The sequence below is a fragment of the Mesorhizobium sp. M1322 genome, assembly GCF_040318085.1.
Taxonomy (GTDB): domain Bacteria; phylum Pseudomonadota; class Alphaproteobacteria; order Rhizobiales; family Rhizobiaceae; genus Mesorhizobium.
In genome coordinates this window covers 1-56864 of the sequence record NZ_JAMYLP010000015.1, presented here as the reverse complement: position 1 = coordinate 56864, position 56864 = coordinate 1, and the positions used below count along the sequence as shown (strand labels likewise).

Sequence of the window (56864 nt, the reverse complement as noted above, 5' to 3'; positions counted from 1 at the left end):
GGCGCTGGCCCCGGCGAAATCGACATAAGCGTCGCCGACCGGATCGATCTCGATCTCAGACTGTCGGCAGCGCAGGCCACCGCAGGCGCCATCCAGCTTGCCGACGTCGCCGCCGCCGCCCAGGTCAAGAACGGTCTTGCCGTCTTTGATATTTCCGATGCATCGGCCTTTGGCGGCAACATCCAGAGCAGTCTTCGTTTCGACCGCAAGCCGGGAGGCACGCAGGTCGAGATCAGGCTGCTCGCCTCCGACATCGATGGCGGGGCTTTTGGCACCGCAGCCGGAATGACGCGACTGGTGCCGATCGGCACGGGAACCGTTTCGGTCATCCTCAAGGGGCCGGGCAGCACCTGGGATTCCATTTTCGAAAACGCCGACGGCTCGGTTTCGGCGAAATTCGGCCAGGGCGCGTTGAGCCGGTTCAACCTGGAGGCGTTTCTCAAACACAACGAACAGGGCGGGTTCTTCGCGCTCGACGATGTCTCCGACGGAACGCTGCCGATCGACGGGGCCGAACTCAAGGCGAGCATTTCGAACGGTGTGGCGAAGATCGACAAGGCCGAAGCGAATTCAGCGAAGTACAAGATCTGGCTTTCCGGCATCGCCTCCTATGCCGGGCGCGGGCTGGCGCTGTCCGGCGGCATCATTCAGGCGGACCAGCCAGCCACGCAGACAAATAACCAGGGTCCCAACCAGTCTTCGTTCTTCGTCGGCGGAACGTGGAGCACGCCGTTCATTTCGCCGATAAGCCGCGGGGTTTCCGGCGAGTAGGCAACGAGGCTGCTACGGTCGTCGTCAGAAGTGCTTCCTGCCGGCTTTTGCTGCTGCCGCCCCTTTTCGTCACCCGCGCTGCGCGGCCTGCTCGTCGCGCTGGCGCTGCACCTCGCGACGCTTGTTGGCGAGCGACGCGATGATGACCCCGACCGCCACGACCGCGATCAGGATGGTGCAGGCGGCGTTGATCTCCGGCGTCACACCGAGACGAACCTGGCTGTAGATCTTCATCGGCAGCGTGGTGGCGCCGGGCCCTGAGGTGAAGCTGGCGATGACCAGATCGTCGAGCGACAATGTGAACGCCAGCATCCAGCCAGACACAATCGCCGGCATGATGACCGGCAGCGTGATCTGGAAGAAGGTCTTCACCGGCGGCGCGCCAAGATCCATCGCCGCCTCTTCCAGCGAGCGGTCGAACGTGATCAGGCGCGACTGCACGACGACGGCGACGAAGCACATGGTCAGGGTGATGTGGGCAAGCGTGACGGTGAGGAAGCCGCGGTCGAGCCCGACGGCGACGAAGAGCAGCAGCAGCGACAGGCCGGTGATGACTTCCGGCATGACTAGCGGCGCAAAGACCATGCCGGAAAACAGCATCCGGCCCTTGAAGCGCGTGTAGCGCGTCAAGGTGAGAGCCGCCAGCGTGCCGAGCACGGTCGCCACGGTGGCCGAGATGACGGCGACGCGGGCCGTTACCCAGGTGGCGTCCATGAGGCCCTGGTTGTGGAACAGCGAGACGTACCATTTGGTCGAGAAGCCGCCCCAGACGGTGACCAATTTCGACTCGTTGAAGGAAAAGACGACGAGCAGGACGATCGGCAGGTAAAGAAACGCAAAGCCCAGCACGATCGAAGTGATGTTGAAGCGGCTCCAGGTGGCGTTCATGGGCTACCGATCCTGTTCCTGGGCGCGGGCTTGGGCCCGCTGGAAGAGCATGATCGGCACGATCAGCAGCAACAGCAGGATGACGGCGACGGCCGACGACACCGGCCAGTCGCGATTGGCGAAGAACTCGTTCCACAGCGTCTTACCGATCATCAGGGTCTGCGATCCGCCGAGCAGGTCGGGAATGACGAACTCGCCGACGGCGGGAATAAACACCAGAAGGCAGCCGGCGATGACGCCGGGCAGCGACAGCGGAAAGGTAATCTTCCAGAAGGCGCTGGTCGGCGGGCAGCCGAGGTCCTTGGCCGCCTCGATCAGCGAATAATCCATTTTCTCGAGGGCGGAATAAAGCGGCAGCACCATGAACGGCAGATAGGAATAGACGATGCCGATGAAGATCGCGGTGTAGGTGTTGAGGATGATCAGCGGCTGGCTGATGACGCCGGTGGCGAGCAGCAGCTGGTTGAGCAGCCCCTCGGGCTTGAGGATGCCGATCCAGGCGTAGACGCGGATCAGGAACGAGGTCCAGAACGGCAGGATAACCAGCATCAGCAAGGTCGGGCGCAGCGTCGCCGGCGCGCGGGCCATGCCATAGGCGATCGGGTAGCCGACAAGCAATGTCAGCACCGTCGAAATGGCGGCGACGATGACGCTCGTCACATAGGCGTTGACGTAGAGCGCGTCCTGCGTCAGCCACACGTAATTATCGATGCTGAGCTGTTTCAGCTGAGCGAAAAAACCGGAAAGCCCATCGCCGAAGCCAAGTACCGGCGTGTAGGGCGGTATAGCGATCGCCGTCTGCGACAGCGAAATCTTGAAGACGATGACGAACGGAATGAGGAAGAAGAAGACCAGCCAGAGATACGGAATGATGATGACAAGACGGCCAACGAAGGCCTCTCCCAGTCTGGCCAGGGCGGATTTGCCCGCAGCGGCGGCCCGAGAGCTTGTTGCAGCGGTGACAGCGGCATTCGACATGACCGCCCCTATCGCGTCAGCACGACGCCGGCGTCCGGCCTGAACGATACCCAGGCACGGTCGTTCCAGCTCAGCGGATCCTCGGTGATGCGGGCCGCGTTCATCGTGCTGGCGCGCACCACGTGGCCGTCGTCCAGCCTGACGTGATAGACGGTCATGTCGCCGAGATAGGCGATATCGTAGACCTCGCCCTCGATGGCGTTGACGGCACCGGCCGGTCTCGTCGAGGATATCTTGATCTTCTCCGGCCTGATGGCGAAGGCGACGGGCGCGCCGGTGGCGGCATCGCCGGCATTCTCCGTCCGGATGGTGATGCCGTTGCCCGCGTCGATGCTTGCCGCGCCGGCCTCGCCATGCGCAATCTTGCCTTCGAACATGTTGACGTTGCCAACAAAGCCGGCGACGAAACGGGAGCCCGGCGCCTCGTAGACTTCCGCCGGCGTCGCCACCTGCATCACCTCGCCCTTGTCGATGATGGCGATACGGTCGGCCATGGTCATCGCCTCTTCCTGGTCGTGGGTGACGACGACGAAGGTAAGGCCGAGTGACTGCTGCAGATCCATCAGCTCGAATTGCGTTTCCTCGCGCAGCTTCTTGTCCAGCGCGCCCAACGGCTCGTCGAGCAGCAGGACCTTCGGCCGCTTGGCGACCGAGCGGGCAAGCGCCACGCGCTGGCGTTGGCCACCGGACAATTGGTGCGGCTTGCGCTTGGCGAACTGCTCGAGCTTGACCAGCTTCAGCATCTCTCCAACGCGCGCCGCGATCTCGGGCTTCGGCATGCCGTCCTGCTTGAGGCCGAAGGCGATGTTGTTCTCGACCGTCATATGCGGGAACAGCGCATAGGACTGGAACATCATGTTGACCGGCCGCCGGTATGGCGGGATGCCGCGCAGATCCTGGCCATCGAGCAGGATGCGGCCGGCGGTCGGCTCCTCGAAGCCGGCGAGCATCCGCAGAAGCGTCGATTTTCCACAGCCCGACGCCCCGAGCAGGGCAAAAAACTCGCGCTCGAATATGGTCAGCGACAAATTGTTGACGGCGGTGAAGTCACCGAACTTCTTGGTGACTTTGTCGAACTGGATGTATGGCTTGGCGTTCGGATCGTTCCACGGTGCGAAATCCCTGCGGATGCTGCCAAGCGATTTCATATCCCCACTCCGTCCTGCGTTCTATCCCCAGAAGACTTGACCCCGGCAGCACCTGCCGGGGTCTTGATTGTCGCTTACTGCCCGGTAACGATCTTGGTCCAGGTGCGGGTGACGACACGCTGGATCTTGGAATCGTAGGGGGCGATGGTGAACAGCTTCGCCAGCGTCGCCTCGTCCGGGTAGATCGCCGGATCCTCGAGTATCTCCTTGTCGATGAACTGCTGCGACGCCTTGTTGCCGTTGGCGTAAAAGACGTAGTTGCTCGACTTGGCGATCACTTCCGGCTTCATCATGTAGTTCAGGAATTCATGCGCCTCGGCGACATGCGGCGCGTCGGCCGGGATCGCCATCTGGTCGAACCACATTTCGGCACCTTCCTTAGGCACGGAATAGCTGATCTCGACGCCACGGTTGGCCTCCGTCGCACGGTCGCGCGCCTGGAACACGTCGCCCGACCAGCCGACGGCCAGGCAGATGTCGCCATTGGCCAGGGCGTTGATATATTCCGACGAGTGGAACTTGCGGATGTAAGGCCTGATCTTCAGCATCAGTTCTTCCGCCTTGGCGAAATCGTCCGGCGACGTGGTCTCGGGATCGATGCCCAGATATTTGAACGCGTTCGGGAGGATGTCGCTCGGAGAATCGAGGACATAGACGCCGCAGTCCTTCAGCTTGGCGAGCTTTTCCGGGTTGAAGAACACGACCCAGCTATCGATCTTGTCGGTGCCGAGCGCTTCCTGCACTTTCTTGACGTTATAGCCGAGGCCGACCGTGCCCCACATGTAGTTGATCGAATATTCGTTGCCGGGATCGTACTTGGCTGTGCGCTCCGAAACGATGTCCCACATGTTGGAAATGTTGGGCAGCTTCGACTTGTCGAGCTTCTGGAACACACCTGCCTGGATCTGGCGTGCGAGGAAATTGGCGGTCGGCACGACGACGTCGTAGCCGCTGCCGCCGGCAAGCAGTTTCGTCTCCAGGAGTTCGTTGGAATCGAAGGTATCATAGGTGACCTTGATGCCCGTTTCCTTGGTGAAATCCTCGATGATCGAGCTGTCGATGTAATCCGACCAGTTATAGACGTTGACGACGCGATCCTGGGCATGAGCGCCGAGGGTGAAAAGCGTCAGAAATGCCGAGGTCGCCGAAAGCCAGAACGCTTTGCGGGTCATGCGTGTCTCCTTTGATGAGTGTTCCATCGCCAGCTCGTCGCGGGGCTGCGCGGCTGGGCGTTTGCTTCAGATTATTGGGCTTTCCGACAAGCGACAAGCGCGAACCGCCGACACCTTGGTGGTTCGATGTGCAGTGGCCGAGCTCCCCATTCCTATGTCGTGATCCAGCTGGCATTCCGGCGCCGTCAAAGGCTCTCGCCACGGCGCGGGCAGGGATACGACGATGTTGTCCGGTCTCGGTCGGGCCGGAGGGGAGACTTGGCAAGATGAGCCTGTCTTGTTGTTGCCGTATTGGCAGCCTGCCCGCGCGGCTGCGCCATTGTCAATGGCTCATCTCGCTTTGGCGCGTGCGCTGAATCAATTAGGCGACGGCATGCCGGTGACACCCGGCCGCACGGGCCGCGCCTGACGCTTGAATTCGAGCCCGATATGGACGAGCAGCGCCGTGACCACGACCGTGCCGCCAATGATGGTGCGAACCGACGGCACCTCGGAATGGATGAGCCAGACCCAGATCGGGCCGAGGATCGGCTCGAAAGTGCCGAGCAGTGCTGCGACCGCCGCCGGAACAAGTCGGGCGCCGGTGGCGAAGAAGGCAAGGCCGAGACCCAGATTGACCACGCCGAATGCAAACAGGAAGCCCATGTCGCTGCTGGAAACGTCGAATTGCGATGCCTGGGACGCCGCGAATGCGGCGGCAAGCATCGTGCCGAGGCAGGTCGCCGGCGTCATGCGCACATGGGCAAAGCGTCGCGTGATGACGGTGGCGATCGAAAACATCACGGCGATGAGCAGCGCCAAGCCGTCGCCGATGGGCGAAACGGCGCCATCGAGCGATTCCGATACCATGATGGCAACGCCGGCAATGACGGCCGCAATCGCCACCCAGGTCGCCACGGCCACCCGTTCGCGAAACAGCGCCCAGGCAAACAGCGCCGCCAGGAGCGGCACGCCGGCCTGCATCAAAAGGATATTGGCGACCGTGGTGTAGGCAAGCGCCACGACGAATGAGGTCGATGCGGTGGCGAAGCAGAACGCCACGGCAAGGCCGGGCAGGCCCATGCCGCGGAACAACCTCACCGTGCCATGCCAGCCGTCGCGCCAGACCATGAAGCAGATCAGGAAGGCGGCGGCCCAGACCGAGCGCCAAAACACCACCGTCCAGCTGTCGGCGGCGTCGATGAAGCGGGCGATGGCGCCGCCGAAACTCCACATCAGCGCCGACAGGAATATCAACAGGAAGCCGACACGCTCCTCACGCGGCGAGACGGCAGGCGAAACGGCTGTCGGTGATGATGTATCGATCATGACTGCAACTGTCGGCGATTTCGGGGCAGCACGATGCATAGCGGACGACAGAAACGTGCGTTAATCGCGTAACGCAAAGACGAAGGTCGGGCGTGGTCCAGCGGACGGCGACGGTTGTGGCAAAGATGGCAGGTCGCCTGCCGGGGCGTCACTGAAAATCGAAGGCGCTCAGTCCGGTCACCATCTCGTCGAGGCCGAGCGGACGCGTCACCGGCGGCTCGGCGCGGGCCAGGCAGCCGATGCGTTCGCACAGCCGGCAGGCGGGGCCTATCGGCGTGGCCGGATTGGTGCCCTGTCCGGCTTTTCCGCTCGCTGCGGCAGCCGGTCCCGGCAGTGCCGCGCCATAGACGATCTCGTCACGAAAGCCGATGTCGCAGCCGAGCAGAAGTGCTGTGCGGCGTGGGCGTTCCGCAAACGCGCCCTGCGGCCCTTCGAGCGTGCGGGCGACGCACAGGAACTCGGCGCCATCAGGCATTTCCACCGCCTCGACGAAGATCTGACCGGGCTGGGCAAAGGCGGCATGGACAGGCAGCTTTGGACAGCCGCCGCCGAAGCGGCTCTGCGGAAAGCCCTGGCTGCCCGCCTTGCGGAAGCGGTTGCCGGCATTGTCGACCTCGAGCATGAAGAACGGCACGCCCGGCGTGCCCGGCCGCTGCAGCATGGTCAGGCGGTTCGCCGCCTGCTCGAAGGAGACGCCGAAACGCGAGCGCAGCACGTCGATGTCGTAACGGGCGCGTACCGCGGCTGCGTGAAAGGACTGATAGGGCATCATCAGCGCGTGGGCGGCGTAGCGGCCAAGCTCGAAGCGGGCGAGCCGGCGGGCCTCATCCGTGCTCAGCTTCAGCGCCTCGATCTCGCTTGCCACCGCGACCGTCATGCGGATCAGGCAGGCCTCCATCGCCACCTCGCGCAACTGGTCGAACGGCGACAGGCGCTCGGACAGAAACAGGCGTTGCGAGTGGCGGTCGTAGCGGCGGCGCCAGTTCGGCATGGTGGCGACCGGCAGCACCTTGACGACCATGCCGTATTCGCGCTTCAGCCAGGCCTTCAGCGCATTGAGCAGATCGTCGCCGGGATCGAGCACCGACGTGAACGCCTCGGCTTCCGCTTCGAGCGCGGCAAAATGGTTCGGCCGGCGCTCGAAAATCTCGTGCACCTCGTCGATTGGCAAGCGGGCGCTGGACAGTGCTGTCGCTTTGCCCTCACGCGCCAGAAGCTCGTTGAGGTCGGAAAGGCGCTCGGCCTGCTCGCGATAGGCGCGAAACAGTTTTATCACCGCGGCGGAAGCGTTGGGCGCCGCCTCGGCAAGCTCGATCAGCTCTTGGTCACCAGGCAATTCGCCGACCAGCAGCGGATCTGAAAACACTTCCTTCAAGGCGCCGACCGACCCCCTCGCCTCGCCCTGCAATTCATGCGGGTCGACCTTGTAGACGGATGCCAGCTTGAGGATCAGCTGGACCGTCAGCGGCCGCTGGTTGCGCTCGATGAGATTGAGGTAGGACGGCGAGATGCCGAGCCCTTCGGCCATCGCCGTCTGGGTCAGGCCCTTGGCGCTGCGGATGCGGCGGATACGCGGCCCGGCGAAGATCTTCTGATCGGCCACTCGACTGTCCTTGACAGAAATTTACATGACTTCTGCACGGCGATGACCATGCCGGCGTTTTACAATCACGACAAATTTACAGCGCCTAGCTGTCAAACACAACACAGGTTTTCTCTTATTTTCCTGCCAATCTTCTGGTTTTCCTCGCCTGTTTCGCGCTGAAATGTAAATGCTGTCACACCAAAACGGCGCCTAACTCTCCATGAGGCGGCGTTTCCATCCAGCAGCGATTTACCCGGAGTGACCAAATGACCGATTTTTACAACCTCGTCCCCTCGGCGCCGGAAGGCCGCTTCGACGGCATCGAGCGGCCCTATTCTCCGGACGACGTGAAGCGGCTGCGCGGTTCGGTCCAGATCCGGCAGAGCCTCGCCGAAATGGGCGCCAACCGGCTCTGGAAGCTCATCCATGAAGAGGACTTCGTCAACGCGCTTGGCGCCATGTCGGGCAATCAGGCGATGCAGCAGGTCCGGGCCGGGCTGAAGGCGATCTACCTGTCTGGATGGCAGGTCGCCGCCGATGCCAACACCGCATCCGCCATGTATCCGGACCAGTCGCTTTATCCTGCCAATGCGGCGCCCGAACTGGTCAAGCGCATCAACCGCACCCTGCAGCGCGCCGACCAGATCGAGACTTCCGAAGGCAAGGGGCTTTCCGTCGACACCTGGTTCGCGCCTGTTGTCGCCGATGCGGAAGCCGGCTTCGGCGGACCGCTCAATGCCTTCGAGATCATGAAGGCCTTCATCGAGGCGGGTGCCGCCGGCGTCCACTACGAGGACCAGCTGGCGTCGGAGAAGAAATGCGGCCATCTCGGCGGCAAGGTGCTGATCCCGACCGCCGCACACATCCGCAACCTCAACGCCGCGCGACTTGCCGCCGACGTCATGGGCACGCCGACGCTGGTCGTCGCGCGCACCGACGCGGAAGCGGCAAAGCTGCTCACCTCCGACATCGACGAGCGCGACCAGCCCTTCGTCGACTATGGCGCCGGCCGTACCGTGGAGGGCTTCTATCACGTCAGGAACGGCATCGAGCCTTGCATCGCGCGGGCCGTCGCCTACGCGCCCTACGCCGACCTGATCTGGTGCGAAACCTCCAAGCCCGATCTGGCGCAGGCCAAGAAGTTCGCCGAGGGCGTGCACAGGCACCATCCCGGCAAGCTTCTCGCCTATAATTGCTCCCCGTCTTTCAACTGGAAGAAGAACCTCGACGACGCCACGATCGCCAGGTTCCAGAAGGAACTCGGCGCCATGGGCTACAAGTTCCAGTTCATCACGCTGGCCGGTTTCCACCAGCTCAATTTCGGCATGTTCGAACTCGCCCGCGGCTACAAGGCGCGGCAGATGGCGGCTTATTCCGAGCTGCAGGAGGCTGAATTCGCGGCGGAAGCCCACGGCTACACCGCGACCAAGCACCAGCGCGAAGTCGGCACCGGCTATTTCGACGCCGTGTCGATGGCGATCACCGGTGGCCGGTCTTCGACCACGGCCATGCATGAATCGACCGAGCACGCCCAGTTCAAACCGGCGGCGGAATAGCCGCAACGCAGCAAAATAGAGGAACGCCCCAAAAGGGGTATAAAGGAGAAGACCAATGGCATCGATAAGCCGCGTCAAGGAACGGGCCGAAGAACAGGCCACCACCATGACCGTCGACCAGCAAGCGACTATCCGCATGCTGGCGAACGACCTGCACAGGCTCAACCAGTCGGTGATGAAGGCGGTCGAGGCCGGTGTGTCGGTGGAGCTCGTGCGCTCGGCACGGCACCATGGCGGCGACGGCAACTGGGGCGACCTGCTGATCCCGGTGATCGTCACCCAGCGGAGCCTCGGCTGACTGAAATCCGGCCAAAGCCTGTCGGTGGATCCGGCATCACCTGCGCAGTCCCTGCGCAGGTGATTTGCGTTTGCACGATCAGTTCCCATATGAGCAAGAACAGAACTTGCTTTAAATTTTAACGTTTCTTGCGATATTCTGGCTATCCGCCATTTCAGCCTGACACAGGCAGGGACCTCACCGCAATTGTTTCTAAAGTTTCAACCCTGCATTGAAACCAGACGAGTGCCCCCACGCTCATGCGCCCCATGAACCGCGATCCCAGGACCGTAAGCCACCTGACTTTGGGGAGCCGGAATGTGGACCCCGAGATGCTCACGGAGTTCATCCGCGTGCTCGTCGTCGGGAGGTCGCCGGTCAACAGGGTGGTGGTTTCGAAAATCGTCGAACGATCCGGGCTCAAACCGATTTCGGAATCGCCCGAGACGGCAGCAACGACGTTGCGATCGCTCATTCCCGGAGCTGTCGTCCTCGATGGCGGAGCGGACAACAAGGACTGCGACGCGCTGATGTCCGGTATCGACGCGCTGCGACGCACCTCGGGCAGGTCGCTTCCCTCCGTGATCCTGCTTTCGACCAAGAACGGCACACCGGAGAGCCTCGGCCTGTCGAGCGTTGTCGATGCGGTTGTCGTCAAACCGATCACGACCGAACGGCTGCAGCCAGTGATCGACCATTTGATCGGGCTCGCACGCAGCTAGCCGGCGTCCGATCCGGCTTACACGCCTTTCCTCGCTTCTTGCGATCGAATCTGAATATTTATGTCAGTACGCGACCGCTCGGTGCCGCCTGACAATGAGCCCCGCTACGTCTCCTTTTGCAATTGCGACGCATCTGGGATAGCACCTTCGAACAAATCCGCAGGCATGTTCCGACTTCGCGACATGGCTGTCGATATCGGCGGATCATGACATGTCCTCAGAACAGACCATCGCCGCGCTTTGCAGGAAACTCGGACTGCGCATCACCGGTCCGCGCCGCGTCATCATGCGCGTTCTATCCGAATCCAGCGACCATCCGGATGTGGTGGAACTCCATCGCCGTGTTGTCGCCATCGAGCCGACGATCGCGCTCGCCACTGTCTATCGCACCGTCAGCCTTCTGCGCGAAAAGGGCATTCTGGAGCGGCACACCTTTGGCGATCGGCGCGCCAGATACGAAACCGTCCCCCGTGAGCATCACGATCATCTCATCAATATCGAGACGGGAGACGTCGTCGAATTCCAGTCGTCGGAGATCGAGCGGCTCCAAGAGGAAATCGCTCGACAGCACGGATTCACGATCATCAGCCACAGACTGGAGATCTACGTGAAGCCGATCCAGAAAACGCGACGCTCTCGTCAATCCGGAGAATGACCGCCCATTTCTAGCGTTCCTCGCCAATCTCCATTCGGCTCGCTTTGAGTGTGGTAACGGCGAAGGCCATGATGAAGGCGGCGGACAGCATGAGAACGATGGTCGGCGCCGGTGCGCTGTCGATGAAGAAGGACAGATAGACGCCGAGAAACGACGCGGCGACCGCGATCGCCACCGACAGGATCACCATGGCGCTGAACCTCCTCGTCAGCAGGAAGGCGATGGCGCCAGGCGCGATCAGCATGGCGATGGCCATGATGATGCCGACCGCCTTCAGCGCGCCGACGATGGTGAGCGAGATCAGGCAAAGCAGACCGTAGTGGAGCACGTTGACCCGAAGACCAACCGCGCGAGCCTGAGCCGGGTCGAAGGCGTGCAGCAGGAAGTCGCGCCATTTGATCCCGATGATGCCGGCCGTGATCGCAGCAATGAGCCCCGTTTCGACGATGTCGCGCAAGCCGATGCCCAGCACGTCGCCGAACAATATGTGGTCGAGATGCACGTCGGACTGGATCTTTACATAGAGCACTAGGCCGAGACCGAACATGCCGGAGAAGACGATGCCCATTATCGTGTCCTGCATAATGCGGCTGTTATCCTTGAGGAAGCCGGTGGCGAGAGCGCAGACCATCCCGGCGGCGAAGGCACCGACCGAATAAGGAAATCCAACGATGTAGGCAATGACCACCCCGGGAAAGACGGCGTGGCTGATGGCGTCGCCCATCAGCGACCAGCCCTTGAGAACGAGGAAGCAGGAGAGCAGCGCCGTCGGCACAGCGACCAGAACCGAAACAATCAGGGCATTGACCATGAAGCCGAACTGGAAGGGGGCAAGCAGCGTATCGAGGACGCTCATGGGCTGGCCTCCAAGACCCGCGCCGCGCGGCGGCGGGCTGCCAGCATTCCATGCTTGGGAGCGAAGAAGAAGGCGGCGAGAAAGATCAGCGTCTGCAGGACGACGATGATGCCGCCGGTGGCGCCGTCGAGGAAATAGCTGGCATAGGCGCCGCTGAAACTCGTGGTCGCGCCGATGACAACCGCGATGACGAGCAGGCGCGGAAAGCGGTCCGTCAGAAGATAGGCGGTCGCGCCGGGAGTCACCACCATGCAGATGACGAGGAAGGCGCCGACGGTCTGAAGCGCGGCGACCGTGGAGGCCGATAGCAGCATGAAGAACATGATCTTGAGCGCGGTCGGGTTGAGGCCGATCGAGCGGGCATGGCTCTCGTCGAAGAAAACCACCATCAGATCCTTCCATTTCACCAGCAGGATGGCGAGCGAGACAAAGCCTATGATGGCGAGCTGAAGCGTATCTTCCGGGGTGATCGCCAAGATGTTGCCGAGCACGATCGTTTGAATATTCACGGAGGTCGGCGACAGCGACACCATGAACAAGCCGAGGCCGAAGAATGAGGAGAAGATCAGGCCGATGATGGCGTCTTCCTTCAGCTTGGTGCGCTGGTTGAGGAAGAGCATCGCCGCAGCGGCTAGCCCGCCGGAGAAGAAGGCCCCGATCGAGAAGGGAAGGCCCAGCATATAGGCGCCGGCGACGCCCGGCACGATCGAATGCGAGAGCGCGTCACCGATCAGCGACCAGCCTTTCAGCATCAGATAGCAGGACAGGAAGGCGCAGACACCGCCGACCAAGGCGGACACCCACATGGCATTGAGCATATATTCGTAGCCGAACGGCTCGAGCAGGACACTCATTCGTCCGGTTCCCGCATCTTCTGCTGCATGGCTCCGTTCTCTCCGTAGAAGACCAGTGGCCGTTCGTCGTCGGTAATGACGGCAAGGCGGCGCTTGTCGTCGTCCTCGTGCAGACCGGCGCCGCCCAGCACGAAATGACGCAAGACGCCGCCGAAAGCCTTTTCCAGGTTCGCCTGCGTGAAGGTCTGGCGTGTCGGCCCGTAGGCAAGGACCGTGTTCCGGAGCAGCACGGCACGGTCGCAGAACTCCGGCACGCTACCCAGATTATGCGTCGAGACCAGCATCACCCGGCCTTCGCGCCGGAGCGCGCGCAGCAGTTCGACGATGGCGTCCTCGGTCCTGACGTCGACGCCGGTGAAGGGCTCGTCGAGCAGGATGACGCGCCCGTCCTGCGCCAGCGCCCGCGCGAGAAAGACGCGCTTCTTCTGCCCGCCCGAAAGCTCGCCGATCTGGCGCTTGCGGAAATCGCCCATGCCGACACGCGCAAGCGCTGATGTAACCGCCTCGCGATCAGCCGCCTTCGGAAGGCGCATCATACCCATATGGCCGTAGCGACCCATCATGACGACGTCCTCGACCAGTACTGGAAAGTTCCAGTCGACCTCCTCGGCCTGCGGCACATAGGCGATGACGTTCTTCCTCAGCGCGGCCGCGGCCGGCTGTCCGAGAACAAAAATCTCTCCCTTTGCCAGCCGCACGAAGCCCATGATGGCTTTGAACAGCGTCGACTTGCCCGAGCCGTTGACACCGACAAGTGCCGTGATCGTGCCTATCGGAATTTCAAAACTCGCATCCCGCAGCGCCGTGTGGCCGTTGCGGTAGGTGACGGTAGCGCCGCGGACGGCGAGACCGCCTCCCGCATCCTCGGACGCTAGGGCAAGAGGCGGAACGGCTTCGTTCATTGCGACAGCCCTGCGGCGAGGCCTTTTTGAACCGTATCCGATGTCACCCGCAGCAGGTCGATATAGGTCGGCACCGGGCCGTCCGCCTCGCTAAGAGAATCGACGTAGAGCACGCCGCCGTAATGCACCCCTGTCTCGCGCGCGACCTGCCGGGCCGGCTTGTCCGACACGGTGCTTTCGCTGAAGACGGCGACGATCTTGTTTTCCCTGACGGCGTCGATCACCTTGCGAACCTGCTGCGGGGTGCCCTGCTGGTCAGCGTTGATCGGCCACAAATAAAGCTCCTTCAGCTCGAAATCGCGTGCGAGGTAGGAGAAAGCGCCTTCGCTCGACACCAGCCAACGCCTGTCCTGAGGGATCGAGGCGAGCTTATCGCGGATCGGCGCGACGGCCGCCTCTATCTTTGCCTTGTAGGCTTCTGCATTGGCCTTGTAGGTCTCGGCATGTGCCGGATCGTGCTCGACGAAGGCGTCGCGGATGTTGTCGACGTAGATCAGCGCGTTGGTCGGGGACATCCAGGCATGCGGGTTCGGTTTGCCCGTATAGGGTCCCTCGGCGATGCTCATCGGCTGGACGCCCTCGGAGACGATAGCGCCGGGCACGTCGCTAAGGTTCTGGAAGAATTTTTCGAACCAGAGCTCGAGGTTGAGCCCGTTCCACAGAATGAGCTTTGCGCCCTGCGCCCGCTGAATGTCGCCCGGCGTCGGCGCGTAATTGTGGATCTCCGCTCCCGGCTTGGTGATCGATTCCACGATTGCTGCGTCGCCCGCCACGTTCTTCGCCATGTCGGCGATGACGGTGAAGGTCGTCACGGCCTTGAATTTTTCCTGCGCTTTCGCTGGGCTTGAAGCCACTGCCGCAGCGAAAACCGCAGCCATCAACCCGACGACAACCCGTCGTCCGTATCTCTCGATCATCAATTTCTCCTGTCGCGATTCTTATGTCTCGCCGATGGCCGCCATTGTGCGACAGCGACGCGCGCTTTTCGCATATTCTGCAATTGCGACTGATTTGCAAGTAGAAAACGGTTTTGCATCGTGGATTGTATACGGCCGCGCGATGGAGGTCAGCGAGAGCGCGGCTCTGGCGAAGCGGACAGAAAGGATTGCGATGCGCAATGTCCGGCATCGATGCGCTGCGGCGTACGTCCGGTTCGACGCCGAGACCCGCGATCAGCCGGCTTTCCCGATGCTTTCGACCAGCCGGGGCAGTCCCGAGAGATCGGCTATCTGGCGGAAGCGAGGCGCGGTGACCGGCGGCTCGACATGTTCCAGCACCCAGGTCAGCTCATGCGGCACGTGGATACCCCAACTGCCGGCCTCGATGGCCGGCACCACGTCCGACTTGAGCGAATTGCCGACCATCATGCTTTTTTCGGCGCCATCACCGTGGCGGCTGAAGACCCTGACATAAGTGGCGGGGCTCTTGTCGCTGACGATCTCGACCGCATCGAACAGGTCGCCGAGGCCCGATTGCGCCAGCTTGCGTTCCTGATCGAAGAGGTCGCCCTTGGTGATCAGCACCAGGCGATACGCATCCGCCAGCTTTTCAACGGTTTCGCGCGCATGGGGCAGCGCCTCGATCGGATGGCTAAGCATCTCGCGGCCCGCGGCAAGAATTTCGGCGATGACCGAGGCGGGTGCGCGGCCCTCGGTAATCTCAATCGCCGTTTCGATCATCGATAGGGTAAATCCCTTGATGCCGAAGCCGTAGACGGCGAGGTTGCGCTTTTCCGCCTCCAGCAATCTTGCCGAGATGTGCTCCTCCTCCGCATGATCGGCGAGCAGCGCGGCAAAGCGCTTTTCGGTAATGCGGAAGAACTGCTCGTTCTGCCAGAGCGTGTCGTCGGCATCGAAGCCGATCGTGGTCAATTCATGATTGTGCTGCATTCGAGCTCTTCAACCGCGGTTTGAACTTGGTCGAACCTAAGCTGCTTGGGGCGGTTTTCAACTGGGTAGGCGAACGCAGGGCCGCCTCCCCTTCCCTTCCATCGCCGGCCCCGGCTATACTCCCAAATCCGCAACCCAATCTGGTGAATGATGCCGCCTGCAAAAAAGGAAGTCCGTCCGTCGACCCGCGGAGGACGTATCCGCACGCCTGCCTTCGTCAAAAATCAACGTGGTGTGAAAAACTGGAAGGAAGTCGGCGCATGGCTGGCGTGGCGCGGCATCGAGGATATCGAATGCATCACGCCCGACCAGGCGGGTGTTGCGCGTGGCAAAATGATGCCGTCGAAGAAATTCACCTCCAACACCTCGCTGGCGCTGCCTTCGGCGGTGTTCATGACGACGATCTCCGGCGGCTATCCGGAGGACGGCAACGGCTTCCACTATCCGGAGGACGACGGCGACCTCAAGCTGATGCCGGACCTGTCGACACTGACCGTCGTGCCGTGGGAAGAGGACCCGACGGCGGCGGTCATCTGCGATCTCGTCCACCAGGACGGCCGCTCGGTCGAGTTCACGCCGCGCAACGTGCTGAAGCGTGTGCTTGCCGCTTACGACAAGCGCGGATTGAAACCGGTGGTAGCACCCGAGATCGAGTTCTACCTCGTGCGCAAGAATCCCGATCCGGACTACCCGCTGACGCCGCCGGTCGGGCGTTCGGGAAGGGCGATCGGCGGTGGCGCCGGCTATTCGATCGCCGGCGTCAACGAGTTCGATGAACTGATCGACGACATCTACCATTTCTCCGAAAGCCAGGGGCTGGAGATCGATACGCTGATCCACGAAGAAGGCGCCGGCCAACTCGAGATCAATCTGCGCCACGGCGACCCCATCGAACTCGCCGACCAGGTGTTCATGTTCAAGCGCACCATCCGCGAGGCGGCGCTGAAGCATGAGATCTATGCCACCTTCATGGCCAAGCCGATCCAGGGGCAGCCCGGCTCGGCCATGCATATCCACCAGTCGATCATCGACAAGAAAACCGGCAAGAACGTCTTTTCGGCCGAGGACGGCTCGGAAACCGAAGCGTTCTTCCACTTCCTCGGCGGCATGCAGAAACATGTGCCGAACGCGCTGGTGATGTTCGCGCCTTACGTCAATTCCTATCGCCGGCTGACGCAGTCGGCCTCGGCGCCGGTCAACAACAAATGGGGCTACGACAACCGCACTACCGCCTTCCGCGTCCCGCGTTCCGACCCGGCAGCCAGGCGCGTCGAGAACCGCATTCCTTCCTCCGACGCCAATCCCTATCTGGCGATGGCCGCATCGCTCGCCTGCGGGCTGATTGGCATGACCAACAAGATCAAGGCCGAACCACCGGTTCTCACCACCGCCAACGAGGCAGAGATCGACCTGCCGCGGAGCCTGCTCGAAGCCGTCGACCTGTTCGAAGCCGACGAGGAACTCTGCGCGCTGCTCGGCAAGTCGTTTGCCGCGACTTATGCGGCGATCAAGCGGGCGGAATTCGAGACCTTTATGGAAGTGATCAGCCCGTGGGAGCGGGAGTATCTGTTGTTGAATGTGTAGGGGAGTAGGGCAGTAGGGGAGTAGGGGAGTAGGGGAGTAGGGGAGTAGGGGTTACGGTCGAGAGAGCCGAGCTTCCTATCAGCAATTTCTCAGGATCGCCCAAGGATCACTCAAGGAACTGGAGACGCATCTTGTGATTGCGCACCGTGTCGGAATCGCCTCGCACGAGGCGGTCGAACCTTTGATGAACCGCAGCGAGAGCGTAGGGACGCTATTACGGCTTCTGATCCGCAAATTGTCACCTGAATAGCTCCTACTGCCCTACTGCCCTACTGCCCCGGTCATCATGCCCTACCAATCCCCAATCTCCCCCGGCCGCTCCTGGTATGAGGACACGGCCGGCCCACGGCCCGAATATCCGGCGCTCGACGGCGACCGGACATGCGACGTCGTCATCGTCGGCGGCGGCTTTACCGGCCTGTCGGCGGCGGCGCACCTTGCCAAGGCCGGCAGCAATGTCGTGCTGATCGAAGCGCATCGTTTCGGCGACGGCGCATCGGGCCGCAATGGCGGCCAGCTCGGCACCGGCCAGCGCGCCTGGGCCGAGGAACTGGAAGCGGAATACGGCTTTTCCCGTGCCAAGGCACTGTTCGACCTCGCCGAAGAGGCCAAGGCGCATCTCCTCGAATTCGCCGCCGTCAACAAGATCGAGATCGACTATATGCCCGGCCAGATGTCGGTGGCGCACAAGCAGCGCTATGTCGACGATTACAAGGCGCATGCCGAGGTCATAGCGAATCGTTTCGGCTATCCGCATATCACCTTCATGGAAGCCAAGGAGACGGCTGAGCGGTTGGGCTCGACGCGCTACTTCGGCGGCACCCGCGACACCGGCACCGGGCACATCCATCCGCTGAAGCTGGTGATCGGCACGGCAAAGGTGGCGGCGCAGGCGGGCGCGCAGCTGTTCGAGCAGACGCCGGCGACCGCCATCGCGTCCGTTGGCGGCAAGGTCAGAGTTACGACGCCGAAGGGCACGATATCAGCCGAGAAATGTCTGATCGGCGTCAACGCTCATGGCGGCGCGCTTGAGCCGATCAGTGCCGCGCATATCATGCCGATCGGCTCCTTCATCGGCGCGACGGTGCCGCTGGGGGCGGACACAACCGTGCTGCCGGGCGGTGAGGCGGTCGATGATTCCCGCTTCGTCGTGCGCTACTTCCGCAAATCGACGGGTGGGCGGCTGCTGTTCGGCGGGCGCGAGATCTATGCCGTCAACGATCCGAAAGACATCCATGTCCACATCCGCCGGCAGATCGCCGAGCTTTACCCTGACCTGAAGGACATCGAGATCACCCACGGCTGGGGCGGCTATGTCGGCATCACGATGCCGAGAAAACCCTTCGTGCGCGAGGTAATGCGCAATGTGATCTCGATCGGCGGCTATTCCGGCCACGGCGTCATGCTGTCGAACTTTTTCGGCAAGCTCTATGCCGAAACCGTTGCCGGCAACCGCGACCGGCTGAGGCTGATCGAGGACCTGAAAATCCCGGCCTTTCCCGGTGGCCGACGCTTCCGCGCGCCTCTGCTGTTTCTTGCGCTCAACTGGTATGCCTTAAGAGACCGTATCTAACCATAGGTTGCAAAACCCCTTGCAAGTTGCAGAATCTTTCGCAAAGGTGCAGAATCCGCCCGGCAAGGGCGCAGTGATGCCACAATCGCCGGCAAAGGATGCGGGCTCAGGGCAGTTAAATGGGGAGTTTGCGGGCCTGCCCGCGTTGGTTTGGGACCGATGCCGACCAAATGCCGGTTTTCCCGGCATAGGTCGTAAGAACGTCGGCCCGCAAATGGAGGTTGCAAGAGTGAGAGAGCCCTTCAGTTTCGGCGCGCCGGAACGACGGCGCTTTGCGGTGCAGTTTGGCTACGACATAAAGCCCAGGTTCTGGCGGCAAATCCGGTCGAACCTGCATCTGGTCATCGCCGCGTTTGGCACAGCAGCGCTGCTTAGCGTGGCAGCGGTGGCGCTATGGCTGGCATTGCCGGCCGACGAGAGACAAGCGGTCGCGAGTCCCGAGCAGATCGTTTCAAGCATTCCGGTAAAAACAACAAGGATCGTGCCCGCCGCGGCCTCGACGGTCGCCGCGGCGCAGCAGGCTGCGAGCAAGACCGACGCGGTTTCGCCGGCGGTGATTGCGGCGAAGGCCGAGATACCGGCGCTGGCACCCAATGATCCTCGCTGGACGGGATCGGAACCGAAGACCACATCCGGCCAGATGGCAGGCCAGGCTGAAAAAACGGCAGACAAGCCGTCCGCTGCGGCGGCATTCTCCGATCCGGCAGCGAAAACCAAAGTGGCAGCATTGCTTTCCAAAGTCGCTGCTCCCAACAACACGGCGCCGGACGGTGCGCAAACCGCCGCCATTCCCTCCCCGAAGCCGGAAGAGCCGGCGGCGACGCAGACCGATGGCACCCAGGCCAAAGTCGAGGCCAAGAAAGCGAGTGCGGCAGACACCGGACGCATCCTCAGAGCCGTCACCATGCGCACCGGCCCGAAGAACAATGCGGCCGCCATAGTCACCGTTCCCGCCAAGACCTCGGTTCAGGTGATGGGCTGCAAGAAATGGTGCGAAATCGTCTATAACGGCAAACGCGGCTGGATCTACAGGAGCTTCGTCAAGACCGGCGCCTAAAGCGCGTCGCGTTTGAATGGATTCATGCGACGCGCTTTAGGTTCTTGTTTTGATGCATGTCTTTATCGCAAAACCGCTGCGCACTTTTGCGCGACATGCATTAGGGCTGCTCAGGCGATCCCTTGACGTCGCACCACGGCTCGGATGGCTTCTGTAATACAGTCGGCCGCCGCGTCCAGCGAGGGCGATGAAACGATCAAGTCAAACTTGAACCCGACAGCGCCAGACGGCTCAGATGCAACGTCCACCGTCGACTTCCAGTGCCACGCCGGTGATGAAAGCCGCCTCGTCCGAAGCCAGCCAGAGCGCCGCGTTGGCTATGTCGAGCGGCGTCGAAAGCCGGCCAAGCGGGATCGACGCGCGGAATTTCTCGCGGATTTCGGGTGTGTCGGCACCCATGAATTTTTCCAGCATCCCGGTCTCGCCGGCGACCGGGCAAAGGCAGTTGACGCGGATGTTCTTGGGCGCGAGTTCCACCGCCATGGATTTGGTCGCGGTGATCGCCCAGCCCTTCGATGCATTGTACCAGGTGAGGCCGGGCCGCGGCCTGATGCCGGCCGTCGAGGCCGTGGTCAGGATGACGCCGCCGCCTTGCCTATCCATGACCGGCACAACCGCCAGAGCGGCGTGGTAGATCGCCTTCATGTTGACGGCCGTGATCAGGTCGAAGGTCGTCTCGTCGACCTCGAGCATATCGCCGTTACGATGGGTGTAGCCGGCATTGTTGACCATGATGTCGATGCGGCCGAAGGCACTCTTTGCGGCATCGACCATCTCGTCGAATTCGGAACGCAACGAGACGTCCGTCTGGGTCCAGATCGCCGCCTGGCCGATCTCGTTGGCGACGCGTTCGGCGCCCCTGGCGTTGAGGTCGGCGATAACGACCTTGGCGCCCTCCTCGGCAAAGCGCTTGGCGATACCCTCGCCGAAACCTGACGCGGCACCGGTAACGATGGCAACTTTGTTTTCCAGGCGCATGGCTTTCTCACTCATGATTGAAGACGATAGCTCGGCCAGTCGCCGGCAATGGCTGCCGAAAGATCAATATACCCTCGATTTCTCCTTTGGCTTTCGCCTCGATCCCGCTCTATGCTGCATCTGCGAAGGCCTCCCGGAACACGTTGCCGACAAGCCGCCGGGTTGCGCCAGTGTCAAGGGCACACATCAGGGGCCAAATCGGTAAAACCCGATTGGCCTTGGGGTGTGACGCCATGGCACTGGAAAATCTAAATCGATTAGATTATATCGACCGCGTCACAGCGACCGGCGTCAAAGCGGACAGACCATGACCAGTCAGATCATTCCCGTCGACCCTTTCGACTTCATCATTTTCGGCGGCACCGGCGATCTTTCGGAACGCAAGCTTTTGCCGTCGCTCTACCATCGCCAGCGCGGCCATCAGTTTTCCGAACCGACGCGCATCATCGGCACCTCGCGCTCGAAAATGACCGACGAGGAATTCCGGGATTTCGCCAGGCAGGCGATTTCCGACCATGTCAAAGCGGCCGATATCGACGCCGCGGAGCTGAAGACGTTCCTTGCCCGGCTTTCCTACGTCTCGGCCGACGCAACGACCGGCGCGGGCTTCGACAAATTGAAGGAGGCGATCGGCGACAGCGAATGCATCCGCGCCTTCTACCTGGCGGTTGCGCCGGCGCTGTTCGGCGACATCTCGCACAAGCTGAGAGAGAACGGGCTGATCACGCCGAACTCGCGCATCGTGCTGGAGAAGCCGATCGGGCGCGATCTCGCGTCGGCACGCGAGCTCAACGATCTGGTCGGCGACGATTTTCATGAAAGCCAGATTTTCCGCATCGATCACTATCTCGGCAAGGAGACGGTGCAGAACCTGATGGCGTTGCGCTTTGCCAACGCGCTCTACGAGCCGCTGTGGAATTCCGCCAATGTCGATCATGTGCAGGTCACCGTGGCCGAGACCGTCGGCCTCGAAGACCGCGTCACCTATTACGACAAGGCCGGCGCGCTGCGCGACATGGTGCAGAACCACATGCTGCAGCTTCTCTGCCTCGTCGCCATGGAGGCGCCGTCGTCGATGGACGCCGATGCCGTGCGCGACGAAAAGCTGAAGGTTCTGCGCGCGCTGAAACGCATCAACGGCAACGAAGCCCCCAAGCACACGGTACGCGGCCAGTACCGTGCCGGGGCCTCGGCAGGCGGACCGGTAAAAGGCTATGTCGAGGAACTCGGCAAGAACAGCAACACCGAGACCTTCGTTGCGCTCAAGGCCGAAATCGGCAACTGGCGCTGGGCGGGCGTGCCGTTCTATCTCAGGACGGGCAAGCGGCTGGCGACGCGCGTCTCGGAGATCGTCATCGAATTCAGGCCAATCCCGCATTCGATCTTCGGCGAAAGCGCCGGGCCGATTTCCGCCAACCAGCTGGTCATCCGGCTGCAGCCCGACGAAGGCGTCAAGCAGTTCATCATGATCAAGGATCCGGGGCCGGGCGGCATGCGGCTGCGCCAGATCCCGCTCGATATGAGCTTCGCGCAATCCTTCGACGGCCGCGCGCCCGACGCCTATGAGCGGCTGATCATGGACGTCATCCGTGGCAACCAGACGCTGTTCATGCGCCGCGATGAGGTCGAGGCAGCGTGGAAGTGGATCGACCCGATTCAGGACGCCTGGGAAAACGGAAGGCAAGAGGCGCAGGGCTATACGGCCGGCACCTGGGGCCCCTCGGCCTCGATTGCGCTGATCGAACGCGACGGGCGGACATGGCACGAGAGCAATTGAACGGCACCGCCTACAGCTGGCACACGTTTGCCGAACGCCAGGATCTGGCGGCAGCACTTGCCGGGCACGTCGCAGGCCGCCTGACCAATGCAATTGCCGAGCGCGGCACAGCACTGCTCGCCGTTTCCGGCGGCACGACGCCGGCGAAATTTTTCGCTTCGCTTTCGAGTATCCCGATCGCCTGGAACAAGGTCACGGTGACGCTGGTCGACGAGCGTTGCGTGCCGACCTCCTCTCCGCGCTCCAACGCCGGGCTGGTCGCCGCCAATCTCTTGCAGAACGCGGCCGCAGCCGCACGTTTCGTGCCGCTCTACCACGAGGCAGCAAGCATCGAGGATACGTGGGAGGCCGATAGCAGGATGTTGCGGTCGCTGCCCTGGCCGCTCGACGTGGTCGTGCTTGGCATGGGAACCGATGGCCATACCGCGTCGTTCTTTCCGGACGCCGACAATCTGGAAAAACTGCTCGACCCGTCCTCGGAAAGGGTCGTGTTCCCGGTCCACGCGGCAAGCGCCGGCGAGCCGCGCCTGACGCTGTCGCTGGCGCGGATCGTCAGGGCCGGCTTCGTCGCGCTGCACATCGAAGGCGAAGACAAGCGCAAGGCATTCGAAAGCGCGATGGGATCGGAAACGCGAAAACCCATTCGTGCCGTGCTCGACGCAGCCGAGAGGCCCGTAGAGGTTTTCTGGGCACCCTGATTTCAACTTGCCGAGGGGTCCCGGCAGATAGCCGGACGGTGTCTGCGGGACCTCGCCTGAAAGGACCGACACCATGACCGCGAGACGCGACATCGAAGCCATCACCGAGCGCATCCGCCAACGCTCCAGACCAGGGCGCGAGGCCTATCTCGGCCGTATCGCCGAAGCATCGCACCGCACCGCCAACCGGGCCGTGCTGTCCTGCGGCAACCTCGCCCATGGCTTTGCCGTCTGCAGCCCTTCGGAAAAGGTGGCCCTTGGCGGCGACCGGGTGCCGAACCTCGGCATCATCACCTCCTATAACGACATGCTGTCGGCGCATCAACCTTTCGAGACATATCCGGCGCTGATCAAGGACGCGGCGCGTGAGGCCGGCGGCATTGCCCAGGTCGCCGGCGGCGTGCCGGCGATGTGCGACGGCGTCACGCAGGGACAGCCCGGCATGGAGCTGTCGTTGTTCTCGCGCGACGTGATCGCCATGGCCGCGGCGATCGGGCTGTCGCACAACATGTTCGACGCGGCGGTCTATCTTGGCGTCTGCGACAAGATCGTGCCGGGGCTGGTGATCGCGGCGCTGACCTTCGGCCATCTGCCGGCGGTGTTCATCCCAGCCGGGCCGATGACGACGGGTCTGCCCAACGACGAGAAGGCCAAGGTCCGCCAGCTCTACGCCGAAGGCAAGGCGGGAAGGGCCGAACTGCTCGACGCCGAGTCCAAATCCTATCACGGGCCGGGAACCTGCACCTTCTACGGCACGGCGAACTCCAACCAGATGCTGATGGAGATCATGGGCCTGCACACGCCAGGCGCCTCCTTCGTCAACCCCGGCACGCCATTGCGCGACGCGCTGACCCGGGAGGCGACGAAGCGGGCGCTGGCGATCACCGCGCTCGGCAACGCCTACACGCCGGTCGGCCGGATGATCGACGAGCGTTCGATCGTCAACGGCATCGTCGGCCTGCACGCCACCGGCGGATCGACCAATCACACCATCCATCTGATCGCCATGGCGGCAGCGGCTGGCATCGCCATTACCTGGCAGGATATTTCGGACCTTTCGGAAGCCGTGCCGCTGCTGGCGCGGGTCTATCCGAACGGCCTTGCCGACGTGAACCATTTCCATGCGGCCGGCGGCCTCGGCTTCCTGATCCGCGAACTGCTCGACGAGGGGATACTGCACGAGGACGTCCAGACGGTTTGGGGCGAAGGGCTGCGGCCTTATGCGGTCGAAGCCAAGCTCGGTGCCGACGGCGGCGTTGTGCGCGAGGCCTCGCCCCGCGAAAGCGGCGACGAGAAGGTGCTGGCGCCGTTCAAGAAGGCGTTTCAGCCGACGGGCGGATTGAAAATGCTCTCAGGCAATCTCGGCCATGCCGTCATCAAGACTTCCGCGGTGAAACCGGAACGGCGCATCATCGAGGCGCCGGCCAAGGTGTTCGACAGCCAGCAAGGTCTGAACGAGGCGTTCAAGGCCGGCACGCTGACCGGCGATTTCATCGCCGTCATCCGCTTCCAGGGGCCGAAAGCCAACGGGATGCCGGAGCTGCACAGGCTGACCACCGTGCTCGGGGTCCTGCAGGATCGCGGCCAGCATGTGGCGCTGGTCACCGACGGGCGCATGTCGGGCGCGAGCGGCAAGGTGCCGGCGGCGATCCATGTGACGCCGGAGGCGGTCGAGGACGGGCCGATCGCCAGGATCCATGACGGCGACATCATCAGGCTCGACGCGGAAGCCGGAACGCTGGAAGTGCTGGTGCCGGCAGGCGATTTCGCACTGCGCCGGGCGGCGGACAGCGATCTTGTCGGCAATGAATTCGGCTTCGGCCGCGAGCTTTTCGCTGGGTTCCGGCAAATGGTCGGCCGTGCCGACCACGGCGCCAGCGCATTCGGGAACAATGTGGCGGAATTCGCACTGCAGTGAAAAGGGCGGCGCGCGGCCGTCTGACGCTGGCCGTTGAATTGCCCTCCTACTGCACCGTCAACTCGGCTCGCTCGCCGGCTTTGATGGTCACTGTGCTTTCCTTCGCGCTGTTGTCCAGCATCTGCGAGACGACGGCGTAGTCGCCGGCCGGCAGCGCCGCCTGATACTTCTCGTCATAGGCGTAGCCGAGCGATTTGCGGTTGCCGTTGATGTCCTTCTTCGGATCGAAAATCTCGATCTTCGAAGCCCCTGGCGCGGTGATCGCCAGCACGCCGGCATTGATGGCGACCTTCAGATCCCGATGCTCACCGGCCTTGACGCTGAACGGCTGCTCGACGACGGCAAGGTCGACCGTCGCCGTCAGCACATAGTCATCGGGCGGCAGATCGAACTTGCTGTCGGGACCATAAGCATGAGCCACCTCTTGCCTCGTCCCGTCGATCTTCTTTTTTGCCTTGAACACCTTGAAGCCGATGCCGGAACCGTCGGCCTTGTCGCCGCCGGCAGTGTAGTAGGCGTTGGCAATGACATGGCCGACGCCGACGATGATATCCTTGTCGACGATCCTGCCCGCAGTGAGCGGGATGGTTTCGGTAACCTCGCCCTGCCCGATCCTGACCGTCACTTTCTGGTCGCCGGCCGGCAACACGACTTTCGTGTCGCCATAATAGGTCGCGGGCGTATCGACGCCCGGATAGGCGATCACGACAGCCGCGCCATCGGCGACGTCCGCCCCCTCACTTGGCCGCGGATGAATGATGAGCGTGCCGGCATTCAGCGTGACAAGGGGCTTGTAGACCTGGCCGGCCTCGACGGTAATCTTCTGTTCGGTCCTGGCCTCGCCATAGCGTGCGACGACTGTGTAGTCGCCGGCTCCAGATTGCCTTTGTAGGCGCCGTATTCGGTGGTGACGTAGTCGCCGCGGGTGCCGTCGGACTTTGCCTTGTAGATCTCCCAGGAATTGCCGTCAGTGACGGGATCGCCGCCCTCGGCTAGCGCCACGGCGGGCATGAAGTTGAACTCCGGCTTTTCCGGCTCGGCGGGCGGCTGCGGCGCAGGCGCTGGTTCGGTCGCCGGTGCAGGTGCGGCAATGGTTTCGACCAGCGCGTCCTGCAGCGCTTGCTCGTCGGACGCCTGGATGTATTTGCCGCCGGTGTTGTCGGCGAGGCAAGCAACCTGCTTGCCCTCGTCCGCGCTCAGGCCGAAGCCGACGACGTTTACAGTGAAGTCGACGCCGGCAGCCCTCAGTTCCTTGCCGAGCGCGCAAGGGTCGCCTTTGCAGGTCTCGAGCCCGTCGGTGATCAGGATGACGGTAGCCTTGTCCTCGGTGTATTTCAGCGCCTCGGCCGCCTGTTTGACGGCTGATGTCAGCGGCGTCTTGCCGATGAATTTCAGGCTGTCGGCGGCAGCGGAAACAGCAGTTGCCGAGCCGGCCTGCGGCGGCACGATCATCTCGATGTCCTCGCAACTGCCCTTCTCGCGATGGCCATAGGCCATGAAGCCGATCTCCTTGTCGGCGGGGACCGATTGCAGCACTGTTCGCAGCGATTCGCGGGCGATCTCGAGCTTGGGCTTGCCGTCGATCTGCGCCCACATCGAGCCGGAGGCGTCGAGAACGATGACGACACGGTCGGCGGCAAGGCCGAGCGTCGTCATCCACAACAGGAGGATCGCCGCGGCGACGCTCCGTGCAAGTCCCGCCATGACAATCTCCCCCAGTCAGTCTCTGCCAGTCAGTCTCTGCCAGTCCGGGGGCGAAGCTATTTGAGGCCGCGTCAGGATACAAGCCCGGACGCCGGGGCATATGAGGCTGGCGTCGCTGACTGTGCCAAAACCACTCAGTACGTCGTGCGACGCTCTTCGGAAGGCGGCCGGCCGAACTGCAGCCGATAGCTCTGGGCAAAATAGGAGTGTGAGGTGAAGCCGGTGGCGATCGCCACGTCGAGGATCGGCATGTTGGTCTGGCGCAGCAATTCGCGCGCCCGCTCGAGCCTTAGCCGCATGTAATAGCGGCCGGGCGTCACCGTGAGGTGACGCAGGAACAGGCGCTCGACCTGACGCACCGACAGGCCGGCCGACTTGGCGAGCTGCACTGCCGACAGCGGCTCGTCGAGATGGTCGGCCATCAGCTCGACGATGCGCCGCAGCTTCTCCGATTTGCCGGTCAGGTCGCGCTCAGGGCCGACGCGCTGGCGGTCTCCGGCGGAACGGATGCGCTCGTGCTGGAACTGGTTGGCGACGCCGTTGGCGAGGCTCGAGCCGAAATCGCCGCGCACGATCTCCAGCATCAGGTCGATGGAGGTGGTGCCGCCGGCGCAGGTGTAGCGCTTGCGGTCGATCTCGAAGACATTGCCGGTGCAGTTGATGTCGGGAAACCGCTCGACGAAGCCGGCGCGGTTTTCCCAGTGGATGGTGCAGCGATAGCCTTCGAGCTGGCCTGCCTCGGCGAGCACATAGGAGCCGACCGACAGTGCGCCGAGCGCGTTGCCGCGCCGGCCCCAGCTGCGCAGCGCCGCCAGCACCTTGCTCTTGCCGGGAAACTCCGTCGTCAGCCCGACCGAGACGAAAAGTATATCGACCGGCGGCAGATCGGCGACAGCATAGTCGATCTTGAGCGGCAGGCCGTTGGAGGCCATGACGGCATCGCCGTCGGCCGACACCGTCGTCCAGCCATAGAAGTCGTGGCCGAGCAGCCGGTTCGCCGACCGGAACGTGTCGATTGCGGCGGCCAGCGAGAACATGGAAAACTTGTCGACCAGCAGGAACCCGAACTGCCGGCCGCCTTGAACGGGATCGTTCGTGACCGGCCGCTCTGAGGGAACAGTGAGGTTCGGCAAAGCTGAGGCTTTCCAGGTTCAGAAAGACGGCCGTTTCAATCCGGCCGCGAGATAGGCGGAAGCTAGCGTGTTGGCCATCAGCATGGCAATGGTCATCGGTCCGACGCCGCCAGGCACCGGCGTAATGGCGCCGGCCGTCTTCGCCGCTTCCGCATAGGCGACGTCACCGACGAGGCGGGTCTTGCCTTCGCCCTTTTCGGGCGCCGCGATGCGATTGATGCCGACGTCGATGACGGTGGCGCCTGATTTGACCCAGTCACCCCTGACCATTTCGGGTCTGCCGACAGCGGCAACGAGAATATCGGCGGTGCGCGCCAGTGCAGCCAAGTCCTTGGTGCGGCTATGCGCGATAGTGACGGTGCAGTTGGCGGCAAGCAGAAGGTTGGCCATCGGTTTGCCGACAATGTTGGAGCGGCCGACGACCACCGCATTGAGCCCGGAAAGATCCTTGCCGCGCACACGCTCGATGAGCAGCATCGAGCCGGCCGGCGTACAAGGCACGAACGCCGTATCCAGTTCGCCGGTGCCGAGCTTGCCGACATTGATGAAGTGGAAGCCGTCGACATCCTTTTGCGGCGCTATTGTCTGGATGACCTTGCCAGAGTCGATATGGCCAGGCAGCGGAAGCTGCACCAGGATGCCGTTGATGCCGGGATCGGCGTTGAGTTCGCCGATGATATCGAGCAGTTCCTGTTCGGAGGTCTCGGCCGGCAGTGTGTGCTGGACCGAATGAAAGCCGCATTCCTTGGCGGTGCGGGATTTGGAGGCGACGTAAACCTGGCTCGCCGGATCCTCGCCGACGATGACCACGGCGAGACCGGGCTTCTGCGCGCGCTTTTCCACCAGTTCGATCGTCAAGGCCTTGACGCGCCGCACCACGTCTTCGGCGACGTTCTTTCCGTCAATCAACTCGGCCATGAACCACCCTCAACATCGTTCTGCTTCGGGCGGCATTTTCACGAAAATCCGACCGGGCAATCCCGTCAAAGCGCCGTCTTATGCCGCTAACTCGAAACCGATGGCTTTTATTCTATTCGGCGCTCAGAAATAGCGCCGCGATCGGCTTTCGGTGAGTTCGCGAACCGTGTCGCGGAATTCGCGCAAGCTGGCTCGGATTTCCTCGATGGAGGCTTGCTGTTGAGCGGCTTCCGAAGCCTGATTTGCCTCGTCCGACGAGGCTCGGGGATACACCGACTGCTGCTGCGGGTAAGGGGGCGTCATGGCCGGCGGATAGGGATAGCCGGCCGGCGGCGGCTGCATCTGCCAGGGATAGCCCATCGGCGGTTGCGCATGCGCCTGCATGGGCGGGGCCGGGTACATCCCCTGCTGCGGACCATAGGCGCCTTGCTGGACTTGCGGCTGCCTGTAGCCGGTAGTTTCCGGATCCCGCTTTGCGCCTCCGGCGACTGCCGGTGCGCCACTGGCCGGTGAGGCACTGGAACGCGTACTGGCAGAGCCTTCCCTGCGCGCCTTGCGCGGCACGATCCTGCTCACCGCCGACAGCAGCGCACCGATCGGACCTGAACGCCTGGTGGCCTCGACGGGCAGAACGGGCGGCGCCGACGCCTGGTATGCCTGGTCTTCAAACCGGCGTTTCCTGCGGCGCGGCCGCGAATTGGCGGTTTCGCGCAGGCTCGCATGGGCGCCGCGCATGGCGCCAAGGCCGACACCAGAAGCGAGGCCCGCCAGCAGGCCGGCAAGCACCGTCACGGCGCGCGACGGTCCGTTCGGCTCGAGCGGGGCGAAGGCCTTGGAGATCACGTTGATATTGGCGGTGTTGATGTCCTTCTGCTCGCCGATCTCCTTGGCGCGCAGTAGATACTGTTCATAGACGGAGGCGCTGCACACCACCGATTCGCTGGAGCCGGAACATGCCGGCCTGTGGCGCGGCGTGTTCACCCACAAGAACATCGCCGGTCCTGTCATGGCCTGCTTCAGCTTTGCCGCGCTGTACCTCTACCGGCGCGGACAGCGGCTCTGGGGCGCGTCAATCTTTTGCGCAAGGAGAACATCTATCTCGGCGACTTCTTCATGATGGTGGTGCTGTTCGCAGCGCTGAACGCGTTCCTCGAAAGCTTCTTCTTCCATCGCGCCGATCCGGTCTGGCTGTTCTTCGTGTTCGGCATGTTCGGCCTCAGGCAAGTGTCGCTGCGGCCGATCGCGGTCCGTGGTCCGCCCTGATCCTCCGTCCCAACAGGGCTTCCCCGCCCCGCCACGAACGTCTATGGGAAGCCATCTTTCTGCGGAGGCTTCAATGACGATCGAGCTCGTTCTCGCCGGTTGCGGCAATATGGGCTACGCCATGCTCTCGGGCTGGCTGAAATCCGGCAAGCTCCCCCCGGCGGCGGTTTTCGTGATCGAGCCGAATGCCGATCTGCGCAAGCGCGCCGAAGCGCTCGGCTGCAGTGCTGCCGCGGACGCCTGCGGTATTCCAGCCGACGCGGTGCCGGCCCTCGTCGTCATTGCGGTGAAGCCGCAAGTGATCCGCGACGTGACTGCCGCCTACAAGCGCTTCAATGATGGGCGCACCACCTTCGTCAGCATCGCCGCCGGAATGCCGGTCGCCACTTTGGAGGCCATTCTGGGCGATCGCGCGCCGATCGTGCGCTGCATGCCCAACACCCCGGCGGCGATCGGCAAGGGCATGATGGTGGTGTTTTCCAACAGGCTGGTCTCCATCGACACGAAGCGTTTCGTTGCCGACCTGCTTTCGGCGAGCGGCGAAGTGACCGATATCGACGACGAAAGCCTGATGGATGCGGTGACGGCGGTGTCCGGGTCTGGCCCCGCCTATATCTTCCATTTCATCGAAGCGCTGACGGTGGCTGCCGAGAAGGCCGGATTGCCGACCAAAACCGCCAGGCTGCTGGCCATGCAGACAGTCTATGGCGCCGCCTCGCTCGCCGCAGAAAGTGGCGAGGAGCCGGGCGTGCTGCGCCAGCAGGTGACCAGCCCCAACGGCACCACGGCCGCTGCCCTTGCCGTGCTGATGGGCGAGGACCGGCTGACCCATCTGCTCACCGAAGCGGTGGAAGCAGCACGGCTAAGGTCGATCGAGTTGGGGAAGTAGTAGCGGTTTTGCGAGCCAGGTGTTGATATTCAGCCGGCGGTCGATGACCGGGTGAAGTGCTGCCTGCTGTTCAGAGCAGCAGCGCTCGAAGGTCACAGAATCTTGGTATTCAAAACGCTGCGACGCTCAGTGGCACAGAAGCGCAGCGATCCAGTGGTCTCAACAGATCGAGCCGCATCGCCGCTTCGATATGGTCGCTCCATTCGCCGGCATCAGGGATGTCCCCACAACTCGTCGATCTCATCCTTGTTCGCAGGCCGGCCGTCCTTGCCCGCTCTGGCTTTGAGATCGTGGGCAATGGCTGCGAGTCGTTCGGCCAGAGGAATGCGTCCACTTTCCCGCTTCAATTCGGATTCACGCTCCTCGATCATATCCTAATCTCCGTACAGCATCTCGTCCTGTAGCCGGCGCAAGGCGAACAGCCTAGTCGTCGGGTCTGGCGCGGCATTGTCTGATGTCAGCAGCTCGCCCTTGCTGACCGGTTTCAGCACCTTGCCGCCTTCGAGCAGGCCGACCGGCACGGCGCGGTTGGCGCGGGCCTCTTCGACAGTCATGGTCCAGGAGCGGTAGCAGGTCTCGCCGATGGCATCGAAAATCTCGCCGACGGCAAGATCGCGCTTGGCCACGGCGCAGACCTCGGCGACGGGCCTCGGCAGCGGCACCATGTCCGGCTTGCCGTAGAGCGCGATGCGAGCGGCTGTCAGCGGCACTTCCAGCGAGGTCAGGTGATATGGCCGGAAGAAGCTGTAATAGGGTCCGTGGCCGATATGCAGATCGTCCATGCGCTCGATGATACGCGGATGCGTCGCCTCGACGATGACGAAGACGCCGGGCGCCACGCCCTTGCCGATGGTGTAGTCGACGACGCCCTTCCTCGACAGGATGCCGCCATCGGCGCGCGGGATGAGCACCTTGGCCAATTCATCGCGATTGGCCTTGGGGCCGTGCATGCCGGCAATGTCGGGCACCAGCCCGGTGGCGTTGGCGATGGCGCACATCTCGACCATGGTTTTGGATCCGTCGACGAACTCGACCAGCATGCGCGGGTTCATGTTGCGGCGCAGCGCTTCCGCGCGATAGTCGTCGGGCACGGCGTCTTGATTGAGCGGGTTGTTCTTGCCCTTACCGGCCGAGACGACGGTGTAGCCGAGCGCGGAGGCGAACTCGATCAGTTCCATGCAGCTCGACGGCTCGTCGCCGGCGCCGACCGAATAGACGACGCCGAGCCGGTCGGCCTGCTGCTTCAGGTAGCAGCCGATGGTGACGTCGGCCTCGACATTCATCATCACCAGATGCTTGCCGTGCTCCATCGCCATCAGGTCGAAATCGGCGGCGACGCCCGGCTTGCCGGTGGCGTCGATGACCACGTCGATCAGCGGATTGGTCACCAGCATCTCGTTCGAGGTGATGGCAATTTTTCCGCTCTCGATCGCTTCGCTGACCTTCGACGGCGTATCGGCCTCCCGTGCCATCGCCTCGTCGCCATAGGCGATGCGGACGGCATCACGCGCCGTGTGCGGGCGGCGGGTCGAGACCGCACACACCGAAATGCCCGGCATCAGCATGCCTTGCGTCACCAGGTCGGTGCCCATCTCGCCGGAGCCAATGACGCCGATGCGCACCGGACGGCTTTCCGCGGCGCGCTTGGCGAGATCGCGGGCAAGCCCGGTCAGGGCGACATTGGTCATGCGTAAGTCCACTGCTTTTGATATGAAGGGGGAATAGCAGGGAACGGTAGCCTTTTGCCAACAAAACCGCCCGCCGTCGGCAATTTCTTGTGGCTGGCTTTCACACCGTGAGCGGATAGTGTTCAGCCCAGATAGTGTCCAGCGACGAGGAGACCGTGCCTGTCCGGACGACGCGCCGACAGGCTTTCAGGGGAGGTTGAGATGACAAACGAGTTCACGCCGAAATTCGATCTGGCTGACGAGGTGGTGCTTGTCACCGGCGCCTCGCGCGGCATCGGACGTGCTTGCGCGCTCGCCTGCGCCGGCTCCGGGGCCAACGTCATCGTCGGCGTGCGCAACACAGCCGACGGCGCGGATCTGACCGCCGAGATCGAGCGCATCGGCCGGCGCGCGCTGGCGCTGCAGATGGACCTCACCGATCTGGCGACGGTGCGAAAGGCTGTCGCCGACGCCCACGCCGCCTTCGGCCGCATCGACGTGCTGGTCAACAATGTCGGACTTGGGCCGGAAAACCTCGCGGAGAACGTGACCGAAGCGGATTTCGACCTCACCGTGAACGTCAACCTCAAGGGGACGTTCTTCACCACCCAGGCGGTCGGACGGCTGATGATCGCCGCAAAATCCGGGCGCATCATCAACATCAGCTCGCAAGCCGGCACGGTGACGCTGAAGGGCGAAGCCATCTACTGCATGACCAAGGCGGCGATAAACCACCTCACCCGCTGCCTCGCGGCCGAATGGGCGCAGCACAAGATCACCGTCAACAGCGTCGCGCCGACCTTTGTCTGGACCGACGGAACGCGGCCCTCGCTCGCCGATCCGGACTTTCATGCCCATGTGCTCGGGCACATCCCGCTCGGCCGCATCGGCGACCCGATCGACGTCGCGGGCACAGTGGTGTTCCTGGCCTCGCCGGCAGCGTCGTTGATCACCGGCGCCAACATACTGGTCGATGGCGGCTGGTCGGTGGCGTGAGCGAATGGGTCGTCTCTGGACTGGCCCGACTAGCTCTCCACAGGCATACCGTCAGAGCGCCGGCAAGCGGCCAGGCATTACGGAACGGCAACTTGACAACGGCCCAGTCTTTCAAATTGAGTGAAATCACGATTGATACAGAGTCGGCACAAGACAGTGGGCGAGACAGATATGGCGTGGAGCGAAAGAAAGACCGGTTACGGCAAAGGCCACTATTTTAACCAAATGGGCCTTGCCCTGCTGGTGCTCGTCTTTCTCATCGCCCTTCCGCTCGCTTTCTTTCCCGAAGACATACGGAAGTTTTACCTCAGCGAAGGCGGTCCAATTGAAGTCTTCTCGGCCGCAGGCTACCTGATCGTCGTGGCAACGCTTGTCCGGGAAATGTCCTATCGGGACCTGCTCAAGCGATGGTACCTCGTGGCCATCCCGATCGCGATGTGCCTGCGCGAGCTGGACTTCCATGCGCATCTCACCACCCACAACATCACCAAGACCATCCTCTATGTCTCGCCTGACGTTCCGCTGTTGGAAAAGTTAATCGGCGCGACGGTCGTTATTGCCCTCGGCGTTGCCTTCTATTTGCTCCTGAAGAACGGCTTCCGCAGCTTTGCGCACGGGCTTCGCCACGGCGAGGCGACTGCCGTTGCCATTGCTGCCGCTGTCGGCTGCGCCATCCTTTCCAAGGTCATCGACGGGGCGCCATCAAATCTGACATTTCTCGGCATCCACGTCACCCGGATCTATACCTCCACAGTGTTCGAGGAAATCCTCGAATTGGGGATTCCGATCTTCCTAGCCATCGCGGCGTTCTCGGCCTTCCCGACGCAGGATGGTCTCACAAAGAGGGCCTTGGGACAGATCACGCCAAGATCCGTCACCTAAACGCCGGATCCAACCGGACCAGGATTTCTCGAACTTGATGCTCTGGTCCGCCGCGGTGTTGCCTCTACTTGCTAAGGAAGCAGGTGAGGCAAAACATGTGGAATGGGGCAAAAGAGGGCTGGATCCTCCTTAAGGAGAGCATTCTCGGCTTCATCAATGACAATGCCTTGAGCCACGGCGCAGCGATGGCGTTTTATGCCACGACCTCGCTTGCGCCGATCCTGCTCATCGTTGTCGCCATCGCAGGCATGGCCTTCGGAAACGACGCGGCACAACTGGCGCTTTCGGCCCAGCTGGCGGGCCTGATGGGTCCGCAGAGCGCCGAGCTTTTGCAAGCGACAATCGAGAACGCGTCACAAAAAGAGGCGGGAACTCTTGCCAGCATTTTGGGGCTCGTCACGCTGCTTGTTGCCGCATCCGGCGTCTTTGGCGAAATGCAGGTTGCCCTGAACGAGATCTGGAAAGTCAAACCGGCTGGCACGTCGATTTCACAGCTCGTCCGGGCGCGCGCTGCCAGCCTGGGTCTCGTCGCGGCGCTTGGCTTTCTGCTGCTGGTGTCCCTGGTCGTAAGCGCTGCAATTTCGGCGCTTGGCGATATTATCAACGCATATCTGCCCTTTGGCACCGTCATCCTGAGCGCAATCAACGGGATCATGTCGTTTGCCATGATCGCTCTGTTGTTTGCGGCAATCTACAAGGTCCTGCCCGACCGCGCGCTGGAATGGCGCGACGTTGGCGTCGGCGCCGTAGCAACGGCGTTTCTCTTCACGATCGGCAAGTCGCTGATCGGCTGGTATATCGGGACTAGCGCCATCGCATCGTCATACGGGGCAGCCGGTGCACTGCTCGTCGTGCTGCTGTGGGTTTTTTATTCGTCCGAGATCTTTCTGTTGGGCGCCGAATTTACACGAGCCTACTCGGTTCGATATGGCAGCCGGTCCGATCTGGTGGCGACCATTGAAGCAAGCAAATCGCGAACAGGAGCCGGTGACAGCGGCCAGGATCGAAAAATCTGAAAACGAAGTCGTCAGCTGGATTGTTTTGCGCAGGACGCTCACTGCGTCCCCAAGCCATTTCCAGCATCAACACTGGCGCTGAGACGCCCGGCGCGGCGCCCTGAGGCAGGTATGGCCTTGGGGACATCCGATCGAAGCGACGCGCGAAGCTCCTTCGCCGCAGCCACCAGCCTGGCGCGGCTGCTTCCATATCTCTTGATCAACTGATGGACTTGCGCTGGGGTGATGCCGTTCTGTCGGGCAAAATGCCTTACCACATAAGCTTCGCTGCCGGAGATCCGATCCCGGTAGCGCGGATAGAGCTTCGCCGCGTCGGCTGTCATGCTTAGTCTCCTTTGTCTTGTTTGCTCACGATGTATGAGTGGCCAACGCAAAAGGGGCAATTTCGTTGCCACATGTGATACCAAAGCGCTTTACGCCGCAGGTCCGAACGCACGGCCAAAGCAATCGGGCCGACGACGCACGGCTTTGGTTAAATTCATACGTCGATTTTTCGAGACTCAGCCCTCTGGCACGCGCATGATATGGCCAGGGAGGAAAAGCCATGCGCGAATTGCCAAAGAGCATTGACGCAGACGTTGTAATCGAAATCAGCAGGTTGCTCGACGACCGTGCGAAGTCGGCACCAGTGCCAGTCCACAAGCTTGCCTCGATGATCTCGAATAGTGTCGAGACCGACCTGCCGACAGCTTCCATTGAAGAGTTGATCGTTGAAATGGCCATGACCCGCCAACTTCCGATGCTGTTCGACCTGCCGGGGGCGGATGCAGACAACGTCATATCGATTGCCTTGGCGCGCGCCAGCTGATCCAGCTGAGGAACCTTCCCGTCGAGTTTGATTTCAAGACGCGGATCGTTCCCGTCCCGCTGGCTCCGGCCGGCGGCTTTTCGCTGCGTTGCCGAATAATAATCGTCATCGGCCGTCGCCGTTCGGGAACATGTGATGTCCATTTGCATTTCCCTTTGAACAGCAAAGGAGGAATTCATGAACTGGGATCAAATCAAGGGAAAATGGATGCAGTTCAAAGGCAAGGCCAAGGAGCAATGGGGTGATCTCACCGACGATGACCTTGATCGTATCGAAGGCAATCGTGACCAACTCGCAGGCCGTCTTCAGGAGCGGTATGGGATCGCCAAGGAAGAGGCAGAGCGCCAAGTAGACGACTGGTCCAGAAGCCTCACCTGAGCGTTCAGTATAAAAGGCTGCGCCGTCGATCGGCGCAGCCTCGACGGTCCTGGAGCGGGATGCCGTTCAAATTGAACTGGGCATCCCGCTCTATCTGTTTGCTTTAGCCGCATTTCCGCGACGCCAAGCGATTCCACTGCCTGCAAAATGCTCTAAGCCTGCCGCTCCGAAACGAGCGGCGGGCGACGTGTAGGCGACGGTGGCGGGGTGATCTGCGCCACCCGTCGCTCCAGGATTTTCGGAACGAGAAGCTAGCGCGCCGATTGTCTCTTGGCTTGTGCGGCGACGGCGGTGAGGAAAGCCGTTGCGGCAGTATCGCACGCCGCTCGGGACGGGCTATAGGCGAAAAGGATCAGTTCGGCAGCCCTTAGGGTAAGGCCATGCTTTTTAGCGAAAGCAGCTATTTCGTAAGGCTTGTCGTGGTCTATGGCCGGACCGTAGTCTTCGTTCATTGCTTCCTCCCGTTTGCGACGTTCCTCGCCTTGGCCCCTCCTTGGCGCAAAGATTAACTTACGGGGCGTTGAGAGAGTCTACCAATTGGAGATTGCAAAAGGCCTACGGCGCCTGATGCGGGCCCGTGTCGAGGCGAAAGCCCCTATTTTGTCCGCTGCACATCGAAAAAGATTATATGATCGCGCTGATATCGCAGGTGGTCGACGCAAGCCAATGCCGATCTTTTCAGTCAAGCACACGACCGTCTATCGCTACACGCAACCGGTGACGTTTGGCGAGCACCGGCTGATGTTCAGGCCGCGCGATAGTTTCGATCAGCGACTTTTGGATCACGCCCTGTTTGTCGACCCCGAGCCGAATGAGGTTGGCTGGATCCATGACGTTTTCGGAAACTGCGTTGCGGTAATCGACTTCAAGGGCTCCGGCGACGAACTGCGTTTCGTGACAGACATTCGGCTCGATCACACGCCGCAGCATGCGCCTGATTTCCGTATCGATGAAGCAGCGCTCAGCTATCCATTTTCCTATGACCCCGACGAGGCAACCGACCTCACCCAAACCATCGAGCGCCATCATCTCGATGACGGCGACGAGATCGGTAAATGGGCACAACAGTTCGTGAGTGCCAGAGGGCACACCGAGACGGGCAAATTGCTGATGACGCTTTGCTACGCCATCCACGAGAGCTTTGTTTATTCCCGTCGAACTGAATCAGGGACGCAACCGCCTCTCATGACGTTGCACCTGCGTCGAGGCACATGCCGAGACTTTGCGCTGTTCATGATGGAAGCGGTTCGTTCGCTCGGTTTTGCCGCGCGTTTTGTGACTGGCTATGTCTATGTGCCGAGCCGCGACAGCGCTTCTGTCCTCGGCGGCGGTTCAACGCATGCCTGGTGCCAGGTCTATCTGCCTGGCGCGGGTTGGGTCGAGTTCGACCCCACCAATGGCATTGTCGGCAACCGGGATCTGATCAGGGTGGCTGTGGCCAGGCATCCTGGGCAAGCCATCCCTCTTTCCGGAAGCTACTGCGGCAGCGCGTCGAGCTTTCTCGGCATGACGGTGGAGGTCAAGGTGGTGAAGGAAGCCGGGACTAATAAAATTAGTACCTTCTAATGTGTTTCGGTTCGCGGCAATCCGGAGTTTCTCGCCGGCGTCTGTCGCGATTTTGCGCATCTGGCAATCACGCTGTGCCGTTGCATGAATATCCCGGCGCGATACTGCACCGGCTATCTCGGCGACATCGGGATACCGCCGATGCCGTATCCCATGGATTTCAACGCATGGTTCCAAGCCTATCTCAGCGGCCATTGGTTCACCTTCGATGCGCGGCATAACCAGCCTCGCATAGGCAGAATCCTGATGGCGACGGGATGCGATGCCAATGACGTCGCGATCTCAACGAGCTTCGGTCTTCCCGGCTCACCCGCTTCGAAGTCATCACAGAAGAAATCCAAGCCGAGCCTGAGAAGGCGTCAGCCCGCCACACCTTTCGACATGACGGGCTTCAGCGTGAGGGGTCAAGTCAGTCGTAGACCTTTACAATCTTGCGGGTACCTGGATCGACCAGGACGGTCCGGCCGTCGACGACGACGTAGCGGTACTGCACGTCCGGCACCTCGTAAAGCTCGACTGTTTCGGGCAGAGGTGTGCCGATGTTGAGCTCCACGCCGGGAAGGCTGAGTGATGCCACCGGTTTCTTTTTCACGTATTCGCGGATCACAGTGTCCTGCTCGGGTTGAATAATGACGTCCTGAGCGGCGGCGGCGCTGACGCCAACCAACAGAAGGATGCCTGCCGCAGCCAATGTAAGTTGCTTACCCATAATAGCCTCCAAGCAACCTTCAGCTGCGGTGCTTGATTGCTGCCGCGACGGGTTGCATAGTTATCTGAACGATGCCGAGCAATTCTTGTTCCATTTGCGGTGCGCGAACCCGCTGCCACGGCATATCAAAGCTGACGTTCGAGGCCGCCCGCGAACGCGCTCCCGCTCAAGGTTTAGGTTCTTCCGGAGGAGGCGCGTTTGGGACCGGACAATCAGGATGTGGCCATTTTTCACACGGAGAGGGCTTGCCGCCAGCGTCGCCATAACGTTCCACGAGTTTTGCGAATCCGTAGGCGAAGGCGGAAAGCAGCGCCAGGATAACCACTATGCGAGCGGCCATACGGGATTATAGCAGGTTCCCGCTTAGGATTGACCCGGCATCAGCTGCGCTCGGCAGGCTGCCCGTCACTTTCTGCGAAACTTGTCTCGGTTCCGAAGGTCCCAAGCATAATAGTAGGCGGCCAGGATGCAGGGCAGCCCGATACCAACAAAAAGAAACCCGACCCACCGATCAGCGGCTCGCATCGAAATCGATCGCAAATCCCGCGTCGATGGCGCTTCGCGCGATGAGATCGCCAAGTTGCCAATCCGTGAGTTCGCAAAGTGGAAACATCTTCCTCACGGCTCCGGTCACTTCGAATATCGAAACGCTCGGGTTGTCGACGTGATCGATCAGGTAGCGGACAATCGCTTGCCGAACGTCCAATGAATTTGGCTTCTGCACCAGCCCGGACATTTCCGGCTACGAATGGAGCCGCGGTTCTAGGCCGTCGGCTGTTTTGGCGTCGAAAGCGACGGGCACGCCGTGAACCACGCATGCTGCCGCCAGCATTTCCTCCAATTCGTGGTTGGTGGCCTTGCAAGCCGGCATGAGTGTTCGAATGGCGCGGATCGCCTGTGCGATCGAGAGATACCGAGCCTTGCCTCTGGAAAGGACATAGGCCTCCGCCGCACCTTCAACCGTGACTGTGTGAAAAGTGTTGCTCATCAACAGTTCCTCCCTGCCAACCAATACGACTTTCGGCCAACATGCAGCGGCCTTCAAGCTTATGTCTGATATCGGACAATTAGGCGGCGGCCAGGCCGAAGTGACGTTGCTCCTCGTCGCCGTAGGCACCATGGGTGAGCTTTATCATTCCGGCACGGTCGACGATCGTGATCTCGCCGCGCTTGGCGTGAACCAGCCCCCGATATTCAAGCATTTGGAGAGCGGTGGTAACGCCGGGGCGCCGAGAGCCAAGCATGGTCGCCAGAAATTCATGCGTCAGGTAGATCTTATTTCCTTCGGTCCTGTCGTGGACCATCAGCAACCAGCGGGCCAGCCGTTCCTCGATTTTGGAATGGCCGTTGACCAGTGCCGTCCGGGACGACTGGACAAGGAAGGCGTGGGCATAGCGAAGCAGTGACTCGCGAAGGGACTGGCTCTCTGCAATCACAGGACGAAGATTTTCAACCGGCAGGCACCAGCCATTGCCTGCGACTTGGATATAGGTCTCATTGGGAGAGCTGTCTTGGCCGAGAATGACGGCAACGCCTGTCATCCCATCGTAGCCAACGATCCCGACTTCACTCTGCCGCCCTCCAGTCATGGTGGCGACCACCGAAGCAATACCCGCCTCTGGAAAATACACATGCTCGATTGGCTGATACGGGACCTCCAGTTGGGCTTTGAGGTTCAGTTGGACACGATGCATTGACGGCAGTAACAGCGCGAAATCCTCTGGGGAGAGGGCTTGCAACACATGATTGCGAGGAAGGGACACGGCTCTCTCCCGGACGGGCAAGAGCACGTACCCTCTCACTGTCGGCTGCATCCGCAGCACTGGCGGCCGATATCGAAGCATAGGCTTCAAACGCGCGATTGGCAAAACCTTCGCCACCCGTGGCCGACTTCAAACTGAGGCAAGACCCTGGCGGCAGTCGATCCGGCGCCGGCAGAACACCTTAACGAACGTACTGTGCGGATTTGTGCCACAACCGGGCGCGCAATCCTGCGCAGCTGTGCACAGCGCAGCAAGAAGCCCTTGCAGAAAAGCCTTGGAAAACTGGTGCTGCGAGAGAGGATTGAACTCGCCCAGCGAGCAGTCAACTATCTGATTCTGCTGACGATTTTTTTGCCGCCAATTCCGACTGTGTACCACCCCCGTGTCTTTGCCGCAAGCGGTGACTGGCCCTGAGGTCGTCAAGGCTGCTACGCGAACGACCCGCTACTTCCAAAAACGCTTCTGAAAAGGTGGATCGTGGTACAATCTTGGTTGCCTCATCTCCCGGAAACCTCGCCGCCACCAGCTCTCTGCACAGGAGCTGCGTGAAGCGAGGGTCGTTTATGCAGCGCTTTGTTAGCTCAGCAAACCGCTTCTTGCGCTCACTCATCGCTGTTGCGCACTCCGCCTCGATGTTCTGCTGTATGTCCTTATCCTCGACGGAGGGAGGCATCGCAATTTTCTCCCCTTCGTAAAGCAACGGAGGACGCTGCTGGTCCTGAAATACGTCCCGCATAAACGCGTCATATTTCTCTCGCGATTGAGGCGACATGTCCTCCTTCCGCTGTTCCATCTCGGCCTTTGCTACCATTGCCTCCAGAAACATCTGTTCATAGCTGATTGCCGACAAGAAGCCTTCCGCGGCTCGACTCGTCGTGATCCGGACATCTATCTCTCGACCGAGTTCGTTCAATCCATCAAAGAAGGCGTTGACGTGCTGCCCAATCGTCTTTTTGTGAATGGCCGGCTTTGTTAGCTGCGGTTGAGTAAAGGTTGGCGTTTCGGCAAGAGCCGCCGTTACCTTTCTTATCGCTTCATCGGGTGTCTTGAACACGACGATCGCGGGTATGCGGAGGACCTTGTAGCCGCAATGGACAGAGTACTGATCTCGAGTGCGGTCGCGTTCTACCTGCTCGGTGGATGAGTGATAGGCCGCACCGTCCACTTCGATGATCTGACGACCATTCGCCACAAAGTCGTAACGGTAGTTCTCAACCTTGACCTGCATAGCTAGGGTCAGCTTCGGCGACCTCAGCACGCCGTTGTCCGGTTTAAGGTCGAACTCCTTCACCATCGCCAGGAGGAACTGTTCTTCAGCCGGAGATTCGCAGCCCTCGCAAAACAAGGTCAGCCAGTCGTCGTCCTCAGGTTTGGCATCGCGCCATGTTCGTGCTGGCGGCAAATCGGGATACGGTGAGGGCTTCAGATCTTCGTAGATGGACCACGCCAGAAATCCCACCAGGAACAAAGATAACGGGAAGAAAAAGCTGATCGGCAACAAAATTGCGATCAGCCCAATACGGCGCCAAATGGTCTTATCAATCTGACCTTGCACACAACACCTCAAGCCAAAATCTACGATCGGTCGTGAGCCGAAGTTCAAATCGGAAAGGCACCCTGACCCTTATGCGTGATCTTCAGCATATCGCGCTGAACCCTGCAACACCGGCGAGGCGGTGTGTTCGACGAGCAAGGCTGTCGCCTTCTCGATGTCGCTGCCGATGTGTCGCAGGACCCGTCCACGGGAGCGCGGATAGCTAATAGGTGGCAAGCCCCCAAAGGCGCGTGACCTCGGATAGACATGCAGTTCCTTGGCGTAGGGTCCGTCGCCCCACCCCTTGTGCATACAGCCACAAGTCGATTCAGTCGTTCAAGATGATCTCAGCGCTATGGTCCAGGCGGGACTTGATCGCCTCCCAGCCTGGCATGGAGCGCGTGAGAAGGCGGAAGAACTCGGGGCTGTGATTGTGTTCCCTGAGGTGGCAAAGCTCGTGGGTAATGACGTAGTCGACCGCCTCGCGCGGAGCCTTGACCAGGAACGGATTGAGGGTGACTGAACCGCCCGTCGCGCAGCTCCCCCATTGCCGCTTCATGTCGAGCAGTCGGAAGGGTGGCGGTTCCTGGACCCAGGGCAGCGCCTTGGAAATTGCCTCGATGCGGCCGGCGAAGTAGTCCCGCGCCTTGACGCGATACCAGGCCCGCAAGCGAGCCCGGAGCGCCGCCCTGTCGGTGTTATCGGTCGCGACGATAAGCAGGCCGCGCTTTAGCTTAATTGACCGATCGGCCTTGGGCATCTGCATGATCTTCAGCACATAGCGGCGCCCGAGGTAGAGGGCCTGCTCACCGCTGACGTATTGGCGTGGCAGGACATGCTCGAAGCGTTTCCTGGCATCGGAGACATGCCGGAGAACCCAGCGGGCACGCTTCATGACGGCCTTGCGGATGGCCTCCTCGCCGGCGTCCTCGGGCGCCTCGACCTCGACGGCTCCATCGGGATGGACATGGATGGCAATGCGCTCGCGCCGGGCAGGGTTTATCCGCACGGCATAGGCGATGTTCTGGTCGCCGTAGCGCAGCGTCGACAGGTTACGCTCAGAGAGTGCCACGGGAGGCTCCCAGGCGAACGATCTCGACTATGCGGTCTACCAACGCCTGGGCCTTGTCCAGCCCTCCCAGCGCCTTGAAATAGCGCGGCAGGAGCCTGGTCCTGATGTCGGCCTCTATGTTGGCCGGGTTGATCGAGAACGTCGCCACCGCGTTGCTCACGATCCCGTCGATGTGGAAGGCTTCGGCGACAAGCCAGTCCTCACCCCGATCCCGCGCGGCAACCTCGCCTAGGACAATCGGGAACAGACCGAAATAGGCCTGCGCATGCGGATTGTCCGGGAAGCGGTCAGGGACATGGGGGTTGGCCCGCATCCGCGCCTTTTCCTCCAGTTCCTTGAACAGGATGTATTGCTTATGGGGGTGATCGAAGAGGGATTCCGCCTCCTTGATCGCCTGGCGTAGCAGATCGGAAAAGACGGCCTGGGCATAGGGGTCGTCGGCCAGCGTCTGTTCGATGGTTTTGGTCAGTCGTGTCTTGATGACATCGGTCTCGGCGCGGGCCTTGTCGTCGCTCCAGGCGGCGTCATAGCCGGCCTGCTGGTTCTCCGTGAAGCCAGTGAGGTCGATGACGCCTTCCGACTCCTTGATCTCGACGCCGACGACTTGCTTGTCGACCAGTTTGCGTATCTGCTCCTCGTAGGCCGAAAAGTCGACGGTCTCCATGGCATCCTGCTTGGCCTGGATGCGCAGCTCGGTGAAGAACTTCAGGTCCTTCTTGTAGCCGGCGATCGTCGCCTCGCTGAAAGAGCCGTCCTCGAAGAAGGCGCGGGATGAAAGCGCCAGCTTCAGGCACATGCCGAAGTCGGTCAGCGCAGCATAGAAATCCTCGCGCACCTTCTGATTGCGATCGTAGCTTACGCCCCCTTCGCTAAGGACCGAATCCGGGGTCAGCACCAGACGGTACTGCTCACGGTCGCCTTTGTTCCTGACGCTGGCGAAGATTGCCCACAACGAGGCATGGAGGCCAGGCAGGCGCTTGTACTCGGTCGAGACGCTGGCGAAGGTGCCCTCGATGTCCTCGATGTCGTAGCCGCCCTGGGTGCGCTCGGCGAGGTCCTGATAATCCTTCAGCGACGTGTCGAGTTCGGTCAGGATGCCGCGATAGTCTACCAGAAATCCGAACTGCTTGGCCTCGTGCAGCCGGTTCACCCGCGCGATGGCCTGGAGCAGATTGTGTTCTTTCAGATATTTATCGATGTAGAGCACCGCGTTGCGCGGCTCGTCGAATCCGGTCAGCAGCTTATCGACGACGATGAGGATGTCGGGCTTGCCGGGCGTGGCGAAATCCTCGATGACGCGACGCTCGTATCCTTCCGCATCGCTGCCGACATTCGCCGCCCACCATTTCTGGACTTCCGGGGTCTTCGCCTCGTCGGTGTCCTCATGGCCTTCGCGGGTGTCGGGCGGCGAGATAATGACGGCGCTGGTGACGAGACCCGTGGCGTCGAGCGCCTGCTTATAGCGGATTGCGGAGAGCTTGCTGTCGGTCGCCAGCTGCGCCTTCAGCGCGGTGCCAAGCTCCTTGAAGTTCTGCGAGAAATGCGTGGCGATGTCCCAGGCGATGAGGTCGATGCGGTTGCCGGCGCGATAGACACTGCCACGGGTGGCGAACTTCTTCTTCAGATCGGATTGCTGCTTGTCGGATAGCCCAGTGGTGATCTTGTCGAACCATTTGTCGATCGCCTCAGCATTGACGTCGACCACCGGCCGGCGCTCCTCATAGAGCAGTGGGGTGACCGTCCCATCCTCCACAGCCCGCTGCATAGTGTAGGCGTGAAGGATCGGCCCGAACTTGTTCTGCGTCTTGTCGTCCTTCAGCAGCGGTGTCCCGGTGAAGGCGATGAAGGCAGCGTTGGGGAGGGCCTTGCGCATCCGCTCATGGTTTTCGCCGCCGTGGCTACGATGCCCCTCGTCCACCAGCACAATGAGGTCTTCGGACGCGTTGTGGCATTCCTTGAAGCGTGTCGCTGAATTGAACTTTTGCAAAAGCGTAAACATGATGCGCTCGGTGCCGGAGCCGATGCGCTGCGCCAGGTCGCGACCGGAGGAGGCCCTGGCGCTCTCGCCGTCCTTCTTCGTCGCCACCGCAGAGCCGAAGGCGCCGCCCGCCATGAAGGTGGTCGACAGCTGGCGCTCCAGGTCGACCCGGTCGGTGATGACGATGATGCGGCAGCGGGCAAGGGCGTCGTGGATCAGCAGCGCCTTGAGCAGAAAGACCATAGTGAAGGACTTGCCCGAACCCGTGGTGTGCCAGATGACGCCGCCCTCGCGCCCACCGTCGCGGTTGCGCCTTTCCATCCGCTCCAGCATCGACTTGATGCCGAAGACCTGTGGATAGCGAGCGGCGATTTTGCCGAGCTTGCGATCGAAAAGCAGGAAATAGCGGACGAATTCCAGGAGGCGGTCGGGCCGCAACAGCGAGACGATGAGCCGATCTTGTCCGGTGGCGGCGACAGGCTTCGACCAGAGGCCATCGAAGAAGGCGCGGACATGGTCCGGGCGCTCGGCGAACAGAGCGGAATGCTGCTCCGCCGTCAGCCCGGTGTTGACCATGGTGTCGATCGCGGCAGCGGGAATCTCCTCCTCGCGCCACATCGACCAGAATTTCGCCGGTGTCTCGGTCGTGGCGTATTTGCCGTCCTGCCCGGCGATGGACAGGAGGAGTTGGGCATAGGCGTAGAGCGTCGGGATGCCGTCCGGCTTCTGGTTGCGCAAATGCTGCGAGACTCCTTCGGCCAGCATCAGTTTTTCGGCATGGCTTCCGGTCGGGCGCTTGGCCTCGATGATGGCCAGCGGGATACCGTTGACATAGAGCACGATGTCGGGCCGAAAGCGGCCATGCCCGCCCTCCCGCTCGACGGAAAGCTCCTCGGTGACGTGGAGGCGGTTGCTCGCGGGGTCCGCGAAGTCGACCAGCGGCACGGTGACAGAATGCTTGTACCCGTCCGGCATGAACTCGGACACGGTGACGCCAAGGGCGAGATGTTTCCAGACCCGCTCGTTGGCAGGAGTCAGGCCTTCGTTGAGGCCGGTGTCGTTGAGCGCCTTCAACACCTGGGCCATGCCGCTGGCGGAGAGCGTATGGCTCGCGCCGCGATAGGCGAAGCGCCAGTCTGATAGATGGTCGTGGGTCACGCTGTCGAGCAACACCGCCCGTTCGCCGCCGCGCAGCCTCAGGCATTCGGCCGGCGACAAATAGGACCAACCGAGCTTCATCAGCAAAGCGAGCGCAGGGACCTTGGCCTGAATTTCCTCGTCAGTCCGTGGGCGCTCTAGGGCGTTCACACCGTCACCCGCCGCTTGCCAGTCAGGAGGTTCTGCATGAGGCCTCTTTTCTCACGTATTAATCTCGCTAGGTCTCGGCGATAGAGTTCTTCAGTATTGGCGGCGCTATTTAGTACAGCAGATATTGCGACCTGTTCACGATAGGATGGCAGCCGCGCAGAAATCTTCGATAGAGATTTCTTTGTTATGTGCTTCATACTTGTCCCATGGACCTTTGATCTCAGGTTATCGATCTCGAAACTGATCAAGTAAAAGCCAAAATTGCGATCGATATCTGCCCGAGGGACTACTTTGAAAATATGTTGATTTAAAACCGCATCTTCATCCTTCCAAATGAATGTTTCCAAAGTGGCGGACCAAGACAACAAAAAGTCGCCGTAGCGCACGAGGTGTTTATCTTCCACGTGGCCCGAAAACCGGTTCAACGTGTCGCTGCTCTTGGTGAGATTCTGGATACGGACAATCGGCAAGCCCGACACGCCCCAGTCTGATGGCTTGAATGCTCGTCCGTTTATGAAGTCGAAAGCATCGACCAGCAGGGAATCACGCCAGTCATTGCTGACGTGACCATTCAACCGTCGCTTGCCCGTGAGCAATTGCTGCATGAGAGCCCGCTTCTGGGCCTCGGCATTTGCGAGCAGCTCCTCGGTTGTCTCAATGGCTGCATCCCAGGTCGACAGGATTTCGGCGATCTTTTTTTGCTCAGCCATTGTCGGGATAAGAAACCGGAGTTGGCCAAGGTGCCGAAGCGATATGAATGGCTGTGCTCCGCCTGATCTAGCTTCATGGCCAATGCGGCTTTCCTCTGACCGAAATGCCTGGAAGAAGAACCCAGGATCGATTTGTTCGGGGTTTGGCTTTAGCAAAGCGACATTCTTCATGCTGAACTCGAATGTCACGTTCACTGCGGCACATTGGCCGATGCCGGCGCCAATATTCACAACCACAAGATCGCCGAATTGCGGATTGCATCGTCGATAAATTTCGCGGTGATCATCCTCTGTGAGAAAAAGACAATCGTCAAAACGTATGCGTCCATCTTTTACATGAATAGCCGTAATGTATGGAACGCCACTATCGACCGGGATCGGGGTATCGTGCGTACCGTCCGTAACTTTCGAGCAAATCTGACGGGCATTCGCGGTTCGCCATCCCTCAGGCACCATAGCCAAGTTCCCTCAAGAATCGTTCCATCTTCGCCTCAAGCTCGGTCATCTCTGCCTTCAGCCTCAGACGCACTGCCCGCACCGCCATCAGGTCGATTTCCTCTCTTTCCTCGAAAGTGTCGACATAACGCGGGATGTTGAGATTGAAGTCGTTGTCGGCTATCTCCTTGGCGGTCGCCAGATAGGCGTATTTATCGATCGAGACACGGTCATCGAAAGCGGCAAATATCTTGAGAAGCTGCTCCTCACTCAGCCGGTTCTGGTTTGTGCCTTCCTCGTAGTCGCGGCTGGCGTCGATGAAGAGCACGGTGTCGTCGGGCTTCTTCTTGCGGAAGATGAGGATGGCAGCGGGGATGCTGGTGCCGAAGAACAGTTTCTCGGGCAGGCCGATGACGGTGTCCAGAAGGTTCTCCTCAATTAGCTTGCGGCGAATCTCGCCCTCGCTCGACCCCCGGAAGAGAACCCCATTGGGTACGACGACAGCCATGCGGCCAGTGCGCGGTTTCATGGTTTCGATCATGTGTAGGATGAAGGCGTAGTCGCCCTTGGTTTTCGGCGGCAGTCCCCGGCGGAAGCGTCCGAAGCGGTCGGTAGCGGCCTTCTCCCATCCCCATTTGTCGAGACTGAAGGGAGGATTGGCGACGACGACATCGAAATGGCGCAACCGGTCGTCCGCCGTGCGCAGCTTTGGATTGCCAATCGTATCGCCCCATTCGACCTGATGATTGGTCTCGCCGTGCAGGAACATGTTCATCTTGGCCAGCGCCCAGGTCGAGCCGATCGCTTCCTGGCCATAGAGCGCGTATTTTCTGGAACCGGTGTGCCTGGTGATCTCCTGCCCGCATTTCATCAGCAGCGACCCGGACCCGCATGTCGGATCGCAGATGTCGTCGCCTTCCTGGGGCTCGACCAGTCGAGCTATCAGTGTGGAGACTTCGGCAGGGGTGTAGAACTCGCCCGCCTTCTTGCCGGCCGACGCCGCGAAGCGCGAGATGAGATATTCGTATGCACCGCCGATGATGTCGAGGCTGCCAACCCGGCTTGGCCTAAGGTCCAGGCTGTCCTTGGCGAAATCCTCCAGCAGCATCCGCAAAATGTCGTTCTTCTGCTCCTCGTCGCCCAGCTTGTTGGCGTTGAAGGAAATGTCCTGGAACACATCGCGCAGCTTGTTGCCGTTCGCCTCTTCGAGGGCATGAAGTGCCTTATCGATGCGCTCGCCGTTACCGGCCTTATGGCGGTCGCGGTGGAGATCATAAAAGCTCGCGCCCTTCGGCAGCACGAACTGCTCGTTCTTCATCAGGGCTTCGATGAGGTCGGGATGATTACCGTGCTCCTTGCGGTAGGTCTCGTAGTGGTCCTTCCACACATCGGAGATGTATTTCAAAAACAGCATGGTGAGGACGTAGTCCTTGTAGACCGATGCGTCGACCGTGCCCCTGAAGGTGTCGCAGGCGGCCCACGCCGCCTTGTTGATTTCTGCTTGTGTTACGCGACCCGCTGCCATGATGCCCCCCTGCTGAATGCGATTTATAGAGCCCAACACGCGCGAGATAGCAACTGTCAGCCTTGCTCCAAATTTGGAAGAAAAATCCGAGGGGTCGAAATCAATATTTGCGGATCAAAGATACCCCCCCGTGCCGGGCCCACTATTGCCTTCCCATAGATGGCAGGGCTTCACACATGCGTGCCATTGAAGCCTGCCCATGTGGCATGCCGCATCGAGCCCGTGCTCTCCTGATGCGCAGGTGGGGGTTGCAGCGAATATCGAACCCTATAGCGCCGCCGCCGCGTCAGCATGGTCTATGTACAAGATATCACAGCGAATCTCGAAGCGCTTCTTCTCGCCACTAGCAGGCAAGAAACTTGCCTGAATCTCCGGCGGGATTGGAATGAACACTCGATTCTTCATGACAATAGTCGACGTCTCGAACGCGCCGCCGCCAGATTTAATGCTGAGGGGGGATTGAGTTTGCAACTCGTAGTAGAGCCCAAACTCTTCTGAGTGGTGTTCGAAAATAAAGAGCGCACGTTGGCCACCCCAAACAACCGAGGTGCGGTGTGGCTGTAGAAAGAACTCCCCCTTTTCCTCCCACACTTTGTCAGTGAGTGCCAGAAAGCACCTGTAGCCCTTTAGCGGTGTTTCGTTATCGGCGATCGTCAGGAGTTTGCGATCTGTTCGCACGTCGAGCCTTTCAAAAGGCGGTAACGCATCGTGGTTGGGTTCCGCAGCAGGTAGCGAGCTTTCGTTTTCGATGACATCTGGAACAACATCCCGAACAGGCCCGGCCGCTGCGCTGTCGACTACCTGAAAACTGCGCCGAGCCAGCCCTGAGGATTTATCCACCGCTTGGGCAAAATTCATCTTTCCACCCATGTAGTCATCCCACACGGAAGTCAGACTCTCCAAGTCATCGGCCTCATATTCAAAGATTTCTCGTGATCGGCTAATGCTTTTGAGAAACGCCTCAGCTCCCTGCTTCGTAGCACTTGGCACTAGATCAGATACTTTCGGGAATATCATGGTGCGTACAAAATCCTTAGCCATGTGACCAAAGGCGATGTACTCACGTTCGTAAAGGTCGATCAGCATTCTTGCCGTCGGTGCTGTCGGGTTTATAAAAATCTCTAATGGCGGCTTGCGGCTTGTTACAAGTATCGGCACACCATGGGAGATAGTACCTAGTCGTATATTTACCTCTATGAAATAATCCGATGACAAGATCGATGCGAGGCGGAACACGAGAGCCTGCTCTTCCGAAGTAAACGTCCTTTCTGGTTTGACCGTTAGGACGGACGGCTTGTCCTCCATTTCTTCAATCTTGCAGAATTTCCTTAGATACCCGATTTCGCATTCCCGGCGCTGATTGTTCCTCGATAACATGATGAGCGGCCGATCGGCGGAAGCGTGCTCGACTGTTGTGTTGTCGGTGCCGGCGTATACCAAGACGGGCTGGCTTACTGATAGGTTTCGCACCTCCTCGAGAAGTTGAGAGTCGCCCGGCTCGATCCGTACGCGCAACTTTCCGCATAGTTCATACCGATTTTGTCGAGCAGCCCAGTTTACGAAAAAATTGTTGGCGTTGCTCTCCGGCCTGGTGGCAAGCCTGATGGAAACGAAATCGTCAATGCGCGAGATCATGTTCTGTAATATCTGGAGACTGGGAGTCGTTAGCGCTTCACGCCCCGCGGTTGGTTCAAGGAAAAGAAAATCTGCGATGCCGCCGAACTGGTAGGCCGATGAGACCCCCGCAGTGGCAAGGCCGAAGCCGCTTCGAAACGTCCTCAGACTATTGATCCCCTGTCGGACGGTCATTCTTCCCGGGAGGGCTTGGCCGCCATAAGAAACGTCTGTCATTTCCACGCGCACCTCTCCTGTAATCGCGCCGGTAATCTTCACCGACGCTTGAAGCCCTCCCCCGAAGTCGGCCCGCTCCTCCTCGTAAGACCAAGACGCGACCAGCGCGGGAACGGAGTCACTTACCGCACCGCCGCTTGCATTCCTGCCATTCACCGTCACTGCGATAGGAAGAAAAGCGACGAATTCGGAAATATACGCCTCTGCCTGCGCTACGTTGATCGGCTTATCAGCCTGAATGTTCGCCTCAATCACCGTGCCGGGAGAACCCGTTGGTTCGCGAGCTTCAAAGATGATGCAGTCTTCGGTGACGGATAGCGTCGATAGGCTAGCGGAGCAGAAGGTGCGCTCGCCTGAACGTGCGCTCTCACTAGTTACCGTGAGATTCTCGGCTATCCCAAAGTTGGCCATCGCGCCAATTCCAAAAGTACCGACGACGCCGGCAGCTCTGGCCTCGTCCGTATTTTTGCTGCTTGAACCGGCCCGCCAGAAGTGGTTCCGGAGATCCTCGCGGGACATCCCAATGCCGTTGTCCGTTATCTTAACGCGAAGCGGCTCGATGATTAGGTTGATTGCAGGCACAAAATCTGCTCGGGAATGCCGGCGCAGAAGAATAGCGTCGAAGGAGTTCTGCACGTTCTCGCGAAGTAAGGCGAAGGGCGATGGGTATATCTGCTTTGCCAGCAGCTCGATTACCCGACTCATTTCAATGGCGAAGGGTATCTTTTCCGGTGTACTGGTCATTTTCGAATTGCTCCCAGAGCCTGTATGCGCCGCCTTAGGTCATCTGCGATGCTCGCCGGCATTTCTATTCGTTCCCAATCACGCTGAAGCACATTAGTCGCAACGTCGGCTTTGCCCAGTTCGACGTATGCCTGCACGACGAACGCAAGTTCCTCGATTGAGTCTGGCGGGTCCGCTACTTCAATGACTTTTGACCAGTCGCGAGCGTCCTGGGCGGCTTGCAGCATTAGCCGGCGTTGGTAGCTGCCTGCCTCAAGGGGCAACGGTGAGAGCAGAGCGACGGCCCGCTCAGGGTGTCCGGTCTTTGCCAAAGCCTCCGCTTCGCCCACAACCGTTCGAAGGCGATTCTGATCGACCGAGACGGGGCGGCCGACTGCATTCTTTGGAGGAGTCCACGATAGGTGCGCAAAGGTGGCCCCACCGAAATCAAGCAAACGTTCGGGAGCAAAGAGGTTGGCCACCGCCATGGTCCTAACGTGGATCTTCGCGCTTTGAAAATCGGGGGCAATCTCGATGAGGTTATACTGACGGTGGGTACCGGTCGGAAGGTCATACCGCCCTGCGCAAAGGGAACCCGCGCTTACTACCGCCATTCGCTCCCGATCGGGCAGCCATACCTCCTGGGGAGCAATCTGCGCCTTGTGATGATGGCCGTACAGTCCGAGACGATATCCACGTCCGATCATCCCTCGAACCAAGTCCGCGTCCATATAGTCAGTTCTGTACGGAGGCCCCTCGACATTGTGGTGCCATACCGCAATCCGAAGGTTATAGTTTCCGCCCGCATCGTCTAAGTCGAGGTGGCTCTTGGCAATTGCCTCCTTTCGAATCATTCCATGAAAGGCGAAGCAGTCATTGCCCACACAGGAGTTGAACGCGGCGAGGCCAATCTTGCGGTCACACAATTCGAAAAGATTTGCATCGGCGCCCGACCTAACCTGCAGAAGGCCCGGTACGCCATGGTAGAAACGCCTGAAGAAGTCCCAAAAAGCATCCAGGCGCTTCTCATAGAGTGCCCGATCGGTGATACGGTAAAGAGTTCGGCTATTCCAATCCCAGCGAAGGTCCGCTCCCTCATCGAGCAATTTGGAAGCAAGCCCTGCGGGGATGTTCGCCTCGGGCACCGGAGTCATCGACTGAAAGGCGGTGTTCCAATCGATATCGTGATTTCCGGGGATGAGCACAACTTTCGACCGATCTCCATCCAGGAATCGGCGAGTTAACTCATCCAGAAACTCGGCCGCTACTTCATACTGCCTGTCCAACTCTTGCCGAATGTTGTCCGTGCCAAGCTTCGTGCCCTGAATAATGTCGCCGCTGACAACGATAGCTTCCGGCGGTGGAATGGGTGTTTGTTCTGCTATATAGCTGTTCCGGTCGCTCACCAGAGCCGAAACTAACTCATCATTTGATATTGGATCGGTTGGTGATCGATGTAGATCCGAAATATGCAGGATTGTGAAACCCTTCTTCCCGGTTTTTCTCGGCTCCTTCATGCTGCCCCCCTAATGCCCGAAGGAGCTAATAGCAGAATTTGTTACTTGTGGCGGGCTAAATTGAACAAAAAATCCGAGGGCGTCGAACTCGATAGGTGCAGGACCCCGATACCCCCCTATGGGTGTCGGGCGTTTCGGTTGGAGAGCACGGCCATCGGTAAAAAAACGCTGATTGGTGTGGGAGAGAGACTGCCGCATGAACCCCGCGAGTGTTACGGCTGATGCCGGCAAACATCGTGGCCTAGAGGCTGTTGTTAGGCAGGCCCTTGCAGTTCTAAAGGCCGAGATGAAGCGCCACGGCCTTTAGCTTTGTCCGTTAGACTATAGCTCAACGGACAGGGCAGGCATCGTCCGAAAGAGTGTCCGTTAGGGTTGACTTCCATCAACGGGCAGCCTATCTAACGGACATCATGCTAACGGACACCGAGGAAGCAGTATGTCCAAGACCGTACTATATGCCCGCGTCTCAACAGTCGACCAGACCCTAGACCACCAGAAGGCCCACGCAGAGGCCGCCGGGTTCGCCATTGACGAGGTAGTGGCCGACCATGGGGTCTCCGGGGTGACTACCACGCTTGCCGAACGCCCGGAGGGCCGGCGGCTCCGGGACATGCTCCGGAAGGGGGATACGCTCGTGGTCCGCTGGGTGGACCGGCTGGGCCGCAACTATCAAGACGTGTGCGACAGTATCAGGGAGTTCATGCGCCGGGGCGTCGTGATCCGAACCGTCATCAACAACATGACCTTTGACGGAGCGACAAAGGACCCTATGCAGCAAGCCGTCAGGGACGCGCTCATTGCGTTCATGGCCGCGACCGCCCAAGCGCAGGCGGAGGCCACCAAAGAGGCCCAGCGGGCAGGCATAGATGCGGCCCGAGCGAAGGAAGATCGGTATCGGGGCCGCAAGCCAAGCTACAACAGGGCTACGCTTGCGACCGTTCTAGACATGTTGGGGCAGAATGCTGGGGCGTCCGCGATTGCGAAGGCGACCGGCCTTACCCGGCAAACCATTCTCCGCATCAAAGACGAGCCCGTCACCGCTGAAAAAGCGCTGGCGGCGTGGGGCATGTAAAAGGGGAAGCAACAATGACGTGGACAGTGGCACTGGTATTTCTGACGGTCTATGGGGGGCTCGGCGTCGGCGCCCTCCTATGGAACTGGTTCGTACGATGGCTGTGAGACGGTTCTCTACAGAGAGAAGCGCCTACAGTCCCTCTGGGACGCATTTGCTATTGACCGGCATTTCGAGCCGCCGTTAAACGCCGTTCCGTACAGTCATCGAAATCGCAGCATGCAACTCACATCCCAGCAACACTCAGAAATCCTTAGACACAGAATTCCGCTTTCGATGGTGTTTGATGCGTCCGACCTATCGCGTCAGCAGGCCATCAGGGCAATGTCCGAAAACAATGAAATGGTGATGGTCAACGGCATTCCCTGCCGCAAAGACCGCACGCATGTGCTACGAACTCGACACGGCCACTGCGTAGAGTGCAATCCAGCGGGGCTCGCATTTCAGGACCGGCACTCGCAGGAAGGCCACACATATTTGGCAGGAAGCGAAAGGACCGGACTATTCAAGATCGGAATGGCCGTCGATCCGCACCGGCGGGAACGCGCTATTAATCTACAGCACTACGGCGGCGCTTCAGACTGGAAGCTATTGGCGCTGGTGCGAAGCCAGAGGTCCGGCCTCATCGAGTACGAAGCGCAGCGTATTCTTGCTGTCTATCGAGTTTCTGGTAGCTATGAAAAGGACGGTCGCAAGCAGTCGTGTTATGAGCTTTTTCGGTGTTCACACGAGGCAGCTCTCACTGCACTGAAGAAGTCCGCCGCATTGCATGGCCGCGAGGTAACAATGGAAGTCCCGCCGGCTGGACGCTATGGGATCAGAGAAGAGCACCCCATCACATTCGAGCCGCAAGTAAGCATGCAAGGCGTCGTAGGTTCCGAGGGACAGGGAAGCGGCCTGCTCAAAAGGACGGCCACTCCGACTGTCGAGAGTAATGCCAGCTCATCGCGCACAGCAGCTACGTCACGGAGCTGGATGCTTTACGCGGGCTTGATAGTTGCTGCGTTCATCGGTACGGCGCAGTTCACTAGTGTCTTTGACGCCGCCGTGGTCACGGCCTGCTTCGGGGGACCGCTGATCCTGGCCCTTTGGGCTTTTCTGACGGACTTCAACAAACCCGGGAAGAATTAGACTTGGTGGGCGTGCCCGCGCTGTTGAAAAATCCCAACAACCCATTGCAGAGCGATCCAATGAACACCACTGCCGGCCACCAGGCCGACCATAAGGCTGCACGCAAGCTGCTCGCCTTGATTGACGAATTCAGCAAACTGGACCCGGAAATGCAGATCCAGCAGATCGCAGTTTTCCTTCACATCATGGAGAAGCAGGATCTCACGATGGGTGAGGTCGAACAACTTACCGGGCTTAGTTCATCGTCTGTGAGCCGCAACGTCGCCGCTCTATCAAAGGTCCACCGCAAAGGGCTGCCGGGGCATGACCTAATTTATTGCATATGAAGATAGTCTCGACCGCCGCATCAAGCGTCTGAAGCCCACCCCGAAGGGCAGGAAAGTTTTTAGCACCCTCACTGTCATTCTCGGAAGTTGAGCCTCTGGCGCTGCGATCGGCTGCATATGCCGCGGCAGAGCAGCGCCTTTCGCAACTTTTTTTCGGGCACACTTGCATCCCTACGGGCACAATCTGCATTCCTAAACCTCTGAAAATATTCATTCGCGCTGGATACCAAATCCAGGGCCTTTACCTTAAGTGCCTGTAATATAATAATTTTTTCTTGACCGCCGCGCCCTGCCGCTCCATATTCGTACCGTGATCGCACCGGGTTCCACATAGGGAGCCAAAGGCTTCGGTCATCCCCGCCCAGCCATCGAAGCGGAAAACTCAAAACAGGTGGCTGCCCTGTCTGGCCAGCCCGGTTGATTGCATTCATGCCAAGCGGTTCTCGGACCGTGAGCGAAACCGTTATGGGGGAAGACGATGTCCTCCAGTCGAACCATAAAATGGAGCGGGTCCGGATACGGGACCGGTTGCAGGCAGCAAGTCTCCGCTGCTCGGGCGCCGGACATCTGGACCGCGCATAGCCGCCAAGCCGGGTAATTCCGGCGAGGGTAGCGGAGAGTGGGCAGTCTTGCACACGGGGCACCGCGAACCGGCTTCGGTCAGCACGACCGACCGGCGGCAGATCAGAAGAATTGAAAGATCACGAGACCGGCACCCCGGTCTCTTTCAATCAACCGTTCCCGTCCCTCTAGGTGGTGTGGACTCTTAGGATTCCCTTTTTGACCGTAGCATGATTCAAGACTGCTTTTGGAGGCAGCCTTGGGTGTAATGGATCGGTTGATA

At 60.7% G+C, this 56864-nt stretch carries 51 protein-coding genes and 4 pseudogenes (1 of these 55 running past the window's edge); 24 read left to right on the top strand and 31 right to left on the bottom strand.

Going from position 1 to position 56864, the window contains the following annotated elements:
* Nucleotides 1–771, top strand: the 3' portion of a protein-coding gene (locus NKH12_RS08600) for an AsmA family protein (protein WP_352952708.1). 1080 nt of this gene lie to the left of the window's left edge; only the last 771 of its 1851 coding nucleotides appear in the window; its start codon lies beyond the left edge, outside the window; the stop codon is at nt 769–771.
* 69 nt (nt 772–840) lie between these two features.
* Here NKH12_RS08600 and NKH12_RS08595 read toward each other — a convergent pair whose 3' ends face one another.
* From NKH12_RS08595 to NKH12_RS08570, 6 genes are all read right to left on the bottom strand, one after another.
* Entirely contained in the window at nt 841–1659 is an 819-nt protein-coding gene (locus NKH12_RS08595) for an ABC transporter permease (protein ID WP_352952707.1), read from the bottom strand.
* 3 nt (nt 1660–1662) lie between these two features.
* Complete coding sequence (locus tag NKH12_RS08590) at nt 1663–2637, bottom strand: ABC transporter permease subunit (RefSeq protein WP_352952706.1); 975 nt, start codon at nt 2635–2637, stop codon at nt 1663–1665.
* A gap of 8 nt (nt 2638–2645) precedes the next feature.
* Nucleotides 2646–3785 carry an ABC transporter ATP-binding protein gene (locus tag NKH12_RS08585; RefSeq protein ID WP_352952705.1) on the bottom strand — a complete coding sequence of 380 codons (1140 nt, stop codon included), beginning with the start codon at nt 3783–3785 and terminating at the stop codon, nt 2646–2648.
* Between the two features lie 74 nt (nt 3786–3859).
* Nucleotides 3860–4957, bottom strand: a complete 1098-nt coding sequence (locus tag NKH12_RS08580; RefSeq protein WP_352952704.1) for a polyamine ABC transporter substrate-binding protein — start codon at nt 4955–4957, stop codon at nt 3860–3862.
* A 357-nt stretch (nt 4958–5314) separates the two neighbouring features.
* Nucleotides 5315–6265 (bottom strand): DMT family transporter, encoded by a 951-nt coding sequence (locus NKH12_RS08575; protein WP_352952703.1) that lies wholly within the window; start codon nt 6263–6265, stop codon nt 5315–5317.
* A gap of 148 nt (nt 6266–6413) precedes the next feature.
* Nucleotides 6414–7868 carry a helix-turn-helix domain-containing protein gene (locus NKH12_RS08570; protein ID WP_352952702.1) on the bottom strand — a complete coding sequence of 485 codons (1455 nt, stop codon included), beginning with the start codon at nt 7866–7868 and terminating at the stop codon, nt 6414–6416.
* A 248-nt stretch (nt 7869–8116) separates the two neighbouring features.
* Between NKH12_RS08570 and aceA the strand changes: the two genes are divergently transcribed.
* From aceA to NKH12_RS08550, 4 genes are all read left to right on the top strand, one after another.
* Nucleotides 8117–9406 (top strand): isocitrate lyase, encoded by a 1290-nt coding sequence (gene aceA / locus NKH12_RS08565; RefSeq protein ID WP_352952701.1) that lies wholly within the window; start codon nt 8117–8119, stop codon nt 9404–9406.
* 55 nt (nt 9407–9461) lie between these two features.
* Complete coding sequence (locus tag NKH12_RS08560) at nt 9462–9704, top strand: SMc00767 family acetate metabolism repressor (protein WP_077379645.1); 243 nt, start codon at nt 9462–9464, stop codon at nt 9702–9704.
* Between the two features lie 311 nt (nt 9705–10015).
* Entirely contained in the window at nt 10016–10405 is a 390-nt protein-coding gene (locus tag NKH12_RS08555) for a response regulator (protein ID WP_502910767.1), read from the top strand.
* Between the two features lie 211 nt (nt 10406–10616).
* Nucleotides 10617–11060, top strand: coding sequence for a Fur family transcriptional regulator (locus NKH12_RS08550; protein ID WP_029348428.1), 444 nt, complete (start codon nt 10617–10619; stop codon nt 11058–11060).
* 10 nt (nt 11061–11070) lie between these two features.
* Here NKH12_RS08550 and NKH12_RS08545 read toward each other — a convergent pair whose 3' ends face one another.
* The 5 genes from NKH12_RS08545 to NKH12_RS08525 all read right to left on the bottom strand — a co-directional run bounded on the left by NKH12_RS08545 (nt 11071) and on the right by NKH12_RS08525 (nt 15561).
* Nucleotides 11071–11916 (bottom strand): metal ABC transporter permease, encoded by an 846-nt coding sequence (locus tag NKH12_RS08545; RefSeq protein ID WP_352952699.1) that lies wholly within the window; start codon nt 11914–11916, stop codon nt 11071–11073.
* Nucleotides 11913–12770: an iron/manganese ABC transporter permease subunit SitC gene (gene sitC, locus NKH12_RS08540; RefSeq protein ID WP_352952698.1), complete on the bottom strand. Its 858-nt coding sequence runs from the start codon at nt 12768–12770 to the stop codon at nt 11913–11915. Before sitC ends, NKH12_RS08545 begins: the two co-directional genes overlap by 4 nt.
* A complete protein-coding gene (locus tag NKH12_RS08535) occupies nt 12767–13672 on the bottom strand; it encodes a manganese/iron ABC transporter ATP-binding protein (RefSeq protein ID WP_352952697.1) in 906 nt (301 codons plus the stop codon). The genes sitC and NKH12_RS08535 overlap by 4 nt, the downstream gene beginning before the upstream one ends.
* Nucleotides 13669–14550: a metal ABC transporter substrate-binding protein gene (locus NKH12_RS08530; protein WP_502910766.1), complete on the bottom strand. Its 882-nt coding sequence runs from the start codon at nt 14548–14550 to the stop codon at nt 13669–13671. The genes NKH12_RS08535 and NKH12_RS08530 overlap by 4 nt, the downstream gene beginning before the upstream one ends.
* A 294-nt stretch (nt 14551–14844) precedes the next feature.
* A complete protein-coding gene (locus tag NKH12_RS08525) occupies nt 14845–15561 on the bottom strand; it encodes an HAD family hydrolase (RefSeq protein WP_352952695.1) in 717 nt (238 codons plus the stop codon).
* 147 nt (nt 15562–15708) lie between these two features.
* On the opposite strand from NKH12_RS08525, the gene NKH12_RS08520 reads away from it, so the two are divergent.
* From NKH12_RS08520 to NKH12_RS08505, 4 genes and pseudogenes are all read left to right on the top strand, one after another.
* On the top strand, nt 15709–17145 hold the full coding sequence (locus NKH12_RS08520) for a glutamine synthetase family protein (protein ID WP_352952694.1): 1437 nt from the start codon (nt 15709–15711) through the stop codon (nt 17143–17145).
* Between the two features lie 43 nt (nt 17146–17188).
* A pseudogene (locus NKH12_RS08515) lies at nt 17189–17395 on the top strand (four helix bundle protein); the annotation flags it as partial.
* A gap of 36 nt (nt 17396–17431) precedes the next feature.
* Entirely contained in the window at nt 17432–18718 is a 1287-nt protein-coding gene (locus NKH12_RS08510; protein WP_352952693.1) for an NAD(P)/FAD-dependent oxidoreductase, read from the top strand.
* A gap of 229 nt (nt 18719–18947) precedes the next feature.
* On the top strand, nt 18948–19775 hold the full coding sequence (locus NKH12_RS08505; protein ID WP_352952692.1) for an SH3 domain-containing protein: 828 nt from the start codon (nt 18948–18950) through the stop codon (nt 19773–19775).
* A 231-nt stretch (nt 19776–20006) separates the two neighbouring features.
* Here NKH12_RS08505 and NKH12_RS08500 read toward each other — a convergent pair whose 3' ends face one another.
* A complete protein-coding gene (locus NKH12_RS08500; RefSeq protein ID WP_352952691.1) occupies nt 20007–20753 on the bottom strand; it encodes an SDR family oxidoreductase in 747 nt (248 codons plus the stop codon).
* Nucleotides 20754–21060: 307 nt separating this feature from the next.
* Between NKH12_RS08500 and zwf the strand changes: the two genes are divergently transcribed.
* From zwf to edd, 3 genes are all read left to right on the top strand, one after another.
* Nucleotides 21061–22530: a glucose-6-phosphate dehydrogenase gene (gene zwf, locus NKH12_RS08495; RefSeq protein ID WP_352952690.1), complete on the top strand. Its 1470-nt coding sequence runs from the start codon at nt 21061–21063 to the stop codon at nt 22528–22530.
* On the top strand, nt 22512–23228 hold the full coding sequence (gene pgl, locus NKH12_RS08490) for a 6-phosphogluconolactonase (protein ID WP_352952689.1): 717 nt from the start codon (nt 22512–22514) through the stop codon (nt 23226–23228). The genes zwf and pgl overlap by 19 nt, the downstream gene beginning before the upstream one ends.
* A gap of 73 nt (nt 23229–23301) precedes the next feature.
* Nucleotides 23302–25146, top strand: a complete 1845-nt coding sequence (edd, locus tag NKH12_RS08485; RefSeq protein WP_352952687.1) for a phosphogluconate dehydratase — start codon at nt 23302–23304, stop codon at nt 25144–25146.
* A 46-nt stretch (nt 25147–25192) separates the two neighbouring features.
* Here edd and NKH12_RS08480 read toward each other — a convergent pair.
* The 4 genes and pseudogenes from NKH12_RS08480 to NKH12_RS08465 all read right to left on the bottom strand — a co-directional run bounded on the left by NKH12_RS08480 (nt 25193) and on the right by NKH12_RS08465 (nt 29909).
* Nucleotides 25193–26850: pseudogene (locus NKH12_RS08480) on the bottom strand (vWA domain-containing protein).
* A gap of 134 nt (nt 26851–26984) precedes the next feature.
* On the bottom strand, nt 26985–27983 hold the full coding sequence (locus NKH12_RS08475; protein ID WP_352952686.1) for a GlxA family transcriptional regulator: 999 nt from the start codon (nt 27981–27983) through the stop codon (nt 26985–26987).
* Between the two features lie 18 nt (nt 27984–28001).
* Nucleotides 28002–28901: a bifunctional methylenetetrahydrofolate dehydrogenase/methenyltetrahydrofolate cyclohydrolase FolD gene (folD, locus tag NKH12_RS08470; RefSeq protein ID WP_352952685.1), complete on the bottom strand. Its 900-nt coding sequence runs from the start codon at nt 28899–28901 to the stop codon at nt 28002–28004.
* Between the two features lie 123 nt (nt 28902–29024).
* The gene (locus NKH12_RS08465) at nt 29025–29909 is read right to left on the bottom strand and encodes a GumC domain-containing protein (protein WP_352952731.1); all 885 of its coding nucleotides are present in this window, start codon (nt 29907–29909) and stop codon (nt 29025–29027) included.
* Between NKH12_RS08465 and NKH12_RS08460 the strand changes: the two are divergent.
* Both NKH12_RS08460 and proC read left to right on the top strand, forming a co-directional pair.
* Nucleotides 29818–30164 (top strand): annotated as a pseudogene (locus NKH12_RS08460) (hypothetical protein); the annotation flags it as partial. The gene NKH12_RS08465 and the pseudogene NKH12_RS08460 overlap by 92 nt on opposite strands.
* Before the next feature lie 73 nt (nt 30165–30237).
* Nucleotides 30238–31053 (top strand): pyrroline-5-carboxylate reductase, encoded by an 816-nt coding sequence (gene proC, locus NKH12_RS08455; RefSeq protein WP_352952684.1) that lies wholly within the window; start codon nt 30238–30240, stop codon nt 31051–31053.
* A 212-nt stretch (nt 31054–31265) separates the two neighbouring features.
* Here proC and NKH12_RS08450 read toward each other — a convergent pair whose 3' ends face one another.
* Nucleotides 31266–31424, bottom strand: a complete 159-nt coding sequence (locus NKH12_RS08450) for a hypothetical protein (protein ID WP_352952683.1) — start codon at nt 31422–31424, stop codon at nt 31266–31268.
* Between the two features lie 3 nt (nt 31425–31427).
* Nucleotides 31428–32741, bottom strand: a complete 1314-nt coding sequence (locus NKH12_RS08445) for an NAD(P)H-dependent oxidoreductase (protein ID WP_352952682.1) — start codon at nt 32739–32741, stop codon at nt 31428–31430.
* Between the two features lie 201 nt (nt 32742–32942).
* On the opposite strand from NKH12_RS08445, the gene NKH12_RS08440 reads away from it, so the two are divergent.
* From NKH12_RS08440 to NKH12_RS08430, 3 genes are all read left to right on the top strand, one after another.
* On the top strand, nt 32943–33716 hold the full coding sequence (locus NKH12_RS08440; RefSeq protein ID WP_352952681.1) for an SDR family NAD(P)-dependent oxidoreductase: 774 nt from the start codon (nt 32943–32945) through the stop codon (nt 33714–33716).
* A gap of 171 nt (nt 33717–33887) precedes the next feature.
* Nucleotides 33888–34598, top strand: a complete 711-nt coding sequence (locus NKH12_RS08435; protein ID WP_352952680.1) for a hypothetical protein — start codon at nt 33888–33890, stop codon at nt 34596–34598.
* 95 nt (nt 34599–34693) lie between these two features.
* On the top strand, nt 34694–35614 hold the full coding sequence (locus NKH12_RS08430) for a YihY/virulence factor BrkB family protein (RefSeq protein ID WP_352952679.1): 921 nt from the start codon (nt 34694–34696) through the stop codon (nt 35612–35614).
* 38 nt (nt 35615–35652) lie between these two features.
* Here the strand turns inward: NKH12_RS08430 and NKH12_RS08425 are convergent, their stop codons facing one another.
* Nucleotides 35653–35937 carry a DUF3606 domain-containing protein gene (locus NKH12_RS08425; RefSeq protein ID WP_352952678.1) on the bottom strand — a complete coding sequence of 95 codons (285 nt, stop codon included), beginning with the start codon at nt 35935–35937 and terminating at the stop codon, nt 35653–35655.
* A 221-nt stretch (nt 35938–36158) separates the two neighbouring features.
* Here NKH12_RS08425 and NKH12_RS08420 point away from each other — a divergent pair, with 221 nt between their 5' ends.
* Complete coding sequence (locus NKH12_RS08420) at nt 36159–36422, top strand: hypothetical protein (RefSeq protein ID WP_029348484.1); 264 nt, start codon at nt 36159–36161, stop codon at nt 36420–36422.
* Between the two features lie 177 nt (nt 36423–36599).
* Entirely contained in the window at nt 36600–36800 is a 201-nt protein-coding gene (locus NKH12_RS08415) for a CsbD family protein (protein ID WP_352952677.1), read from the top strand.
* 251 nt (nt 36801–37051) lie between these two features.
* Here NKH12_RS08415 and NKH12_RS08410 read toward each other — a convergent pair whose 3' ends face one another.
* Complete coding sequence (locus NKH12_RS08410; protein ID WP_352952676.1) at nt 37052–37252, bottom strand: hypothetical protein; 201 nt, start codon at nt 37250–37252, stop codon at nt 37052–37054.
* Between the two features lie 214 nt (nt 37253–37466).
* Between NKH12_RS08410 and NKH12_RS08405 the strand changes: the two genes are divergently transcribed.
* Both NKH12_RS08405 and NKH12_RS08400 read left to right on the top strand, forming a co-directional pair.
* Nucleotides 37467–38366 (top strand): transglutaminase family protein, encoded by a 900-nt coding sequence (locus NKH12_RS08405; RefSeq protein WP_352952728.1) that lies wholly within the window; start codon nt 37467–37469, stop codon nt 38364–38366.
* A 36-nt stretch (nt 38367–38402) separates the two neighbouring features.
* Nucleotides 38403–38785, top strand: a pseudogene (locus tag NKH12_RS08400) (transglutaminase-like domain-containing protein); the annotation flags it as partial.
* On the opposite strand, the gene NKH12_RS08395 reads toward NKH12_RS08400, so the two are convergent.
* From NKH12_RS08395 to NKH12_RS08345, 11 genes are all read right to left on the bottom strand, one after another.
* The gene (locus NKH12_RS08395) at nt 38776–39075 is read right to left on the bottom strand and encodes a DUF1236 domain-containing protein (RefSeq protein WP_352952675.1); all 300 of its coding nucleotides are present in this window, start codon (nt 39073–39075) and stop codon (nt 38776–38778) included. The pseudogene NKH12_RS08400 and the gene NKH12_RS08395 overlap by 10 nt on opposite strands.
* Nucleotides 39076–39586: 511 nt before the next feature.
* On the bottom strand, nt 39587–39811 hold the full coding sequence (locus NKH12_RS08390) for a hypothetical protein (RefSeq protein WP_352952674.1): 225 nt from the start codon (nt 39809–39811) through the stop codon (nt 39587–39589).
* 6 nt (nt 39812–39817) lie between these two features.
* Nucleotides 39818–40063: a hypothetical protein gene (locus NKH12_RS08385; RefSeq protein ID WP_352952673.1), complete on the bottom strand. Its 246-nt coding sequence runs from the start codon at nt 40061–40063 to the stop codon at nt 39818–39820.
* 79 nt (nt 40064–40142) lie between these two features.
* The gene (locus NKH12_RS08380) at nt 40143–40838 is read right to left on the bottom strand and encodes a Crp/Fnr family transcriptional regulator (RefSeq protein WP_352952672.1); all 696 of its coding nucleotides are present in this window, start codon (nt 40836–40838) and stop codon (nt 40143–40145) included.
* A 322-nt stretch (nt 40839–41160) separates the two neighbouring features.
* Complete coding sequence (locus NKH12_RS08375; protein ID WP_352952671.1) at nt 41161–42393, bottom strand: endonuclease domain-containing protein; 1233 nt, start codon at nt 42391–42393, stop codon at nt 41161–41163.
* Nucleotides 42394–42700: 307 nt separating this feature from the next.
* Nucleotides 42701–43444, bottom strand: coding sequence for a M48 family metallopeptidase (locus NKH12_RS08370; RefSeq protein WP_352952670.1), 744 nt, complete (start codon nt 43442–43444; stop codon nt 42701–42703).
* Nucleotides 43431–46730: a type I restriction endonuclease subunit R gene (locus tag NKH12_RS08365; protein ID WP_352952669.1), complete on the bottom strand. Its 3300-nt coding sequence runs from the start codon at nt 46728–46730 to the stop codon at nt 43431–43433. Before NKH12_RS08365 ends, NKH12_RS08370 begins: the two co-directional genes overlap by 14 nt.
* Complete coding sequence (locus NKH12_RS08360; protein ID WP_352952668.1) at nt 46727–47896, bottom strand: restriction endonuclease subunit S; 1170 nt, start codon at nt 47894–47896, stop codon at nt 46727–46729. The genes NKH12_RS08365 and NKH12_RS08360 overlap by 4 nt, the downstream gene beginning before the upstream one ends.
* Nucleotides 47886–49400, bottom strand: a complete 1515-nt coding sequence (locus tag NKH12_RS08355; protein ID WP_352952667.1) for a type I restriction-modification system subunit M — start codon at nt 49398–49400, stop codon at nt 47886–47888. Before NKH12_RS08355 ends, NKH12_RS08360 begins: the two co-directional genes overlap by 11 nt.
* Nucleotides 49401–49667: 267 nt before the next feature.
* Nucleotides 49668–51995: an ATP-binding protein gene (locus tag NKH12_RS08350; RefSeq protein ID WP_352952666.1), complete on the bottom strand. Its 2328-nt coding sequence runs from the start codon at nt 51993–51995 to the stop codon at nt 49668–49670.
* A complete protein-coding gene (locus NKH12_RS08345) occupies nt 51992–53491 on the bottom strand; it encodes a metallophosphoesterase (RefSeq protein WP_352952665.1) in 1500 nt (499 codons plus the stop codon). Before NKH12_RS08345 ends, NKH12_RS08350 begins: the two co-directional genes overlap by 4 nt.
* Nucleotides 53492–53927: 436 nt before the next feature.
* On the opposite strand from NKH12_RS08345, the gene NKH12_RS08340 reads away from it, so the two are divergent.
* The 3 genes from NKH12_RS08340 to NKH12_RS08330 all read left to right on the top strand — a co-directional run bounded on the left by NKH12_RS08340 (nt 53928) and on the right by NKH12_RS08330 (nt 56020).
* The gene (locus NKH12_RS08340) at nt 53928–54563 is read left to right on the top strand and encodes a recombinase family protein (RefSeq protein ID WP_352952664.1); all 636 of its coding nucleotides are present in this window, start codon (nt 53928–53930) and stop codon (nt 54561–54563) included.
* A gap of 219 nt (nt 54564–54782) precedes the next feature.
* Nucleotides 54783–55694, top strand: coding sequence for a GIY-YIG nuclease family protein (locus tag NKH12_RS08335; protein ID WP_352952663.1), 912 nt, complete (start codon nt 54783–54785; stop codon nt 55692–55694).
* Between the two features lie 2 nt (nt 55695–55696).
* Nucleotides 55697–56020: a MarR family transcriptional regulator gene (locus NKH12_RS08330; protein ID WP_352952662.1), complete on the top strand. Its 324-nt coding sequence runs from the start codon at nt 55697–55699 to the stop codon at nt 56018–56020.
* Nucleotides 56021–56864 lie beyond the last annotated feature (844 nt).

What these genes read in the sequence shown, in the direction of transcription:
- NKH12_RS08390 (WP_352952674.1), bottom strand. Translation starts at nt 39,811, where the DNA reads ATGTCCGGGCTGGTGCAGAAGCCAAATTCATTGGACGTTCGGCAAGCG.
- NKH12_RS08500 (WP_352952691.1), bottom strand. Translation starts at nt 20,753, where the DNA reads ATGCGCCTGGAAAACAAAGTTGCCATCGTTACCGGTGCCGCGTCAGGT.
- NKH12_RS08510 (WP_352952693.1), top strand. Translation starts at nt 17,432, where the DNA reads ATGCCCTACCAATCCCCAATCTCCCCCGGCCGCTCCTGGTATGAGGAC.
- NKH12_RS08395 (WP_352952675.1), bottom strand. Translation starts at nt 39,075, where the DNA reads ATGGGTAAGCAACTTACATTGGCTGCGGCAGGCATCCTTCTGTTGGTT.
- aceA (WP_352952701.1), top strand. Translation starts at nt 8,117, where the DNA reads ATGACCGATTTTTACAACCTCGTCCCCTCGGCGCCGGAAGGCCGCTTC.
- NKH12_RS08405 (WP_352952728.1), top strand. Translation starts at nt 37,467, where the DNA reads ATGCCGATCTTTTCAGTCAAGCACACGACCGTCTATCGCTACACGCAA.
- NKH12_RS08355 (WP_352952667.1), bottom strand. Translation starts at nt 49,400, where the DNA reads ATGGCAGCGGGTCGCGTAACACAAGCAGAAATCAACAAGGCGGCGTGG.
- NKH12_RS08350 (WP_352952666.1), bottom strand. Translation starts at nt 51,995, where the DNA reads ATGACCAGTACACCGGAAAAGATACCCTTCGCCATTGAAATGAGTCGG.
- pgl (WP_352952689.1), top strand. Translation starts at nt 22,512, where the DNA reads ATGGCACGAGAGCAATTGAACGGCACCGCCTACAGCTGGCACACGTTT.
- NKH12_RS08590 (WP_352952706.1), bottom strand. Translation starts at nt 2,637, where the DNA reads ATGTCGAATGCCGCTGTCACCGCTGCAACAAGCTCTCGGGCCGCCGCT.
- NKH12_RS08435 (WP_352952680.1), top strand. Translation starts at nt 33,888, where the DNA reads ATGGCGTGGAGCGAAAGAAAGACCGGTTACGGCAAAGGCCACTATTTT.
- NKH12_RS08585 (WP_352952705.1), bottom strand. Translation starts at nt 3,785, where the DNA reads ATGAAATCGCTTGGCAGCATCCGCAGGGATTTCGCACCGTGGAACGAT.
- NKH12_RS08345 (WP_352952665.1), bottom strand. Translation starts at nt 53,491, where the DNA reads ATGAAGGAGCCGAGAAAAACCGGGAAGAAGGGTTTCACAATCCTGCAT.
- NKH12_RS08555 (WP_502910767.1), top strand. Translation starts at nt 10,016, where the DNA reads ATGCTCACGGAGTTCATCCGCGTGCTCGTCGTCGGGAGGTCGCCGGTC.
- proC (WP_352952684.1), top strand. Translation starts at nt 30,238, where the DNA reads ATGACGATCGAGCTCGTTCTCGCCGGTTGCGGCAATATGGGCTACGCC.
- NKH12_RS08430 (WP_352952679.1), top strand. Translation starts at nt 34,694, where the DNA reads ATGTGGAATGGGGCAAAAGAGGGCTGGATCCTCCTTAAGGAGAGCATT.
- NKH12_RS08340 (WP_352952664.1), top strand. Translation starts at nt 53,928, where the DNA reads ATGTCCAAGACCGTACTATATGCCCGCGTCTCAACAGTCGACCAGACC.
- NKH12_RS08580 (WP_352952704.1), bottom strand. Translation starts at nt 4,957, where the DNA reads ATGACCCGCAAAGCGTTCTGGCTTTCGGCGACCTCGGCATTTCTGACG.
- NKH12_RS08465 (WP_352952731.1), bottom strand. Translation starts at nt 29,909, where the DNA reads ATGACAGGACCGGCGATGTTCTTGTGGGTGAACACGCCGCGCCACAGG.
- NKH12_RS08420 (WP_029348484.1), top strand. Translation starts at nt 36,159, where the DNA reads ATGCGCGAATTGCCAAAGAGCATTGACGCAGACGTTGTAATCGAAATC.
- NKH12_RS08520 (WP_352952694.1), top strand. Translation starts at nt 15,709, where the DNA reads ATGATGCCGCCTGCAAAAAAGGAAGTCCGTCCGTCGACCCGCGGAGGA.
- NKH12_RS08530 (WP_502910766.1), bottom strand. Translation starts at nt 14,550, where the DNA reads ATGGCTGCGGTTTTCGCTGCGGCAGTGGCTTCAAGCCCAGCGAAAGCG.
- NKH12_RS08535 (WP_352952697.1), bottom strand. Translation starts at nt 13,672, where the DNA reads ATGAACGAAGCCGTTCCGCCTCTTGCCCTAGCGTCCGAGGATGCGGGA.
- NKH12_RS08385 (WP_352952673.1), bottom strand. Translation starts at nt 40,063, where the DNA reads ATGAGCAACACTTTTCACACAGTCACGGTTGAAGGTGCGGCGGAGGCC.
- NKH12_RS08440 (WP_352952681.1), top strand. Translation starts at nt 32,943, where the DNA reads ATGACAAACGAGTTCACGCCGAAATTCGATCTGGCTGACGAGGTGGTG.
- NKH12_RS08550 (WP_029348428.1), top strand. Translation starts at nt 10,617, where the DNA reads ATGTCCTCAGAACAGACCATCGCCGCGCTTTGCAGGAAACTCGGACTG.
- zwf (WP_352952690.1), top strand. Translation starts at nt 21,061, where the DNA reads ATGACCAGTCAGATCATTCCCGTCGACCCTTTCGACTTCATCATTTTC.
- NKH12_RS08575 (WP_352952703.1), bottom strand. Translation starts at nt 6,265, where the DNA reads ATGATCGATACATCATCACCGACAGCCGTTTCGCCTGCCGTCTCGCCG.
- NKH12_RS08360 (WP_352952668.1), bottom strand. Translation starts at nt 47,896, where the DNA reads ATGGTGCCTGAGGGATGGCGAACCGCGAATGCCCGTCAGATTTGCTCG.
- NKH12_RS08445 (WP_352952682.1), bottom strand. Translation starts at nt 32,741, where the DNA reads ATGACCAATGTCGCCCTGACCGGGCTTGCCCGCGATCTCGCCAAGCGC.
- NKH12_RS08425 (WP_352952678.1), bottom strand. Translation starts at nt 35,937, where the DNA reads ATGACAGCCGACGCGGCGAAGCTCTATCCGCGCTACCGGGATCGGATC.
- NKH12_RS08415 (WP_352952677.1), top strand. Translation starts at nt 36,600, where the DNA reads ATGAACTGGGATCAAATCAAGGGAAAATGGATGCAGTTCAAAGGCAAG.
- edd (WP_352952687.1), top strand. Translation starts at nt 23,302, where the DNA reads ATGACCGCGAGACGCGACATCGAAGCCATCACCGAGCGCATCCGCCAA.
- NKH12_RS08560 (WP_077379645.1), top strand. Translation starts at nt 9,462, where the DNA reads ATGGCATCGATAAGCCGCGTCAAGGAACGGGCCGAAGAACAGGCCACC.
- folD (WP_352952685.1), bottom strand. Translation starts at nt 28,901, where the DNA reads ATGGCCGAGTTGATTGACGGAAAGAACGTCGCCGAAGACGTGGTGCGG.
- NKH12_RS08335 (WP_352952663.1), top strand. Translation starts at nt 54,783, where the DNA reads ATGCAACTCACATCCCAGCAACACTCAGAAATCCTTAGACACAGAATT.
- sitC (WP_352952698.1), bottom strand. Translation starts at nt 12,770, where the DNA reads ATGAGTGTCCTGCTCGAGCCGTTCGGCTACGAATATATGCTCAATGCC.
- NKH12_RS08450 (WP_352952683.1), bottom strand. Translation starts at nt 31,424, where the DNA reads ATGATCGAGGAGCGTGAATCCGAATTGAAGCGGGAAAGTGGACGCATT.
- NKH12_RS08410 (WP_352952676.1), bottom strand. Translation starts at nt 37,252, where the DNA reads ATGAACGAAGACTACGGTCCGGCCATAGACCACGACAAGCCTTACGAA.
- NKH12_RS08545 (WP_352952699.1), bottom strand. Translation starts at nt 11,916, where the DNA reads ATGAGCGTCCTCGATACGCTGCTTGCCCCCTTCCAGTTCGGCTTCATG.
- NKH12_RS08525 (WP_352952695.1), bottom strand. Translation starts at nt 15,561, where the DNA reads ATGCAGCACAATCATGAATTGACCACGATCGGCTTCGATGCCGACGAC.
- NKH12_RS08595 (WP_352952707.1), bottom strand. Translation starts at nt 1,659, where the DNA reads ATGAACGCCACCTGGAGCCGCTTCAACATCACTTCGATCGTGCTGGGC.